Here is a 57,671-nt window from a genome sequence, read left to right as displayed (position 1 = left end):
GTCTCGAAACGCTTGTTGCGTGGGCCATACGGCAACCCCGCCGCCGCATAGTCCGGGGCTTCGGCACCGCCGCCCGGCTGCAGCAGGCTGTCTTCATCACGCCAGTCGACAATGGCACCGGCCAGCTGCCGGGCTGCCCCTTCGTCTTCGCCGAGCGCCTTGAGGAACGCGGTCAGCAAGGTCACGTCGGCCAGGTTCAGGTTGATCTTGCCGTTCTCGTCCAGCACCTTGATCTCGATGCTGGCGTCATCGAACTGCCAGCGGTAGGTTCGGCCATCAGCGCGCCAGGGCGCCCGCAGCGGATCGGCGGACAGGCGCAGCAGCGCGTACTCCAGGCCGGCGCGCGCCCGTTCCTGGCCGCGTGCATCGTCATCCAGCACCCGCTGCTGCAGATGCTCGACCCGTGCGCTCAGCGCGAACGCACCGACCAGCGCGGTCATCAATGCGATCAACCACAGCACCAGTACCAGTGCCGCACCGTGTTGCCGGTTCATCGCGCGCCTCCGCTGCCACCGTTGCGCGGCGCCACCACCAGCGTCGGCCAGGGCGCGCCCTTGGCCGGGACGATCCTGATCTCCACCAGCATCGGCAGGCGGCGGGTATCGTCCCAGCGCGGCATCCAGTCGCTCACCTGGCCGGTACTGGCATCGATGCCGCGATAGCGCAGTTGTACCGACTTCAGGTTTTCCACCAGCACTTCCGGCGGGCGCGGCGGGTTCTCGGCGATGCGCTCGCCTTCCTGCAGCAGCACCAGGTCCAGCAGCAGGCGCTGCTGGCCATCGCGGCCGTCCACCTGCAGCGCGTGCAGGTAGGGTCCGCCGCGGCCGAGGTAGCCCGGCAGATCGGCGGCGAACAACATGCGCTGCTCTTCGCCCTGGAAGAAGATCGGTTCGCGGGTGGGATCGGGTACTTCCAGCGGCGTGCGCAGCGCACCGGCCAGCTGCCGCCGCAACAGCGCCTGCACCGCGCGCATGCGCTCACTCTCGGCCGCGATCTGCTCGCCACGCTGACTGACCGCCATTGCCGAACGGACGCTGGCGAACGCCAGCGCCAGGCCACCGGCCAGCAGCACCGTGGCCAGCATCACTTCAATCAGCGTGAAACCCGCGGCGCGGCGCTTCATCGCGCGCTCTCCAGGTCCGGCGGCAGCAGGCGCAGGCTGCGCCAGCGCAGCTGCTCGCGTTCGCTGTCGCCCCAACGCACCTGCAGCTGCAGTTCGGCCAGCCAGGGGGCACCGGCCGACTGTGACTGCACGGCGTTGCCGGCACGTGGCTCCACCCACGGCTGCACCTGCAGCTCCCAGTGGTAGCGTCCCTGTTCCCAGTCGCCCTGCCGGCTACCCACCTGCAGTGGCGTGGCGACACCGGTTTCGGCCAGCAGCGACTGCGCATGCAGTATCGCGCGCGTGCGCAGCTCGGCCTCGCGCACCTGCCTGGCACCACCGGACAGACTGCCCAGCAGCAGGGTCAGCGCCAGCCCGAGCAGGGCAAAGGCGATGATCACTTCCAGCAGGGTGAAGCCGCGAACGTGCCGCTTCATTGTGCCCGCCAGGGGCCGGAGCGGACCTCACCGGTCAGCCAGCCCACGTCGATGCGCCATTCGGCATCGTCACGCTGCAGCCGGATGCGGCCACCGCTGGAGCCACCATCGGGATGGAACTCGATCACGCCCTGCCCTGGCGCGGTGGCCAGCTGCGCGGCGCCTTCGAACTGCACCTGCAGCTGTGCCGGCACGTCACCATGGCGCTGGTTGGCGCCTTCCCAGCGCCGCTTTGCCGGTTCGATGACAAAGCGCTGCGGCTCGCCGCGGGCGATCGCCTGCGCGCGTACCACCCGCAGCTGGTTGGCGATGTCCTTGCCGGCGCTGCGCAGCTGCATGCCGGCGAAGCCGCGCGACAGGCCGGCGGCGGTAATCAGGCCGATCGCTGCGATCAGCGCGATCACCAGCAGCATTTCCAGCAGCGACAGGCCCGCTGCGCGCCTGCCGTGCAGGCGCGGGCGAGGCAGCCGGCGCGGCAGGAAATACGTCATGCAGGATTACGGCTGGTAGCGGATGTCGGCATCGACGCTGCTGCCGCCGGCCTTGCCATCCTTGCCGAGGCTGATCAGCTCGTACGGCTGGCCTTCGCCCGGCGCACGGTACTCCAGCGCGTGGCCCCACGGGTCGTTCAGGTCAGCCGGCTTGGCATACGGCCCCAGCCAGCCACCGACACCCGCCGGTGCGGTCACCAGATCGTTGAGCGAGCCGGGCAGCTTGCCGGTATCGATCTGGTAGTTGTCGACCTTGGACGCAACGGTCTGCACCTGCGCCTTGGCGATGTTGGCCTTGCCGCGATCAGCGCCGCCCAGCACGCGGCTGGCGACCAGGGTCAGCACCGCACCGATCAGCACGATGACGATGATGATTTCCAGCAGGCTCATGCCCGACTGGTTGCGCGCGGCGGTGAAGGAAAGGCGGATCGGTCGACGGGAAGCAATCATGGTCGGTCCTTTCAGTTGCGGAGTGTCGGGGTTGCGTAGGGATCCATCGTCAACCGATGGCATTGGTCAGGTCGTACAGCGGTACCAGCACGGCAACGATCACCGCACCGACCACCGAGGCCAGCACCAGGGTGATCGCCGGCACCATCGCCGCCAGCAGGCGGTCGATGCGCCGGGCGCTGTCCTGTTCGAAGGTATCGGCCGCTTTCAGCAGCATGGTATCGAGTGCACCGGATTCCTCGCCGACCTGGATCATCTGCAGCGCCAGGCGCGGGAAACGCTTGCCGCGCGACAGCGCCAGCGACAGGCCGGCACCGTTTTTCACTTCATCCGCGGCGGCTTCCACATCGGCGGCCAGCGCGCGGTTGCCCAGCACGTTGCGGGCGATGCCCAAGGCACCCAGCAGCGGCACGCCATTGCGCAGCAGCGTGCCCAGCGTGCGGGCCAGCCGCGCGGTTTCCAGTTCGCCGAGCAGGCGGCCGATGCCGCGACGCTGCAGCAGCCAGCCATCCAGCGCCAGCCGGAAGGCTGGTTGCCGCGCCTTGCGTTCGAAGAACAGCGCAAGTATCCCTGGCACCACCAGCAGCAACACCCACCAGTCGCGCACGAACAGACCCAGCTGCAGCACCGCGTTGGTGAACCACGGCAGCGCCACATCCAGGCTTTCGTACATCTGCGCGAACTGCGGCACCACGTAGCCGAGCAGGAACAGCAGCGCGCCGCCCACCACCACCAGCAGGATGGCCGGGTACACCAGCGCGTTGATCACCTTGCCCTGCAACGCGCGGCTGCGTTCGAGGTAGTCGGCCAGGCGCTGCAGGGTTTCGTGCAGGCTGCCGCCGGCTTCACCGGCCCGCACCATGTTCACGTACAGGCGCGAGAACAACCCATGCTGGCGCTCCAGTGCGGTCGACAGCGGCGCGCCACCGCGCACCACATCGCGGATGTCGGTGATCGCGCGGCGCGAGCGTTCGTCTTCGGGCAACCCGAGCAGGATCGACAGCGCGCGATCCAGCGGCTGGCCTGCACCGAGCAGTGTCGCCAGCTGCTGGGTGAACTGCAGCAATGCAGCGCCCTGCAGCGGCCGTTGGCGGAACAGGTTGCGCCAGGTACTGCCACCGATCGCACCGCCATCGGCCAGCTGGGTCTCCATCGGCAGATGGCCCTGGTCCTGCAGGCGCGCGACCAGCTCGGCCTCGCTGGCCGCTTCCATCTGCCCGTCGAAGATCTCGCCGTGCGGATTCAGTGCCTTGTAACGGTAGGTCGGCATGTCAGCCCCGGCGTCCTGCGCGCATCAGCTTTCCTCGGTGACACGCAGGACTTCCTCGATGGTCGTCTGACCACTGAGGGCCTTGGACAGGCCATCTTCGTACATCGTGCGCATGCCGGCTTCGCGGGCAATGCGTTCGATCTCGCCCATGCCGTCGCGGCGCATCACCGCGCGCCGCAGCGCGTCGTTCATCACCAGGAATTCCATGATGGTGGTCCGGCCGAGGTAACCGGTCGGCGCCAGCGCGGAAGGCTTCGGGCGATACAGGTGGATCGGTCCTTCCGGCTGCAGGCGGCGCAGCTCGAAGCGTTCGATCTCTTCCGGCGAGGCTTCATAGCGCTCGGCATGGGTCGGCTCCAGCCGACGCACCAGGCGCTGGGCCAGGATGCCGTTGATGGTGGAGGTGAGCAGGTAGTCTTCCACGCCCATGTCGAGCAGGCGGGTGATGCCACCTGCTGCGTTGTTGGTATGCAGGGTGGACAGCACCAGATGGCCGGTCAGCGCCGACTGGATCGCGATGCGCGCGGTTTCCAGGTCGCGCATTTCGCCGATCATGATGATGTCCGGGTCCTGGCGCACGATGCTGCGCAGGGCGTTGGCGAAGTCGAGGCCGATCTGCGGCTTGGCCTGGATCTGATTGATGCCTTCGATCTGGTATTCCACCGGGTCTTCGACCGTGATGATCTTGACGTCGGCAGTGTTCAGCTGGCTCAGCGCGGTGTACAGCGTGGTGGTCTTGCCTGAACCGGTCGGGCCGGTCACCAGCAGGATGCCGTGCGGCTGTTCCAGCACCTTGCGGAACTGCGGCAGGAAGGCGTCAGTGAAGCCGAGACGATGGAAATCGAACACCACCGTTTCGCGGTCCAGCAATCGCATCACCACGCTTTCGCCGTGCGCGGTCGGCACCGTGCTCACGCGCAGGTCCAGCTCCTTGCCCTGCACGCGCAGCATGATGCGGCCGTCCTGCGGCAGGCGGCGCTCGGCGATGTTGAGCCGGGCCATGATCTTGATGCGGCTGATCACCGCAGCAGTGAGGTTGGCCGGCGGGCTTTCGCCTTCCACCAGCACGCCATCGACGCGGTAACGGACCTTCAACCGGCTTTCGAACGGTTCGACATGGATGTCCGAAGCGCGCAGCTCCACTGCACGCTGGATCACCAGGTTGACCAGGCGGATCACCGGCGCTTCCGAGGCGAGGTCACGCAGATGCTCGATGTCATCGACCGCACCGCCCTCGCCATCGGCGGTTTCGACGATCGCGCCCATCGCGCTGCGGCCCTGCCCGAACCAGCGCTCGACCAGATCATCAATTTCTGCGCGCATGCCCAGCACCGGTGTCACCGGTACACCCAGTGCCAACTGCACGGCCTGCTGCGGATAAGGATCATGGGCATCGGCCAGCCACAGCCGGACCCCCTGTTCATCCAGCGCGAGCGGGCAGACATGGAACTGCTTGAGGAAGCGCAGCGACAACGGCAAGCCTTCCGCCAGCCCTTGTGGCGGTGCTTCCGGCAGCTGTTTGCCTTCCAGCAGCGGCAGCCCCAGCACTTCGGCGCTGGCCTGTGCCTGGTCACGCTCGGAGACCAGCCCCAGCCGCACCAGCAGGCCCAGCAGGCTGCCGCCGGCCTCTGCGTGCAGCGGCCGCGCACGTGCCAGATCGCCTTCCTTCAGCCGGCCGCGCGCCAGCAGCGCATCCAGGATGCGGCCTTCAGCGTCGTCGGCAGCGGCGGTAGCAGCAAGCGCGTTCACATGACTCTCCTGTCAATCGGCTCGACTTTAACAGTTAAGCCATGATTTCCGCCGCCCCTGCGCCACCTTTCGTAAAAAGACGAAGCCCGTCACATGGGATGACGGGCTTCGGCCATTCAACTACGACAGTTCAAGCTTACTGCGTGGCGAGAATGCTCACCCCGTTGTAGGCCGCTTCACCCACCACCTTGATGTAGTAGGTGGCCGCCACCGGCTTGGTCACCCGCACCGTCTCGGAGGTGCCCGGACGGGTCGACTTGGCGTCGTTGTCGCTGGCACTGGGCTCACGGCCTTCAGCCACGTAGACCGAAACGTTGCCGGTGCCACCGTAGGTGATCACGCTGAACTGCTTGCCGGCAGCCGCTTCGAAGCTGTAGAGCTTGCTGCTGCCGGCCGCACCGGACAGGCCACCGACGGCAGCCTTGTTGGTCAGCGGCGTGGCCACCGGCCCGCAGTTCTCGGTGCACGGTTCTTCCAGTGCCTTGGCCAGCGCAGCCTTGGCATCGAGGATGCCGGTACCGATCGGGGTCGCTGCCGGGATGGCGACCGGGAACGGACGTGCGGTTTCCTTCAGCAGGGTACGCATCGCGGCCGGGGTCAACGGATCCTTGCCCTTGGCGATCAGCGCGCTCTGCACCAGTGCGGCAACGGCGGCCACATGCGGCGAGGCCATCGAGGTACCGCCCATGCCCATGTAGCCCGGCGTGCCCGATTCCGGCGTGGTGGCCGCATTGGAGCCGGTCTGCCAGATGTAGCCACCCGGGTTGCCGTCGACACTGCCGCCGCCACCCGGACCGGACAGGTCCACGCGGGTGCCATAGTTGGAGTAGTAGGTGATGCCACCGGTGATGCGGGTGGCACCCACGGTCACCACGCCTTCGCAGCTGGCCGGACGGTACTTGGACGCGTTGTCGGCTTCATTGCCCGCCGCGACCACCACGGTGGTGCCACGCGAGATCGCGCCATTGATGGCGTCCTGGTAGGTGCTGCCGCAGGTACCGCTGCCGCCCAGGCTCATGTTGATGATCTCGGCCGGGTTGGTGTTGGCCGGGATGCCGGTCACCGTGCCACCCGATGCCCAGACCACCGCGTCGGCGATGTCGGACAGGTAGCCGCCGCACTTGCCCAGCACACGTACCGGCAGCACCTTGGCCTTGTAGGCGACACCGGCCATGCCGACGCCGTTGTTGGTCTGCTCGGCTACGGTGCCGGCTACGTGGGTGCCGTGCCAGGAACTGTCCTCGGCCAGCGAGCCGTCATAGCACTCGTTGTCGTTCTCGACCCAGTCACCGTAGTCCTGCGCACCCGGCACACGATCGTTGGTCGGGCGCCGCGAGGTCTCCGCATCGCTGATGAAGTCGTAACCCTCCAGCAGGTTGCCGACCAGGTCCGGATGCTGCGGCAGGATGCCGGTATCGATCACCGCCACCACGATGCCTTCGCCCTGCGAGACATCCCATGCCGCCGGTGCGTTGATGCCGCCGACCGCATTGTGCAGGTGCCACTGGTTCTGCTGGTAGAAGGGATCGTTCGGCACCAGTGCCGGCTGCACATCGCCGGCACGCAGCTCGGTGCGGCGCAGCTTCACGTCGGCTTCGGCGTACTGCACCGACGGGTCGGCCTGCAGTTCCTTCAGCACACGCTGCAGTTCGGCCGGGGCCAGGCGGCCCTGCACGCGGATCAGGTCCGCACCGGTAGCGAGCTTGCGTACCACCTGCGGGCCGAGGGTACTGGCACGTGAGGTACCGCCGGACAGGCTGGCCCGGGTCAGCGCCGACTGCACGGTGGACAGCTTCGCCGAGCGGTCGGTGGCGGCGGCAGCGCCGGCCCGGTACTTGACGATGATGCGCTCGGCGCCCGGCTGGGCGGTGCTGGCCTGGCGCACCGGTTCGCGGGTCGGCAGGCCGGCGGCGTGGACGGCACCGACGGCCGTCATCGACAGCACGGCGGCGGCAAGCACATTGATGCGAAGGTTCTGCTTCTTGATCACGTCGAATTCCTCTTCTGGGTCATGGATCGAACCAACACTGCGGCCATCATTCCTTGACGACTCCCGGCCGGCCCAGCCGGGATTGCCGTGACCTCCCCCCAGGCCCTCACTGCAGGTGCTGCGCCGGCGTGGGTGGCCGCCGGCGCGATGGAGTGGCTTACCAGCCGAAGCCGGCACCGACGCCAACCGAGCTGTCGTCGCTGCTGAAAGCACCGCCGAAGGTCACCGTGGCGCGATCGCTGATCGCACGCTGGTAGCCCAGCGACAACGCTGACTCGCCGCCCTGGAAACCAATGCCGACGCCGACCCGGTTCTGGGTGCGGATACCGGCGGCACTGGTGGCCATGTTGAGCATCGCCGCGCTCATCGCACCCTGGCGGTCGATGCGGCGATCCATGTGGCGCAGGCGTCCGTCGATCTCGCCCTTGAACACATCGAAGCTGTCGGCGACGGCCTGGACGCGGCTGTCGGTGTAGCTGTTGGCCGTGGCCATGCCACGGTCGAGCTGGCCCTTGTTGACCGCATCGGTGGCCGTGGTACCCGCCGCCACATTGGTGACCTGGCGCTCGTTGCCTTCACTGCCCACCGAGACCGTGTTGGCACGATCGGCAACCGAGCCCTGGCCCAGCGCCACCGCGTTCGCCGCGGTGGCATTGGCGCCCTGGCCGATGGCCGTGGACGAAGCGCCACTGGCGACGGCGCCCTCGCCCATGGCGACGGCATTGAAGCCCGTCGCGGGAGTGCCAACCGGAATCCCGGCACCGGCGGCGGCAGCGGTCGGCGTGCCCTGCACACGCGCGGTGCTGGCCGGTGCCGCGTCGGCCGCTGCAGGTGCATCAGCGGTGCTTGCCAGCGGGCTCTCATCCAGCGAGGCACTCATCGCGCGCAGGTTGGCAGTCCCGGCACGCGAGCCACCAGCGGTTCTGCGGTCGATCTCGCTGACCTTGCGGTCCAGCGCGCCGAGCGCATCGCCGACGTTGCTGTAGGTGGCGCCCTGGATCACGTAGTTCGGAGCCACGAACACCCCCTGCATGCCGACGCTGGCACCACCGCCGAGGAAGCTGGCGGCATCGCTGAGCGACTGGAACAGCTGGCCGCCGTTGATCGCCTGGCGGCTGCCTGCCGCAATGCTGCCGGCACCAACGTTGTCGATGGTGGTGCCCTGGAAGCCGGACAGGGTCAGGCGATCACGGCTGGCGTCGTCGTAGCCCACCGCGCTGGCCGCCGTGGTTTCAACGGTGGTGATGCGCGAATCGAAATCACCGACGCGGGTTTCCACCGCGCCTACGCGCTGGTTGGTGACGTTGAGCTGCGAACCGGTGATCGCATCGGTGCTGCCGGCGGCGATGCGGCCATCGGCCACATTGACGATGCGGCGCGTGGCTGGACCATCGGTGCCATTGCCACCGCCGACCGACACCACGTTGGCATCGAGCGCACGCGAGCCCGCACCCAGCGCCACCGAGTTGGCACCAGACGCGCCGGCACTGTTGCCCAGTGCAAGTGCACCGTTGCCGATCGCCATCGCGTTGGCGCCCAGCGCATTGCTGCGTGCGCCGCTGGCACTGGCCGCCGAACCGATCGCGGCGGCATCACTGCCGCTGGCGCTGGCGATACCTGCGCCGGTGGCCTTGACGTAACGTGCCGTGCCATCGGCAGTCGCTGCGACCGCATCAAGCTGGCCACGATTGACCGCATCGGTGCGCTCGGTACCGGCAGCGACGCGGGTGATCTGACGATCACTGGTACTGCTGCCCACCGACACGGTGTTGGCACGGTCGGCCACCGAGCCTGCGCCCAGTGCGATGCTGCCGGCCGCCGAAGCGTTGGCACTGACACCCACTGCGGTGGCATTGGCGCCGGTGGCCTTGCTGCCGTAACCCACTGCAGTGCCAAGGCGACCACTGGCTTCGGCATAGCTGCCCAGCGCCGAAGCGCCGTCGGCCGAAGCATTGGCGCGGAAACCACTGGCCTGCGACTGGGTGCCGCTGGCCGTGGCCTGCGCGCCGCTGGCAGTGCTGTAAGCGCCCTTGGCCTGGGCGCCGGCGCCGGTAGCACTGGCGCCGAGTTCGCTGGCGCTGGCGCCACTGCCCACGGCTACGCTGTCGACACCAGCAGCCTGCGCCGCGTTGCCGAGCGCCGCCGCATTGTTGCCGGTGGCCAGCGCATCGAAGCCCACGGCCGTGGCATTGCCGGCCATGGCATTGGCACCACTGCCCAGCGCGGTGGCGCCGTTGCCGATGGCGTTGGCCGCGTTGCCGGCGGCCAGTGCGTTGTCACCGTCCACCAGGGCACCGGCCTCGCCATCGGCATTGCCGCTGGCCTGGAACTGCCGGCTGGTCTTGTCGGCGACGCTGGCGACTGCATCCAACTGGCCCTTGTTCACCGCATCGGTGGCTTCGGTACCGGCTGCGACATGGGTGACCTGGCGCTCACCGCCCGCCTTGCCGACGGCCACCGTGTTGTCACGGTCGGCCTTGGAGCCGGCACCGAGCGCGACGCTGTTGCTGCCATTGGCGGTGGCGTTGGCACCCAGCGCGGTGGCACTGCTGCCTGCCGCCCACGAATTCCAGCCGATCGCCGTGGCGTAGTCTTCGGTGGCCCACGCGCCCGCACCGAATGCCGCGGCACCGGTGCCACTGGCACGCGAGGGGATCAGGCCGAAGAAGGTGCTGCCACCGATGGCCACGCTCTCCTCGCCACTGGCCTCGCTGGACTGACCCACGGCAACGGCACCGGTTCCGGCCGCAGCGGCACCGAAACCGACTGCGGTGGTGTTGGCACCACTGGCCGCCGAGCCGTAGCCCAACGCGGTGCCGAGGCGACCGCTGGCTTCGGCGTAGCCGCCGACAGCGGTAGTGCCATCGGCGGACGCGGCGCTGCGGAAACCGCTGGCCAATGCCTGGGTGCCGCTGGCATTGGCTTCTGTACCTGTGGCCGTGCTGTATGCACCGCTGGCCTGCGCGCGCGCGCCGACCGCGCTTGCCCCCAGTTCACTGGCGCTGGCGCCGGTGCCGAGCGCCAGGCTGTCTTCGCCGGTGGCCTGTGCCGTGCTGCCCAGGGCAGCCGCGTTGCCGCCGGTGGCCAGCGCATCGATGCCCACGGCGGTGGCGTTGGCGGCCAGCGCATTGGCACCGCTGCCAAGCGCGGTGGCACCGTTGCCGATCGCATTGGCCGCGTCACCGGCCGCCAGCGCGTTGTCGCCGTCCACCAGCGCCCCGGTTTCACCATCGGCATTGCCGCTGGCCTGGAACTGCCGGCTGGTCTTTTCCGCTGCCGCGGCTACGGCATCGAGCTGATTCCTGTTGACCGCATCATTGCCCTGCGTGCCATCGGCCACGTTGGTGATCTGGCGGGTGTTGCCACCGCCGCCCACCGACACGGTGTTGTCGCGATCCGCGATCGAATCGGCACCCAGCGCCACGCTGTTGGCGCCGCGCGATTCAGCGGCGTTACCCAGCGCGGTACTGTTGATGCCCCCCGACCAGGCGCCACCACCCACCGCGGTGGAGTAGTTGCCCGACGCTTCGGTGGCCAGCAGACCGAACAGCGAGCCACCGACGGCGACGCTGTTGGTGCCGGTGGCCAGGCTGCCCTGGCCGGTGGCGGTGCTGTAGGCACCGGAGGCTTCCGAGTCGCCACCCACGGCCACGCTGTTGGAACCGGAGGCATTGGCAAAGTTGCCGAACGCGGTGGCATTGAAGGCCGAGGCCTGTGCATAGCCACCGATGGCGGTGCTGTAACCGCCGCTGGCTTCGGCACCGATACCGAAGGCCGCCGACGCCGTACCACTGGCTACGCTCTCGCTACCGACAGCGGTGGCCGCGTCACCACTGGCATTGCTGAAGTAGCCCACGGCCACGGCCTCTTCGCCGGACGCTTCGGACAGCACGCCATTGGCAGTGCTACCGGCGCCGCTGGCGATGCTGGCCGCACCGAACGCCGCGCTCTGCTCGCCGCTGGCTTCGCTTTCCGCGCCATGCGCGGTGGCGTACTCGCCCGTGGCCTGTGCGTTGGCACCAACAGCGCTGGCGTTGGCTGCGGTCGCCAACGCATTGAAGCCCAGCGCCTGCGCATTGCTGGCCAACGCGTTGGCGCCGCTGCCCAGTGCGGTAGCGCCATTGCCGATGGCGTTGGCGGCATCACCGGCCGCCAGTGCGTTGTCACCTTCCACCAATGCACCGGCTACGTCGTCGCCGTTGCCGCTGGCCTGGAAGAAGCGGCTGGTGGTGGTGGCCGTGGTCGCCACCGCATCCAGCTGCGCCTTGTTCACCGCATCGGTGGCCTGGGTGCCGGCGGCGACGTTGGTGACCTGGCGTTCGTTGCCGGCGCTGCCCACCGACACCGTGCGCGCTCGGTTGGCGACCGAACCGGCACCCAGCGCGACCGTATTGCTGGCGCTGGCATTGCTGCCCGCACCGAGCGCGATCGCGCTTTCACCACCGGCTACCGTGTTGGTGCCGATGGCGATGCTGTTGATGCTGTTGCCCAGCGCCTGGAAGCCCAGCGCCACGCTGTTGTCGCCATAGCCGAAGGCACCACGGCCGATCGCTGTGGAGCTGGCGCCGTTGGCCCAGCTGTTGTAACCGATGGATGTTGCGCCGCTGCCACTGGCCCAGGCCGCGTTGCCGAACGCCGAGGCATTGGTGGCAGTGGCCCATGCACCCGAACCGAATGCTGCTGCGCCACTGGCAGTGGCCCAGCTGTATCCGCCTACTGCGGTGCTGTCATCGCTGCTGGCGAATGCGCTGTCGCCGACCGCAACCGCATAGCTGCCGGTGGCGCGCGACTTGCCGCCTGCGGCGAAGCTGTTGTCACCACTGGCCTTGGCCGCGTTGCCGAAAGCGCTGCTGGCAGCCCCGGTGGCCTGCGCACCGCTGCCGACTGCGGTGGCATCGGCAACAGCGGTGGTGCCCACCTGCTGCGCCGTGCCATCGGCACCGATGATCGGCTGGTTGAACTCGTCGTAGGCCTGGCCGAGGCCACCGATGGCGACACCGCCATTACCGGTGGCCGCGCTGTTGCGGCCCACGGCCACGCTGTCATCGCCGATGGCCGACGCGGCAGCACCCTGCGCGATGGCACCTGCGCCGATCGCATTGCTCGACGAACCCACAGCGATGGAGCCTTCGCCATCAGCCAGTGCGCCAGCATCACTGCCCGCCTCCGGCTGTGCCTGGAAGAAACGCGCGGTGGTGTCGGCAGTGCCGGCCACGGCGTCGAGCTGGGCTTTGTTCACCGCATCGGTGGCTTCGCTGCCTGCAGCGACGCTGGTGATCTGCCGCTCGTTGCCGGCGCTGCCGACGGCCACGCTGTTGGCGCGCACCGCTTCGGAATTCGCGCCGAGTGCCACACTGTTCGCGCCGCGTGCGGTGGCGTAGTAACCCACGGCCGTGCTCTGCGCTCCGCTCGCCCAGGTCTGCGCGCCCAGGGCACTGGCGTTCTCGCCCGGTGCATAGGCGAAGTAGCCGACCGCGGTCGCTTCGGCGCCGGAGGCTTCGCTGAGGCTGCCGTTGGCCACGGCACGGTCGCCACTGGCGATGGCACCGGCACCGACGGCGGTGGCGGCTTCGCCACTGGCCTGGGTCTGCACGAAGAAGCCCAGGCCGGGGATCAGGTCAGCCGGGCCACCGATGGCGACGCTGCTGGTGCCCGTCGCGTTGCTCTGCGTACCCAGCGCGGTGGAATAATCGCCGATGGCATTGGCCACGGCGCCGAAGGCCGACGCCTGCGCACCGGCCGCATAGGCGCCGACGCCGTAGGACGACGCCGCAAAACCACTGGCTTCGGCACTGGCGCCGACCGCAGTGCCGCCGACGCCTGCGCTGGTTGCGCCGGTTTCCACCGGCACGCCGCCGCTGGTGATCAGCGGGTTGCCGTCGGCATCCACCGCAGCGCCACCCACGGCAACGCTGCCCGGACCGTTGGCCTGCGCGTTGTTGCCGAACGCGGCACTGTTCTGGCCCGAGGCCAGCGCGTTGTTGCCAACGGCGGTGGCGTTCTGCGCGACGGCGGTGGCGCCGGCACCGACTGCAGTGGTGCCGTTGCCGATGGCATTGGCGGCCTCGCCGGCCGCCAGCGCCTCGTCGCCCTCGGCCAGTGCACCGGCATCGCTGTTGCTGCTGCCATTGGCCTGGAAGCGCTTGGCGGTGGCATCGGCCACGGCGGCGACGTCCTTCAGCTGACCGACATTGACTGCATCGTTGTCTTCGGTGCCTGCGGCCACGCTGGTGATCTGCCGGGTCAGCCCGTATTCGGCGGCACCAACGGACACGGTATCGACGCGGTCGGCCAGCGAGCCCGCGCCGAGCGCCACGCTGCCGGTGGCCACCGCCGCGGAATTCGAGCCCAGCGCGGTGCTGTATTCACCGACGGCGGTGCTGAACGCACCCACCGCGATCGATGCTTCGTTGGCTGCGGTAGCGCCGCGGCCCAGCGCGGTGCTGCCCGGGCCCATCGCCACGGCACCGCCGCCGACAGCCGTGGCGCCATCGGCAGTCGCTTCGGACAGCGCACCCAGCGCGGTGGCCGCGCCGTTCTCGCTCGCGGCGGTCGCGCTTGCGCCAACCGCGGTGTCGCCGAGACCGAAGGCCGCAGCGCTCTGCCCGACCACCACGCTGGCATCGCCGATTGCCAAGGCGCCCTGGCCGAACGCGCTTGCGCCCAGGCCCGCGGCAATGGCCTGGGTTCCGATGGCAGTGGTGGCATTGGCCAGCGACTGTGCGCCGGCACCGGCCGCCACTGCGCCCTGCCCGTCGATCTTCGCCGCGTCGCTGTCATCGCCTGCGCCATCGGCCTTGAAATAACGGTTGCCGTCTGCGGCGACATCGGCCAGCGCAGCCTGGGTGGCGCGCGCCTGCGCGTCCAGCTGCGCCTTGTTCACCGCATCGGTGGCCTGGCTGCCTGCGGCAACATTGGTGATCTGCCGTTCCTTGCCGGTATCACCCACGGACACCGTGTTGGCACGCGTGGCCTTGGAGCCGGCGCCCAGCGCTACGCTATTGGCCGCACTGGCGCTGCTGTTGCTGCCGATCGCCACCGCGTTGCTGCCCTTGGCCGTGGCCGAGCCTTCGATCAGGCACTTTTCGAGCAGCTTGCCGCTGAATGCCACGCAGGTGGCGCTGCCGCCGATCTGCACCGACTGTGCTGCGGCGATACCGCTCATGCCCAATCCCAACACCAGGCCCAGTGCCATCGCCAACCTTGCGGGCGCAGCCTGCGTTGCATCGCGGCGCTGGTCGACGACCCCGCCGCCGCTGTCGGAGGAGGCCAGTTCCGAGGCCACCACCAACTGACCCAATGCTTTGTTCCAGACCTTGCGATAAATCCGATTCATCGGTACGGCTCCTGATTGGACTGGTTTTGGGCAAAGCAACGCCACCGCTGGGCTTTCCGGCCCAACGTCCCCTGGGGGCGTTTATTCGCGTGATTTACTGCGGGGTATTGCCGAACGGCGCGCAGCGACAGAAAACCGAGCGCGTGCGCCAAGCGGTTACTGCGAAATGAATGATTCTGAAACGGGGTTCAAGTGTTAACGGCAACTTTGCAGATCGTCAAGACTTTGACACAGCAAATCCTATTGCCGTGAAGCACATCACTATTTCACGTGTTTATGAAATGATTTTGTTATGCATGCGTGACGATTCCTCGACGCATGAAAATGCATGTAACTAGCGGTCGCGACTGGAGTTTCAAGCGCGCAAAGAAAAACCCGCCGATCAACGGCGGGTTTTTCCATACGCGATGGCATTGAGGCCTGCGCGATGCAGTGCGATCAGCCGCACCACACCCGCGCGTTGCGGAACATGCGCATCCACGGCGAGTCACCCTGCCACTCGGCCGGAGCCCAGCTCAGGTTGAGCGCGCGCGGGGTGCGCTCCGGGTGCGGCATCATGATGGTGACGCGGCCGTCGCTGCTGGTCAGGCCGGTGATGCCGTCCGGCGAACCGTTCGGGTTCAGCGGGTACTGGCTGGCGACGTTGCCATTGCCGTCGATGTAGCGCAGCGAGACGCGTGCGGCGGCCTGGTCGACGGCGTTGTCGAACACGGCCTGGCCTTCGCCGTGCGCCACCGCTACCTGCAGGCGCGAGCCGGCCATGCCACGCAGCAGGATCGACGGCGATTCCACCACTTCCAGCAGCGCGGTGCGGGCTTCGAACTGCTCGCTGGCGTTGCGACGGAACTGCGGCCAGTGCTCGGCACCCGGGATGATGTTTTTCAGCTGGCTCATCATCTGGCAGCCGTTGCACACGCCCAGCGCAAAGCTGTCGTCGCGCGCGAAGAACGCGGCGAAGGCATCACGCAGTGCGCTGCGCTCCAGGATCGAGGTGGCCCAGCCACGGCCGGCACCGAGCACGTCGCCGTAGCTGAAGCCGCCGCAGGCGACCAGGCCGGTGAAGTCCTGCAGGGCCACGCGGCCTTCGATCAGGTCGCTCATGTGCACGTCGAACGCGCGGAAGCCGGCACGTTCGAAGGCGTTGGCCATTTCAATCTGGCCGTTCACGCCCTGCTCGCGCAGCACGGCCACGCGCGGGCGCGCACCGGTGCTGATGAACGGCGCCGCCACGTCTTCGTTGAGGTCGAAGCTGAGCTTCGGCTTCAGGCCCGGCGCATTGAAGGCACGGGCGACCTCGCGCTCGGCATCCGCGTTGGCCGGGTTGTCGCGGCGCTTCTGCATCGCGTGGGTGACCGACCACCAGGCGTCGAACAGCGCGTCCCAGCGCCACTCGGCCAGGTTCTCGCCACCCAGCGACACGCGCACCACCGGTGCGGTGGTCGGCTTGGCGATGCGCTGCGCGCACTCGGTCAGTGCATGGCGCTCGACCAGGTCGGCGAACGCTGCGCGGTCTTCGCGTGCGATCTGCACCACCGCGCCCAGCTCTTCGTTGAACAGGCTGCGGAATGGATCGTCGCCCCAGGCATCGAGGGTGATGTCCAGCCCCAGGCGCGACGTGAAGGCCATTTCGCACAGCGCGGCGAAGGCACCGCCGTCGCTGCGGTCGTGGTAGGCCAGCAGCAGGCCGGCCTGGCGCGCATCGCGGATCAGCTCGAAGAAGCCACGCAGGCGCTGCGGGTCGTCCAGATCCGGGGCAGCGCCGGCGAACGCCGGCAGGTCACCGTGGTCGGCATGCACCTGGGCCAGGATGGAACCGCCCAGGCGCTGCTTGCCGGCGCCAAGGCCGATCAGCCACAGCTCGCTTTCCACGTCGCGGTCGAGCAGCGGGGTCAGCTGCTGGCGCACATCGGCCACCGGCGCGAACGCCGAGATCACCAGCGACACCGGCGACACGCTCTTGTGCGCTTGGCCCTGGTCGTGCCACTGCGCCTGCATCGACAGCGAGTCCTTGCCCACCGGGATGCTGATGTCCAGCTGCGGGCACAGTTCCATGCCCACCGCCTTCACCGCGTCGTACAGCAGCGCGTCTTCGCCCGGGTGGCCGGCCGCGGCCATCCAGTTCGCCGACAGCTTGATCTCATCCAGCGCATCGACCGGGGCCGCGCACAGGTTGGTCAACGCTTCGCCCACCGCCATGCGTGCCGAAGCAGCGGCGTCGAGCAGGGCCAGCGGGGTGCGCTCGCCGATCGACATCGCTTCACCGGACACGCCGTCGAAGTCGGCCAGGGTGATCGCCACGTCGGCCACCGGCAGCTGCCACGGGCCGACCATCTGTTCGCGTGCGGTCAGGCCGCCGACGCTGCGGTCACCGATGGTGACCAGGAAGTTCTTCGAAGCGACCGTCGGGTGCGCCAGCACGCGAAGGCCGGCTTCCTGCAGGTCCAGGCCGCCGGTCTTCAGCGCTGGCCAGCGCGGGGCCGGCGGGTGCGCGGTGTCGCGGTGCATCTTCGGCGGCTTGCCGAACAGCACGTCCATCGGCAGATCAATCGGCGGATCGGCCGGGGTGTGGCCCGGCACGGCACCGTAGGCCACCACCAGGTGCTCCTCGGCAGTCGCCACGCCAACCGCGGCGAACGGGCAGCGCTCGCGGGCGCACAGTGCGGCGAACTCGGCCAGGCGCTCCTGGGCCACGCCCAGCACGTAGCGTTCCTGCGACTCGTTGCACCACAGCTGCATCGGCGACAGCGACGGATCATCGGTGGGCACCTTGCCCAGATCGATGACACCGCCGACCTTGGAGTCGTGCAGCAGTTCCGGGATGGCATTGGACAGGCCACCGGCACCGACGTCGTGGAAGAATTTGATCGGGTTGTTGGCGCCCATCGCCACGCAGCGGTCGATGACCTCCTGGCAGCGGCGTTCCATTTCCGGGTTGTCGCGCTGCACGCTGGCGAAGTCCAGGTCCTCGGCGCTCTCGCCGGAGGCCACCGAACTGGCGGCACCGCCGCCCAGGCCGATCAGCATCGCCGGACCGCCGAGCACAATGACCGCATCACCGGCCTGCAGCTGGATCTTGTCGACCTGCACGCGGTCGATCGCGCCGAGGCCACCGGCCAGCATGATCGGCTTGTCGTAGGCACGCACCAGATCGGCGCCTTCCGGCAGCTCGAAGCTGCGGAAGTAGCCGAGCAGGTTCGGGCGGCCGAACTCGTTGTTGAACGCTGCGCCGCCGAGCGGGCCGTCGGTCATGATTTCCAGCGCCGGTGCCATGCGCGGGTTCAGCGCGCGTGGCGCTTCCCACGGCTGCGGCAGCTCGGGAATGCGCAGGTGCGAGACCGAGAACCCGGACAGGCCCGCCTTCGGCTTGCCGCCGCGGCCGGTCGCGCCTTCGTCGCGGATCTCGCCGCCGTTGCCGGTCGATGCACCCGGGAACGGCGCGATCGCGGTCGGATGGTTATGCGTTTCCACCTTGATCTGGAACGCGCTGGGCACCTGCGGCTCGCGGCGGTATTCGCCGCTGGCCGGATCCGGGCGGTAACGCGACGCCGGATGGCCTTCGATCACCGCGGCATTGTCGCTGTACGCGCTGAGCGTGTGCTGCGGGGTCTGCTGGTGGGTGTTCTTGATCATCCGGAACAGCGAACGGTCCTGTTCCTGGCCGTCGATGGTCCAGCTGGCGTTGAAGATCTTGTGCCGGCAGTGCTCGGAATTGGCCTGCGCGAACATCATCAGCTCGACGTCGGACGGTGCGCGGCCGAGCGCGGTGAAGCGTTCGCGCAGGTAGTCGATCTCGTCCTGGGCCATGGCCAGGCCGAGGCGCTGGTTGGCAGCCTCCAGCTGGTCCACCGGCACGCGTTCCAGTTCACCGCGGGCCGGCGCCGAGAACAGCGCCTGGCCCTGTTCCACGGTCTCCAGCACCGACTGCGTCATCGGGTCGTGCAGCGCCTTGACCAGCGCCTGCTGGGCGGCGGCATCGGCCGGCCAGCCCTGCACGTCGATGCGCAGGCCCCGCTCGACCCGGCTGACCGGCTGCCCGGCACCACGGACCAGTTCGGTGGCCTTGCTCGACCACGGCGACAGCGTGCCCAGGCGCGGCACCACGATGCGGCTGACCGCGCCGTCGGCCACGGCCTCGGCCTGCGGCGCGGCTTCGAGGATGCGGCACAGGGTGGTCAGGTCGGGGGCGGCGCTGCCTTCGGGCTGCACGAAGTAGACGTGCCAGGCACCGCTGATGCGCAGGGAGGGAGCGATGGACTGCAGGCGGGATTCAAGACGTTCGCGGCGGAACGGCGACAGGGCGGGCGCGCCCTCGAGGACCATCATGTCCGGGGAACCGTAGTTGGGAAACGGGCCCGACATTGTACCGGAAGCGGGGGAAGGGCTTTGGCCGGGCGGCGCCCGGCACCCGCCGAAGCCAAGGCAACAGCAACAGCAACAGCAACGGCCAAGGCAACAGCAGGCATTCCGTGGGCTGGCGGGGTGGTGGGGGCCAGCAGGACACGCCGTAAACCCGTCCATGGGGGCTCGATGGCGCCATCCATGGCGCCAACGGTCCTGCTGGCCCCCACCACCCCGCCTTCGACAGATTTCCGCGATCTGCGGTAGATCCACGCCATGCGTGGATGCTCCCCGGTAATGCCGGCCGCTGGCCAGCAACTAGGGAACATCGGAAATCAGGCATTGAAGAGCGAAGCGACCGGCTTCTGCCTTTGATTTTCTGTTCTGTCTTTCGTGGCTGGCCGCGCAGGAACCTGTCAGGGGCCGGGTGGGTGGGCTGCGCAGGGGCGTAAGCGCCATGGATGGCGCGCCCGAGCCTCCAGGGATGGATTCACGGCGTCCCCTGCGCAGCCCACCCGCCCGGCCAAACCCCAGAAATCCGCTGTACGCGACCCACCCCAGCCACGAGGGGCTCCGCCGATGGCCGCCGACCGCGCGCAGCGCCGCTCTCCGCCAAATCCCCGAACCATGCACTCGCTCACGGATTGACCACACGATTGATGACAACGTTGTCCCTACCTGGTGCCGGACTCTCTCCCCGGCCTCCCAGGTACCTCCGTCCGGCCCCACCCGTCGCCTTCCCGGGCGACGCCCGGACCTGCGTCACGCGCGGCGCCATCGGGGCCCGCGCGCCCTTTGATCGGAGACTTACCCATGTACGACCCGATTGTGCGCAGTGCCGAACGTGCGACCCGAAGCTGTCGTCCCCGCCGCCTGGCCTGGCTGCTCGCCGTGGCCGCCGGTGCCGCTGCCCTGCCCGGCCTGGCGCAGGCCGCCAGCTGTGCCGGCGTGGCCCAGTGGGACCAGGCCAAGATCTACCGGGCCGGCGATACCCTGCAGAAAGGAGGCGTCCTCTATCGGGCGAACCAGGACATCTGGAACGCGCCGCCGGACCATCCGGCCGGTGCGCCCTACTACACCAACCTCGGTGCCTGCGATGGCAGCGGCAGCAACCAGCCGCCGGTGGTCAGCCTGACCTCGCCGGCCAACGGCGCCACCTTCAGCGCCGGCAGCACGGTCAACGTGACAGCCAACGCCAGTGATCCGGACGGCAGCGTCGCCAAGGTCGAATTCTTCCGCGATGGCAGCTCGCTGGGCGTGGCCACCAATGCGCCGTATGCGGCCAGCTGGGCCAATGCCAGCGCCGGCAGCCACACCCTGCGTGCAGTCGCGACCGACAACAACAACGCCACCACCAGCACCGCGACCATCACCATCACAGTCAACGCCGCCGGTGGCGATACCACCGCACCGAGTGTGCCGGGCGGGCTGGCGGTCGGCACCCGCACCGCCAACAGCATCGCGCTCAGCTGGAGCCCGTCCACCGACAACACCGGTGGCAGCGGCGTGGCCGGCTACGACGTGTACCGCAACGGCAGCCTGGTCGGTTCACCGTCCAGCGCCAGCTACATCGATGGCGGGCTGACTGCCTCCACCACCTACCGCTACCGGGTTCGTGCCCGCGACAACGCCGGCAACGCCTCGGCCCAGGGCACCGAGATCAGCGCCACTACGCTGGCCGGCGACGGCGGCACCACCGGCAAGCGGGTGATCGGTTACTTCACCCAGTGGGGCATCTACGGCCGCAACTACCGGGTCAAGAACATCGACAGCAGTGGCTCGGCCGCACGCCTGACCCACATCAACTACGCGTTCGGCAACGTGCGCAACAACCGTTGCGAAGTGGGCATCACCCAGCCGTCGGATCCGAACAGCGGTGCCGGTGGCGATGCCTTCGCCGACTACACCAAGGCCTTCAGTGCCGCCGAGAGCGTCAGCGGCAGCGCCGATACCTGGGACCAGCCGCTGCGCGGTAACAACTGGAACCAGCTCAAGCAGCTCAAGGCCAAGTACCCGGGCATGAAGGTGCTGATCTCGCTGGGTGGCTGGACCTGGTCGCGTGGTTTCTCCAGCGCGGCGCGTCCGGAAAACCGCCAGGCCTTCGTCGCCTCGTGCATCGACGCCTACATCAAGGGCAACCTGCCGGTGACCGACGGTGCCGGTGGCGCCGGTGCCGCACTGGGCGTGTTCGACGGCATCGACGTCGACTGGGAGTACCCGGTGGCCTGTGGCATCGAATGCGGCAAGCCGGAGGACAACGCCAACTTCACCGCGCTGATGGCCGAGTTCCGCCGCCAGCTCGATGCGGTGCGTCCGGGCCTGTTGCTGACGGTGGCGGTGGGTGCCGGCATCGACAAGATCCGCGTCACTGATCCGGCCGCGTACCACCCGTACCTGGACTACATCAACGTGATGACCTACGACTTCCACGGCGCGTGGGATGCGAAGACCAATCACCAGTCGGCGCTGTTCGATTCGCCGAATGATCCGTCCACCGGCGACCAGAAGCTGTACAACAGCAACGACGCCATCGAGGCCTTCATCAGCCGTGGCGTGCCCGCCGCCAAGCTCAACCTGGGCATCGGCTACTACGGGCGTGGCTGGACCGGTGTGGCCAACGCCAACAACGGCCTGTACCAGACCGCGACGGGTGCCGCACCGGGTACCTACGAGGCCGGCATCGAAGACTGGAAGGTGCTGAAGAACCTGGCGTGGCCGGGCTACACCGACAACACCGCCGGTGCCACCTGGATCTACAACGGCAGCACGCTGTGGAGCTTCGATACCCCGGCCAACATCACCCGCAAGATGGGTTACGTGAAGACCCAGGGCCTGGGCGGCGCGTTCGTCTGGGAGTTCAGCGGTGACGATGCGCAGGGCACGCTGACCAAGGCGGTCAGTGATGGCCTGAAATAAGCAAAAAGCCGGGGGCGCATTGTGCGCCCCTGGCCTCTGATCTGTAGCGCCGAGCCCATGCTCGGCTGATGGTCCCGCAGTCGAGCATACCTCGACGCTACGATTCCGCGTCAGCGCTTCTCGGACAGCTTGTCCAGCGCCGCACGCAGCTGCGCCGGCGGCAGGTAACCGCCCAGCTGGGTGCCATCCGGCGCGAAGATCGCCGGCGTGCCGTTCACGCCCAACTGCTGGCCCAGCGCGTACTGCATCGCCACCGGGTTGGTGCAGTTCTTGGCCGGCACACTGCCACCGCGCTTGGCGTTGGTCAGGGCCTGGCGGCGATCCGCTGCACACCAGACCGAAATCATGTCGGTGTAGTCCTTGCTGCCCAGGCCCATGCGCGGGAATGCCAGGTACTCGACCGAGATGCCGTTGCGGTTGAGTTCTGCGATGTCCTGATGCAGCTTGCGGCAGTAGCCGCACTCGATGTCGGTGAACACGCTGATGGTGTACTTGGCATTGGGCGCAGCGAATACGATGCGGTCGCCGTGGTTGGCCTTGGCCAGCAGATCGCGGCGGTAGCCCAGCAGGCCCTCGCTGTTGGCCGGGCCCTTGGCACGCGTGTCGTAGGGCTGCGACTGGAACAGGTAGCGGCCATCGTCGGACACGTACAGCAACTGGCCGGAGACCACGACCTCGCGGAAGCCGGGGAACGGCGCAGCACCGATGTAGTCCACCTGGAAGCCGGGATTCAGCGCGGTCAGCGCGGCGCGCACGGCCTGGTCGGCCGAAGCGTTGGCGGCCGGGGCGGCCTTGGCCGCAGCCGCGGCGGGTGCCTTGGCGGCCGGCGGAGCCGGCTGGGCGCAGGCGGTCAGGCTGAGCGCACCGAACACGGCGGCGATGGCAAATCGGAGCATGGAGCGATCCGCAACAGAAGAAGATCCCGGATTCTGACACAGCCACCAGAACCGGGCCGCGACGCCCGGCACGGCCCCGGGCAGCGATTCAGCCCGGCGCTCAGCCGCGCGGATGGTGGCGGGCGTGCAGCTTCTGCAGATGCTCGCGCGCCACCAGGGTGTAGATCTGGGTGGTCGACAAGGAACTGTGGCCGAGCAGCATCTGCAGCGCGCGCAGGTCGGCACCGCGGTTGAGCAGATGGGTGGCGAAACTGTGGCGCAGGCCATGCGGGCTGATCCGCGCCGGGTCGATGCCGGCCACCTGCGCGTGGCGCTTGACCAGGTGCCAGAACGCCTGCCGGGTCAGTGCATGCAACGTCGGCTCGATGAACAACGGGGTCTGCCCATCCGCCAGGGCATGCACTTTGCCCTTGCCGACCAGCTGCGGGCGCGACGCCTGCAGATAGCGCTCCAGCCAGTGCTGCGATTCCTCGCCCAGCGGCACCAGCCGCTCCTTGCTGCCCTTGCCCGTGACCCTCAGCACGCCCTGGCGCAGGTTGACTGCCGTGGCCGGTAGCAGCACCAGCTCGCTCACGCGCAGGCCGGCCGCATACATCAGCTCCAGCATGGCACGGTCGCGCAGGCCCAGCGGACTGTCGATGTCCGGCGACGCCAGCAGCGCGTCGATCTGGCTTTCGGCCAGCGCCTTCGGCAACAGCCGCGGCAGCTTCGGCGGGTCGAGCAGCGCACTGGGGTCTTCGCTGCGTTCGCCACGGCGCACGCCATCGGCGAAGAACGCCCGCAGCGCCGACAGCAGGCGCGCATTGCTGCGCGGCGACCAGCCATGCCGGGTGCGCCAGGCCAGATAGTCGAACAGCCCGGGACGTTCGATACCGGCCAGGCCACCGTCGCGTCCATCCATCCAGCGCGCCAGCCCTTCCAGGTCGCGCCGGTAGCTGTCGAGGGTGGCGCGGGCCAGGCCGTTCTCGGCCCAGATCGCATCGAGGAAGCGCTGGATGCGCGCGCTGTCGTCGGCGCGCAGCTCGGGCAGTTGCTGGACCAGCTGGCGGCGTTCGGCGGGGGTGGAAACAAGGGCCATGGGTGCAGGATACGAGGGCCACTGCGGGCACGGCCAGCTTTGCGTATGCTCGGCGCATGTCCCGCCCCGCCACCGACACGGCCCCTGCGGCCGCTACCGAAATGCCCCGCCCACGTGCCTTGTTGGCCTGGCGCGTGCTGGCGATGGTCTACGACGCACTGCCGGTGCTGGCGCTGTGGATGCTGGCCGGCACGCTGTTCACCCTCGCCTACACCTTCAGCGGCCACGCGCAGCGCGAGAACATCGCACCGTTCAGTGCCTGGCAGTGGCTGCTGTGGGCGGTGTGCTGGGGAATCACGGGGTGGTACGCCACGGCCAGCTGGCGCCGTGGCGGACAGACGCTGGGCATGCGACCGTGGCGGCTGAAACTGCTATCGAGCGATGGCACGCCGCTTCGGCGCGGCCAACTGTGGCTGCGCTTCGCGGCGGGCTCACTGTCGCTGCTGCTGGGTGGACTGGGGTTCTGGTGGGCATGGGTCGACCGCGACCGCCTGACCTGGCACGACCGCGCCAGCGGCACCCGCCTGATGCGCATGCCGAAGCAGTGATGCACCACGTGTAGAGCCGAGCATGGGCTCGGCTCTACACGATCAACGCAGCGATCAGCCAGCAGCTGCCGGGTCCGGCAGGATCACCGCCGGCTGCGTCCAGAGGTCGAAGAAGGCGGACGCAAACGCATTGGCCTGCACATCGTCAGCCACCGGCGACTGTCCGCTCAACTGCGCACGGGTCTTCACGAACTCCTGCCACAGTTTCAGGCTGGTCTTCTTCAGGCGCTTCTGCTCGCCTGCATCGGTTGCGGCAAGGTACTGCGCGTACAGCTCGCGCATCGGTTTGCCCTGGGCCTCATAGGCCGCCGGAAGCGGCGGCAGCTGGGCGGCAGTGAAAGCCACCGATGCTGCCGGCGGCCGGTAGCCATCCGGCCCGAAAGCCTCCTTCAGCTCGTCCCCGGCATCCAGGTATTCGAAGAAGCCAGGCACATTGTAGAGCTTGGTCCGGTAGTCGGACGAGGTATCCGGGCTGCTGGAGACCAACGTTTCAGGCAGCTCGCCCTTCAGTCCTGCGTCCCAACGGCGCGGAATGAAGAAGCCGGTCGCCTTCACGTAGGGACCCTCGATCTCCACATCGTTCAGTTCGATCTTCGATGCCAGGTTGCCGGTATTGGTTTTGCTGGTGACGTACTGCTCGGTGACGATCACGTACTCGGCCATGGCCGGGTTGATCAGCCCGCCGATCCCGTCGGCGTAGACAACCATGCGTACGCTGCCGATCTTCTCGCTCTGCAGCCGGTACTGGCCCGGCTCCAGGACCAGGGGCATGGAGGTGTGCGGCGGCAGGGTATGCACCTGCTGGTCGACCGACAAGGTCAGCGGTGCATCCGTCGGGTTGTCGATCTCGAAGTCGACGGTGGACCGGCTGCAGCCGGCAGAAAGCAGCACGGCCGCGATGTACGGCAGAAAGCGTTGGAAGCTCATGTTCGTCCTTGAAGTGAAACGGAAACAGCAGGGCCTTGCCCGGCTCCCTGGGAATCAACCCGATTTGCGCCGGAACAGCAATCCAGACACCGCCAGCATCACGATCGGTGGCAGCGCATAGGCAATGCGGTAATCGAACTTCAGCGCGCCGGCCATGCGCCCGAAGAACAGCTGCAGCAGCCAGAAGCCCAGCGCGAACAGGATGCCCAGGAACAGGCGCTTGCCCATGCCGCCGCTGCGCAGCGAGCCGAACGCGAACGGCACCGCCGCCAGGCACAGCGCCAGCACGTTCAACGGGTAGAACCAGCGGCTCCAGTACACGTCCTCGAAGTCACGCGCGTCCAGCCCGTTGCGCTGCCGGTAGGTGATGCTGGTGCTCAGTTCGGCGAGGCTGAGATTGCGCGGCTTGGCGATGCCGGTGGCCAATGCGGCCGCATCCAGCTTCGAATTCCACGGTTCGCGCGCGACTTCCTGGCGGGTCGCCGAGCGCTCGCCGAAGGTATCGCGACGTACCCCGGTCAGCACCCAGCCATCCCTGTCATGCTCGGCGGTGTCGGCATGGGTCAATGAGGCGATGCCCCCATTCTCGGCGATGCGGTACAGGCGCACGTCGCGCAGGATCAGGCGCGTGCCCTTGTCGCCGACCAGCTGCTCCTCGCCGCTCTGCGCGTTGAGGAAGGTATCGCCCTCGCGTGCCCACAGGCCCGAGTAGCGGCTGGTGGCGATATCCCGCCCCCACTTGGCGCTGGACTTCAACGCATCGGCGCGGTCCTGGCCCCAGGGGCCCAGGGTCTCGGCGCTGAACACCATCACCGCGGTCAGCAGCGACAGCGCGATCGCCACCGAAACGCTCAGGCGCTTGCGCGACAGGCCCAGCGCACGCAGCGCGGTCAGCTCCGAGGTCGCCGCCAGCTGGCCCAGGCCCATCAGTGCACCGATCACCGCGGCGGTGGGGAACATGGTGTAGGCGCGGCGTGGCACCGTGTACAGCACCCAGGCGGCGGCATGGCCCAGCGTGTAGCCGTTCTTGCCGATGTCCTTGAACTCGCCGGAGAACGCCATCACCACGTCCAGGCCAACCAGCACGGCCCAGGTCAGCAGCACCGTGGTGAACACCGACCGGCCCAGGTACAGGTCGAAACGCATCGGGCGCAGCCTCATGCGCGGGCTCCCTTCGGGCGGCCCAGGCGGCCATCACGTGCATACATCCAGATTGCCAGCGCCAGCAACGGCAGGGTCAACCACCACAGGCCAAGCGCAGGGGGGATCTTGCCGTTGGCGATCCAGCCGCTGCCGATGAACATCAGATTGGTGCCGACCATGTAGGCCATCAGCGCCAGCATCATGCGGCCGTAGCGCTGCTGGCGCGGCGAGCTGCGGCCCAGCGGCACGGTCAGCAGGGCGAACGCCAGCGCGATCAGCGGCGGCGCCAGGCGGCGGTGCAGCTGCGCCTGCGCCTGCGGACGCTCATCGCCGATCAGCTGCAGGGTCGGCATCAGTTCCGGGTCATCCTCGGTGCGGGTCTGCGCGCCATCGGGCAGGGCCACGTCATTGCGGGCAAAGGTCGCCAGGCGGTAGTCCAGGCCACCAGCCACCGGCCCTTCCACCTGGTGGCCGTCATCCAGCTCCAGGAAGCGCTGACGGGTGCCCTCGAAGAACATGCGGCCGCCATTGGCCGACACCACCTCCAGGCGGTCATCCTTCTGGCGCTGCAGGAACACCTTGCCCAGCTGGGTGCCATCGGGCGAGATCGAGGACATGTAGACCACGCCGCCATTGGGCAGCGGGGTGAAGCGGCCCGGCTCCAGACCGGCCATCAGCACGCTGCGGTTGGCCTCGATGATCATCTGCTCGGCCACCCGGCCGGCCCACGGGCCCAGCCACAGCGAGCAGGCGCCCACCAGTGCCACCACCGGCACCACCAGCATCAGCAGTGGCCGCAGCAGTCGCTTGGGGCCGACACCAATGGCGGTGATCACTGCCATTTCCGAGTCGCGGTACAGGCGCGCGATCGCCAGCAGCAGGCCCAGCATCAGCGCCAGCGGCAGGATCAGCGGCAGGTAGGCGATGAACTGCAGGCCCAGCTGCGAGAACAGCAGCTTGGCCGGCAGGCGCCCGTCGGCGATGTTGCCGAGGATGTCCACCAGCACGCCGCCCACGCTGACCACCAGCAGGACGATCAGGGTAGCCAGGAAACTCTGGACGAAATCGCCCAGCAGGTATCGGTCGAGCTTCAGCATGGGGCGGTGGTTTAAACTCTGGGGTTCGTTCGCGGTGCCGCCCAGTCTACTGTCTGGGCGTAAACGGCCTGCGATTGTACGGACTCGCCAATGGAATCTGCTCAATGGCCCTCGAATTCACCCTGAACCACGTTGCTCCGGCCGCCGCCACCGTCGATTGCCTGGTGGTTGGCGCGTATGCCGACCATACCCTGACCCCGGCCGCACAGGCCCTGGACGCCGCCAGCGGTGGCCGCCTGGCCGCCCTGGCCCAGCGCGGCGACCTGTCCGGCAAGACCGGCGCCACCACCCTGCTGCATGACCTGCCGGGCGTGACCGCCCCGCGCGTGCTGGTGGTCGGCCTGGGCGAAGCCGCCCGCTTCGGCGTGCCGCAGTACCTGAAGGCCGTCGGCGACGCCGTGCGCGCGCTGAAGGCCGGTGCTGCCCGCAGCGCACTGTTCACCCTGTCCGAAGTGGCGGTGAAGGACCGCGACGCGGCCTGGGCGATCCGCCAGGCGGTGATCGCCGCCGATCATGCCGCGTACCGCTACACCGCCACCCTGGGCAAGAAGAAGGCCGACGACGCCGGCCTGGCCCAGCTGGCCATCGCCGGTGACGACGCGCAGGCCCTGGCCCAGGGCCAGGCCATCGCCGCCGGTGTCGAGTTCGCCCGCGAACTGGGCAACCTGCCGCCGAACTACTGCACCCCGGCCCATCTGGCCGAGGTCGGCGTGAAGTTCGCCGGCGAGCACGATGGTGCCGAAGCCGAGATCCTCGACGAGACCCAGATGGAAGCGCTGGGCATGGGCTCGCTGCTGGCCGTGGCCCGTGGTTCGGCCAACCGCCCGCGCCTGGTCGTGCTGAAGTGGAACAATGGCGGCGACGCCAAGCCGTACGTGCTGGTCGGCAAGGGCATCACCTTCGATACCGGTGGCGTCAACCTGAAGACCCAGGGCGGCATCGAAGAGATGAAGTACGACATGTGCGGTGGCGCCAACGTCATCGGCACCTTCGTCGCTGCGGTCAAGGCCAAGCTGCCGCTGAACCTGGTGGTGGTGGTGCCGGCGGTGGAAAACGCCATCGACGGCAACGCCTACCGTCCGTCCGACGTGATCACCTCGATGTCGGGCAAGACCATCGAAGTGGGCAACACCGACGCCGAAGGCCGCCTGATCCTGTGCGACGCGCTGACCTACGCGCAGCGCTTCGAGCCGGCCGCGCTGGTCGACGTCGCCACCCTGACCGGTGCCTGCATGGTCGCCCTGGGCCACCAGACCGCCGGCCTGATGAGCAAGCACGACGACCTGGCCAACGAGCTGCTGGCCGCCGGCGAGCAGGTGTTCGACCGCGCCTGGCGCCTGCCGCTGTGGGACGAATACCAGCCGATGCTGGATTCGACCTTCGCCGACGTCTACAACATCGGCGGCCGCTGGGCCGGCGCGATCACCGCTGGCTGCTTCCTGTCGCGCTTCGCCGAAGGCCAGCGCTGGGCCCACCTGGACATCGCCGGCGTGGCCAGCGATGAAGGCAAGCGTGGCATGGCCACCGGCCGCCCGGTCGGCCTGCTGAGCCAGTGGCTGCTGGACCAGGCCGCCCGCGCCTGATGCCGTACCCGACCCTGGCCGGCCCCGCCGGCCAGGGCCTCGCCCGGCACTGCCGGGCCCCTGCCTGACCCGGACCCTGCCATGCCCCGCGCCGACTTCTACCTGATCGCCAAGCCCCGCTTCCTGACCGAGCCGTTGCGCCTGGTCTGCGAGCTGGCGCGCAAGGCCAACGACGCCGGGTTGTTCACCCTGGTGCTGGCCCGCGACCAGGCCCAGGCCGAGGAGCTGGACGAACTGCTGTGGGCGTTCGACAACGATGCCTACATCCCGCACCAGATCGCCGGCGAGGACATGGACGAGGAAGAAGCCCTGGTGCTGATCGCCGTGCCGGGCACCGAGGCACCGGCGCGCCCGCTGGTGATCAACCTGCGTGATGAACCCTGGCTGGGCGAGTGCGAGCGCGTGCTGGAAGTGGTTCCGGCCGACCCGGAAGCGCGCGAACCGCTGCGCGAACGCTGGCGCCAGTACAAGACCGCCGGTTACGACCTGAACAAGCACGACATGTAAGTCCAGCGAGGACCCCTTGATGCGCCTGTTGATCGCCCTGATTCTTCCCTGGCTGTCCTTCTTCACCATCGGCCGGCCGTTTGCCGGCATTGTCTGCCTGATCCTGCAGATCACCCTGATCGGCTGGCTGCCCGCCGCCATCTGGGCCGCCTACGCGGTCAGCCAGTACCACACCGACCAGAAGATCCGGCGCGCCCTCGGGCCGCGCTGATCTCCCTTCCGCCTTGATTACCGGTTCCCCCGCATGACCCAACTCGCCTCCAGCTACGACCCGAAGTCCTTCGAGACCGACCTCTACGAGGCCTGGGAGAAGGCCGGCCACTTCAAGCCGTCCGGCACGGGCGAGCCGTACACCATCCTGCTGCCGCCGCCGAACGTGACCGGCACCCTGCACATGGGCCACGCCTTCCAGCAGACCCTGATGGACGCGCTGGTGCGCTACCACCGCATGCGTGGCTACGACACGCTGTGGCAGGTCGGTACCGATCATGCCGGCATCGCCACCGAAATGGTGGTCAGCCGCAACCTGGCGCTGGAAGGCAAGGGCGAGACCCGCGATTCGCTGGGCCGCGAAGGCTTCATCGGCAAGGTCTGGGAGTGGAAGCAGCAGTCTGGCGACACCATCGAACGCCAGATGCGCCGCCTCGGCACCTCCGCCGACTGGTCGCGCAGCACCTTCACCATGGACCCGCAGCCGTCGGCGGCGGTCAACGAGGCCTTCGTGCGCTGGTACGAGCAGGGCCTGATCTACCGCGGCCAGCGCCTGGTCAACTGGGACCCGGTGCTGAAGACCGCCATTTCCGACCTGGAAGTGGAAAGCGCCGAGGAAGACGGCTTCCTGTGGTCGATCGCCTACACGCTGGATGAGGGCCTGAGCTACGAACACGTCGAGCGCGATGCCGACGGCGTGGAAACCCTGCGCGAAACCCGCGACTACCTGGTCGTCGCCACCACCCGCCCGGAAACCCTGCTGGGCGATACCGCGGTGATGGTGCACCCGGAAGACGAGCGCTATGCACATCTGATCGGCAAGAGCGTGGTGCTGCCGCTGACCGGCCGCCGCGTCCCGGTGATCGCCGACGACTACGTGGACCGTGCCTTCGGCACCGGCGTGGTCAAGGTCACCCCGGCGCACGATTTCAACGACTACGAAGTGGGCGTGCGCCACAGCCTGCCGATGATCAACCTGTTCACCCCGGTGGCGGCGCTGAACGAAAACGCGCCGGAGCGTTTCCAGGGCCTGGACCGCTACGCCGCGCGCAAGGCCGTGCTGGCCGAACTGGAAGACCTGGGCATCCTGGTCGAGACCAAGGCGCACAAGCTGCAGGTGCCGCGCGGCGACCGTACCGGCCAGGTGATCGAGCCGTACCTGACCGACCAGTGGTTCGTGAAGATGGACGACCTGGCCAAGCGTGGCCTGGAGCTGGTCGAAGACGGCAGCATTTCCTTCGTGCCGCCGAACTGGATCAACACCTACCGCCACTGGATGAACAACATCCAGGACTGGTGCATCAGCCGCCAGCTGTGGTGGGGCCACCGCATTCCGGCGTGGTTCGACGAAGCCACCGGCAGCTGCTACGTCGGTCGCAGCGAAGAGGAAGTGCGGGCGAAGCACAACCTGGGCAGCGACGTGGTGCTGAACCAGGAAAGCGACGTGCTGGAGACCTGGTTCTCCTCGCAGCTGTGGCCGTTCTCCACCCTGGGCTGGCCGAACGAACAGGCCATGGCCGAGCGCGGCTTCGACCGCTACCTGCCGTCGTCGGTGCTGATCACTGGCTTCGACATCATCTTCTTCTGGGTGGCGCGCATGATCATGGCCACCGACAACCTGGTCGGGAAGATCCCGTTCAAGGACGTCTACTTCACCGGCCTGATCCGCGACGGCCAGGGCCAGAAGATGTCCAAGAGCAAGGGCAACGTGCTCGATCCGCTGGACATCATCGACGGCATCACCATCGACGATCTGGTCGCCAAGCGCACCGGCGGCCTGATGCAGCCGAAGATGGTGGAGAAGATCGAGAAGGCCACCCGCAAGGAATTCCCGGACGGCATTGCTGCCCACGGTGCCGATGCGCTGCGCTTCACCATCGCCGCGCTGGCCACCCACGGCCGCGACATCAAGTTCGACATGAACCGCGCCGAGGGCTACAAGAACTTCTGCAACAAGCTGTGGAACGCCAGCCGCTTCACCCTGATGAACACCGAGGGTGCAACGTTCACCGGCGTGCCGACGCCGCGCACCGATGCCGAGCGCTGGATCCTTGCGCGCCTGGCGGCGGTGTCCACCGAGGCGCAGGGCCACTACGCCAACTACCGCTTCGACCTGCTGGCGCAGTGCCTGTACGAGTTCGCCTGGAACGAGTTCTGCGACTGGTTCCTGGAGCTGAGCAAGCCGGCACTGAATGGTGCCGATGCCGCCGACGCCGAAAGCACCCGCCACACTCTGCTGTACGTGCTGGAAGCGCTGCTGCGCCTGCTGCACCCGCTCACGCCGTTCATCACCGAACAGCTGTGGCAGCAGCTGGCCCCGCGCCTGGGCCTGGCCGAAACCACGCTGTCGCTGCGTCCGTACCCCACCGCCGCCGAGTTCGAAGGCGATTTCGCCCAGGCCGAGGCCGACGTGGAATGGCTGAAGGCCGTGATCAGCGCCGTGCGCCGCGTGCGCAGTGAGCTGAACGTCGCGCCGTCCAAGCTGGTGCCGCTGCGCCTGCAGGCCGGTCTGGAGCAGGACCGCGTGCGCATCGAACGTTTCAGCGCCTCGCTGTCGTTCCTGCTCAAGCTGGACAGCATCCAGTGGCTGGCTGAAGGCGAAAGTGCACCGCCGGCTGCCGCCGCGATCGTCGGTGAACTGAAGCTGCTGGTGCCGCTGGAAGGCCTGGTCGATCTCGATGCCGAGCGCGCGCGCCTGGACAAGGAGATCAAGCGCGTGGAAGGCGAGCAGGAGAAGAGCGAAACCAAGCTGGCCAAGTTCACCGACAAGGTGCCGCCGGCGGTGGTCGAGCAGGAACGCGTGCGCCTGGTCGACTGGAACACCCAGCTGGCCGGCCTGCGCGAGCAGCGCGCGAAGCTGTAAGCGCCTCGCTCTGGTGCGTGCCAACCAAGGTTGGCACCTACCACGGCGGGAGAGGTTGGCACCAACCGAAGCGGAATCGGAAACGCCGGGCGATGCCCGGCGTTTCCATTTCTCCGGCATGGCATCATCGGCGGATGCCGCTTTCCATCTTCCTGCTGGTTCTCGCCGCTGCAGCCCTGCACGCCAGCTGGAACGCGATCGTCAAGCGCGGGCCGGACAAGTTCCTCGGCACCGTACTGGTGACCGGCAGTGCCGCGCTGCTGTCGGCTGCCGCCCTGCCCTTCCTGCCATTTCCCGCGGCGCACAGTTGGCCGTGGCTGGGCGCGTCGGTGCTGCTGCAGGTGACCTATTACGGCCTGGTCGCACGTTGTTACCAGCAGGTCGACATGAGCCTGGCCTACCCGCTGATGCGTGGCAGCGCGCCGATCCTGGTCGCGTTGGCGGGCACCCTGCTGGGCGAGCAGCTGCCACCGGCAGCGTGGCTGGGCGTGGTGCTGGTCAGCACCGGCATCCTGTGCATGGCGCTGGGGGCGCGTGGCGGTCAGCTGCGCCTGCCGCTGCTGACCGCGGCGATGATCGCCACCTACACGCTGGTCGATGCGCAGGGCGCGCGTCAGTCCGGCAGCGCACTCAGCTATACGTTGTGGCTGTTCCTGCTGTCGGGCATTCCACTGCCACTGTGGGCGCTGTACACGCGCCGCGGCGCGGTGCTGGACTATGCGCGACAGCACTGGCCGCTGGGGCTGGCCGGTGGCGTCGGCACCACCACCTCGTATGCGATGGCGTTGTGGGCAATGACCCAGGCGCCGGTGGCGATGGTCTCGGCGTTGCGCGAATCGTCGATCCTGTTCGCGTTGCTGATCTCGGTGTTCCTGCTGCGCGAACGGATTCCGCGCGCGCGCTGGCTGGCGGCGGCGTTGATCGTCGGGGGTGTGTTGGCACTGCGGCTGGCGTGAGGAAAGCGTGCCAACCAAGGCTGGCACCTACCACGGTAGGTGATGTGTCGATGACAGCGGAGATCCATCGGTAGTGCCGGCCGCAGGCCGGCAACCCTGCTCCGTTACAGCGGCGGCATCGCCTGCAGGTCGCCGTCGACCAGTTCGATCGCCATCACCACCGCGTCTTCGCGGCCCTGTGCGGCCGGGTAGTAACGCGGGCGGCGACCGATCTCGTTGAAGCCTTCGCTGTGGTACAAGGCCAGCGCGGGTGTGTTGGACGGACGCACTTCCAGGAACACACGCTGCGCCCCCCGGTCGCCGGCCAGCTGTACCAGCGCGCGCAGCAACTGACGTCCGAGCCCACGCGACTGCGTCAGTGGATCGATGCAGACGTTCAGCACATGGGCCTCGTCGGCCGCGATGCTGAGCACGCCATAGCCGATCAGCTGGCCATCACGCTCCATGGCCAGGCCCGGATAGCCCGCACGCAGACAGTCGACGAAGATGCCGCGGGTCCAGGGAAACGGATAGCCGCGTACTTCAATCGCCATCACCGCGTTGAGGTCGCTCTCGCGCAGCGCGCGCAGGCTGACCGGACCGGGCTGGCTGACCGCACTCATGGCGCACCCCGCTTGCGCAGGGCGCGCAGCTGCGGCCACAGCGCGCGCTTGGCGGCCGGGTCCTGACGCAGCTGGTCCAGCGGCCAGCTGTCCATCAGCGCCTGCGTGGCCGGATCATTGGGATTGCAGCCGGACGCGCGCAGCAAGGCGATCTGCAGGCGATCCGGCAGGCGCACCACCGGCTGCCGGGCATTGCCGCCAGGCAGCGGCCGGGCAGCGGCGGGCGCGGTGTCCGGTGCGCTGACCGGGGTCTCGCGGCGCGCTGGCGCCGGGCGTTCCTGGCGGGAAACCGGTGCGGCCGCAGCCAGAGGTTCGCGCGCGGGTGCGGTTGGCGCCCGCGCCTGCTCCGCCGCTGGTGTGGCAGCCGCCTCGGCTTCGGCCACGCTCAGCTGCAGCGCGGCATCCAGCTCGGCGGCCAGCTGGCCGTCGTGATAGACGGTGTAGCCCATGGCCTGCAGCCAGGCCTGCTGGGCCGGTGACCACAGCACGGGCAGGTCCTCGCTCACGCGGCCTCGGGCTTCTTGCGCAGGCGCTGCACGGCCCACATCACCGGGCCCGACAAGGCATACAGGATGCCCACCGCGAACAGCACGCGCGGCAGGTCGATGACCGCAATGGCGATCGCCACTGGCACCAGGGCCAGTACCAGGAACGGCACGCGGTCGGAGCGGGTGCCCTTGGCGCCGCCGCCCTTGAAGCTCCAGAAGCGGATGCGGCTGACCATCAGCAGCGCCGCGATGATCGTCACCGCCAGCGCCACGTAGCGCAGCTGGTTGCCGTCCCAGCCCAGGTTGCCATCGGCGAACGCCCAGACGAAGGACATCATCAGGCCGGCCGCGGCCGGGCTGGCAAGGCCGACGAACCAGCGCTTGTCGACCACCGCTACCTGGGTATTGAAGCGGGCCAGGCGCAGCGCCGCGCAGGCGGCATACAGGAAGGCCACGGCCCAGCCGACGCGACCCAGCAGCGGGTCGTCGAACTTCAGCCACGACAGCGACCAGTGGTACATCACCAGCGCCGGGGCCATGCCGAAGCTGACCAGGTCGGCCAGCGAGTCGTACTGCACGCCGAATTCGCTGCTGGTGCCGGTCAGGCGCGCCACGCGCCCATCCAGGCCATCCATCACCGCCGCCACGAACACGGCGATGCTGGCGTTGACGAAGTCCCCGTTGGCCGCGGCGATGATCGCGTAGAAGCCGGCAAACAGGCCGGCGGTGGTGAACAGGTTGGGCAGCAGGTAAATCGTGCGCGAACGCGGCGGCGGTGTGATCGGGTCCATGGAATCCAGTTTAATCGACTTGCCAGTGCTCGGCGCCAATGCTGCAATCGGCGTTCTACGCCCATTCCGTGGAGTTTGCCATGCGTGCCCTGTCCTGCCTTGGATGCCTGCTGCTGTTGGCCAGTGCCAACGCCGTGGCCGGCCCGGTCTATAAATGGAAGGACGCCAATGGCGTGACCCAGTATTCGGAGACCCCGCCGGCGGGCAGGAAGTTCGAGACCCGGGCGCAGGCGCGCAGTCCCCAGGCGGCGGCCAGCGCCGAGACCCCGGCCGCGCCGGTGCCCGAGCAGTGCAGCACCGCCCGCGCCAACCTGGCCCTGCTGGACGGCGGCGGCCAGGTAATGCAGGACACCGATGGTGATGGCAAGGCCGATACCGCGTTGGCTCCGGAGCAGCGCAGCGCGCAGAAGGGATTGGCTGAAGCCGCCATCAAGGCCTACTGCCCGGCGGAGTGAGGGTTATCGGCAGGGCTTGCAGCCCTGCACCCGCAGAGGCGGTAGCAAGGGCAACGTCAAGAGCGGGCATTCCGTGGAATGGCGGGGCGGTGTCGGAGTGCGGGGACGCCGCAAGTACGTCCCTGTAGCAACTGTGTTGCTGGAGAGTCTCAGGCCCGTCAGGTAAACGGGCACGGTAGTGCCGGCCGCTGGCCGGCAGCCTTTGGTCTTTCGCCCTGGCTCGCCTCAGGCGGGGACTAGCCCGCTTTCAGCGTCGCGCACACGGGCGTTGAGGATGACCAGCATCTTCCGCATCACTGCCACGATGGCCACCTTGCCTTCCTTGCCGCGGGCTCGTAGCGACTGGTAAAAATCGCGCAGCCGAGGTTCATGCCGCATGGCCGACATTGCCGCCATGTAGAGCACTTGCCGGATTTCGGCTCTTCCACCATGGATGCTTCGTTTTCCTCTCATCGTGCCACTGTCGTGGGACATCGGGGCTACCCCGACCAGGCTGGCGATGCGCTTGCCAGTGATCCTGCCAAGCTCTGGCAGATAGCTGGCTAGAACTGCCTGCAGCACAGGCCCTACGCCCTTCATCGACTTCAGCATCTTCAGTTGAGGCTGCTGACCAACCTGCTCGACGATCTGCTTGCCCAGACGCTCAACCAACGTTTGTAGGCGGGTGATGTTGCCCTGCAGTAGTCGGCGCAGTTCACGATCAAGCACCATTTCCTGCTGCTGCCGCGCGATGGTCAGGGCGTCCATCGCCTGCCGACGTGCCCGAACGAACTCCCGCATCTTCTGCTGCCAAGACTGCAGCGGCTGATAGGGAGGCAGCTTCACCAGGGCGGCCATCTGCGCTAACGCGTAGGCATCCAAACGGTCGGTTTTGGCAATCTGACCCAACCCCTGAGCCAGTTTCCGGGCGCGCAAGGCATTGGCACGGGCCACCGGATGACCGGCCTTGTGCAGGAAATCCAGCACCGGCTGCTCATAGCCCCCCGTGGCTTCAAGCACGATCTGGCGGGTCGGACGCTTCTTCAGCCAAACATCCAGCTCAGAAAACCCGGAGCGGTTGTTGCTGACCTGCAGGGTTTCTCCGTCCGTCGTACCGATATCCAGCTGACGCTTGCTGACATCAATCCCGATCCCGTTCATCACCTGACTCCGTATAGTCTGGAAGGGTCGAGAGCTCCCCCGCTTGCCCAGTCTTATCGCTTCGAGTGGTCGCTCCAGCAACTGTTCGGGCGGATCAAGGGAGATTCCGGCGTGGGCGCCAAGCTACATGGCGATCGTCGCGATCCTGGTTACGGATCGTCGAGATCTAGGCTCGCACGGCGGCCCACGCCGGCTCTCGACGCCTACGCTGCCAGATTCCGATCAGATAAGGCTTGGCAGCCGCATCCATGCGGCTGACACCCCGCAATCCGACACCGCCCCACCCCCGACAGATTCCCGGTGGTCAGTAGATCCACGCCATGCGTGGATGAATCTCCATGGAAATCGAATAGTTCGAGAATTGATCGAACAGCAGCCGAGCATGGCTCGGCCCTACAAAAGGGCGACAGATCGCAGAAAACTGTCGAAGGCGGGGTGGGTCCGGTTGCGGGGGCGTGAGCGCCATGGATGGCGCGACCGAGCCACAGGGACGTATTTACGGCGTCCCCCGCAACCGGACCCACCCCGCCATCCCACGGGAAGCCCGCTGTTGCAGTTGCAGTTGACGTTGCTTGAAGCGGGTGCAGGGCGCAGCCCTGCCGATACCCCTCCCCCCGGCCGGGCTGGCAGAATAGGCGTCTCTGCCGTTATCCGAAGCCGACGATGCGCCTCTCCCAGTTCCACCTGCACACCACCAAGGAAACCCCCAGCGACGCCGAGCTCACCAGCCACCGGCTGATGCTGCGCGCGGGCATGATCCGCAAGCTGGCATCGGGCCTATACACCTGGTCGCCGCTGGGCCTGCGCGTGCTGCGCAAGGTTGAACGCATCGTGCGCGAGGAAATGGACCGCGCCGGTGCCGTGGAATTCCAGATCCCGACCATCCAGCCGAAGGAACTTTGGGAGCAGACCGGGCGCTGGCAGAAGTTCGGCCCGCAGCTGCTGAAGATCAAGGACCGCAAGGACCAGGTGTTCTGCTACAGCCCGACCGCCGAAGAAGCCGCCTGCGACTTCGCGCGCAGCGAGCTGTCCAGCTACAAGCAGCTGCCGGTGAACTTCTACCAGGTGCAGACCAAGTTCCGCGACGAGATCCGTCCGCGATTCGGCGTGATGCGTTCGCGCGAGTTCCTGATGAAGGACGCCTATTCGTTCCACCTGCACGATGAGTGCCTGGTGCGCGAGTACGAGAACATGAAGTCGGCCTACAGCCGTATCTTCACCCGCCTCGGCCTGGATTTCCGCATGGTGCAGGCCGACTCCGGCGCGATCGGCGGTGATGCCTCGCAGGAATTCCACGTCATCGCCGATTCCGGCGAAGACGCGCTGGTGTTCTCCACCGGTTCGGACTACGCGGCCAACATGGAAGCGGCGATCGCTGCCGATCCGGCACCGCGTGCGGCCGCCAGCGAAGCCATGCGCAAGGTCGATACCCCCACCCAGAAAACCTGCGAGGATGTCGCGGCGCTGCTCGGCATCGACCTGCAGCGCACGGTGAAATCGGTGGCGCTGATCGCCGGCGAAGGCAAGGCACAGCAGTTCGTGCTGCTGCTGGTACGCGGCGACCATGAGGTCAACGAGATCAAGCTGGCCAAGGTTGCCGGCCTGGACGAACAGCGCTTCGCCAGTGAGGCGGAAATCGCCGAGCACCTGGGCAGCGTGCCGGGCTTCCTCGGCCCGGTCGCCCCGGCCAAGGCCATCCGCGTGGTGGCCGATCGCGAAGTGGCGGCGATGTCCGACTTCGTCGTCGGCGCCAACGAAGCCGGTTTCCACCTGGCTGGCGTCAACTGGGGCCGCGACCTGCCGGAACCGGAAGTGGCCGACATCCGCAACGTGCGTGCCGGTGACCGCGCGCTGGACGGTGGTGAACTGAAGATCGCCCGTGGCATCGAAGTCGGCCACGTGTTCCAGCTCGGCCGCAAGTACGCCGAAGCGCTGGATGCCACCGTTCTGGACGAGAACGGCAAGGCCGCGGTGATGGCGATGGGCTGCTATGGCATCGGTATCTCGCGCGTGGTGGCTGCCGCGATCGAACAGAACCATGACGATGCCGGCATCATCTGGCCGGACGCGATGGCGCCGTGGCAGGTGGTGGTATGCGTGATCAATCCGAAGGGCGACGCCGCCGTGGCCGACGCCGCGGCCAACCTGCTGCAGGAGCTGCGCGATGCGGGCCTGGACGCGGCACTCGACGACCGTGGCCTTCGCCCGGGCGCGATGTTCGCCGACATGGAACTGATCGGCATCCCGCACCGCGTGGTGGTCAGCGAACGTGGCCTGGCCGCCGGCACCTACGAGTACCGTTCGCGCCGCGCCAGCGAAGCGGAAAGCCTGGACAAGGCCACCCTGCTGCAGCGCCTGCAGGGTTGATCAGGAAAAGACCGGGGCATGCCCCGGTCTTTTTTTGCCTGACGCCCATTTGAGCAATATTGCAGCGGACATAATCCGGTCAAAATCGACGCAATGCAGCCGGGATGCTGCCAGGCCATGACCGGTCTGCATTTGTGCTGCGATTAATTCATCTTTATTCTGTCCCGCGACGCCAGGGACTGGCTCGTCCCGTCCACTTATTAGTTTCCGGAGTAACCGTAAATGAGCATTGACCTGACCGGCCTGTCGGCACGCGAGCTGGGCGCCCTGATCCGCACCGCCAAGAAACAGCAGACCATCGTCGCCAAGCGCCGGCCGATCACCAAGGTCCGGGCACAGCTGACCAAGCTGGCCAAGACCGAGGGTTACACCATCGAGGAACTGTTCGGCGACGCCCCGGCCCCGCGCGCGCGCAAGGTGGCCAAGGTTGCCAAGGCACCGTCGAAGACCGCTGGCCGCAAGCTGGGCAAGGTTGCGCCGAAGTACCGCAACCCGGCCAATCCGAAGGAAACCTGGACCGGCCGTGGCAAGCAGCCGCGCTGGATGGCCGAGCTGACCGCCAAGGGCAGCAAGAAGCCGGAAGATTTCCTGATCAAGAAGGCCTGAGGCCGGATCGGGATGCAATGAAAAACGCCGGCGAAAGCCGGCGTTTTTCATTCCCTGGAAAGGAAAGGGGTGTGGACCAACGGTCCACACCCACAGGAAGCAGCCCAGAGGGCGATTACAGGGTTTTGCGGGCCGGCATCAGCAGGTTGCCGAACAGCAGGCCAGCGACCAGCGCCATCACCACGTTGAGCACGGTGAGGAACACGCTCTGGCCGGCGCCCACGTCCTGCTGCTGGACCAGGGTCAGCACGCCGCGCAGGCTGGTGCTGCCGGGCACCATCATGATGATGCCGGGCAGGCGGATGATTGCGCCCGGGCGGCCGACGAGGCGGCCGAACAGATTGCCACCGGCGGTCAGCAGCATCGCCGACAGGAAGATGCCAGCCGGCGCGCCCCAGGCGTGGCCACCGAACTTGGAGATCGCATAACCAGCGACCGAGGCCGCGATCACCCACGGATAATCGCGGCGGTTGGCCTTGAACAGCATCGCGAAGGCAAACGCTGCGGTCAGCAGTGAGCCCCACTCCACCCACGGCCCCTGCGGCCGCGTGGCGCGGATCACCGGATCGAGGCCGAGCACATCGGCCAGGGTCACCGCGATCATCGCGCCGACGCTGAGCTTCATGATGGTGGTCAGCGCGCCGGCAAAGCGCGCGGTACCCGACACCCAGTGCTGGCTGGCCAGTTCATTGACCGCATTGGTCAGCGACATGCCGGGCAGCAGCACCACCAGCGAGGCGATGATCACCGTGTTGAGGTTGAGCGCGCCGATGAAGGACGCGACCAGGGTGGCGACCAGGCCGGCCAGCAGCGCGGCCAGTGCCTCGGCGGCTTCACGGGTGGCCGGGCGACGGTCGGTGACCATGCCGAGCAGGCCGATCATCAGGCCGATGACACCGGCGGTGGCGATGTCCAGCCACGGCAGCTTCCACATGCCGGCCACGCCGGCCGCACCGAGGGTGAACGAAAGGATGGTGCGCAGCTTGCCGCGCCGGCCCGGATCCTTGTCCAGCTGGCGCAGCGCGGTGTGGCCCTGGGCGATGCTCATCCGCCCGTTGGCCACTTCCTCGGCGATATGGTCGGCCACGCTGAGCTTGTGCAGGTCGTTCTCGCCGGGGGCCAGACGGATCACGCGGGTGATGTCACTGGAGCCGATCGCCTGCGCAGGGTCGCTGAAGCTGAGGATGATACCGGTGGGATTCGACCACGGTTCACAATCCAGATCGAGCTGGCGGGCCAGTGCCACCACTGCCGTTTCCAGGCGCTGGGCCGTTGTGCCGTAGCTGTGCAGGCGTCCGGCGATCTCGGAAACGAAGGCCACGCGCTGCGCGTAGGTGGCCTGGGGCGTGGGGATCGTGTGAGCGTCTGCGGACATGCGCCGTAGTATTACCTAGGCTGGGCCTTACCGGAGAAATTCATCCGAGTTCGACGCGATGCCCAATACAGAACGGTTATGCTGCGACCCGAATGGCCCAAGTGACCCCGAACCACGCCCCCCAGCTCGAACAGGATGCCCATGACCCGGGCGTGATCCGCCTGTCCGGCACCTGGACCTTGAAGACCGCGCTGGCCGCGGCCGAAGTCCTGCGCGGCGTTCCCGACACGCTGACCGGCATCGATGCCACCGCCATCGAGAAGATGGATTCGGCCGGCGTGCTGCAGGTGCTGCGCGTGGCCCATCGCGCCGACCTCGGTGAGGACGCACTGAAGTTCCGCCCGGACCACCAGGCGCTGGTGTGCACCATCGAGGAAGTGGCCGACGACCGGCCCAAGCCCAAGCGCGACTTCGGCGTGCTGGCTGCACTGGAACGGCTGGGTGTCAGCGTCCATGCCACCGGCCACAACATCAAGGCGCTGTGCAGTTTCCTCGGCGAGAACCTGGTCAAGGCCGCGCGCCTGGTCAAGGAACCCCGCCGTTTCCGCCTGACCGCCACCGTGCACCAGATGGAGCAGGTCGGGCTGGATGCGGTACCGCTGGTGGCACTGCTGTCCTACCTGGTCGGCGCGGTGATCGCCTTCCTCGGCTCGACCATCCTGCGCGATTTCGGCGCCGAGATTTACGTGGTCGAGCTGGTCAACATCGCCTTCCTGCGCGAGTTCGCGGTGCTGCTGACCGCGATCGTGCTGGCCGGCCGCACCGCCAGCGCCTTCACCGCGCAGATCGGTGCGATGAAGGCGCGCGAGGAAATCGATGCGATGCGCACTCTGGGCCTGGACCCGATCGACCTGCTGGTGCTGCCACGGCTGCTGGCGCTGCTGGTCACCCTGCCCCTGCTGACCTTCATCGCCATGGTCGCCGGACTGGCCGGTGGCATCACGGTGGGTGCGTTCGACCTGGATATTCCGCCGCAGATGTACATCGCGCGCATGCACGAGACGATGGAAGTGCGGCACATGCTGGTCGGCCTGTCGAAGGCGCCGGTGTTCGCGCTGGTGATCGGCCTGATCGGCTGCCTGGAAGGACTGAAGGTCGAAGGCACGGCGCAGTCGGTCGGCGAACGCACCACCTCCAGCGTGGTGCAGACCATCTCGCTGGTGATCATCATCGACGCCTTCGCGGCGTTGTGGTTCATGCACATGGACTGGTGACATGAGCACACATCCGACGCCCGAAGAAATTCCCATGCAGGACGACGACGGCCACGAGCTGGCCATCCGCGTGCGTGGTCTGGTCAACCGTTTCGGCAGCCAGACTGTGCATGAGGACCTGGACCTGGACGTGCGCCGCGGCGAGATCCTGGGCGTGGTCGGTGGCTCCGGTACCGGCAAATCGGTGCTGATGCGTTCGATCCTCGGCCTGCGCGTGCCCGATGCCGGGCAGATCGAAGTGCTCGGCCGCGACGCGCGTGCCGACGATGCCGAGAGCCGCCTGCACATCGAACGCAACACCGGCGTGCTGTTCCAGGACGGCGCGCTGTTTTCGTCGCTGACCGTGGGTGAGAACGTGCAGGTACCGCTGAAGGAGCACCATCGCGAACTGCCCGAGCGCTGGCACTACGAACTGGCGCTGCTGAAGGTGAAGCTGGCCGGCCTGCCCGCCGATGCGATCAACAAGCTGCCCTCGCAGCTGTCCGGTGGCATGCGCAAGCGCGCCGGCCTGGCCCGCGCATTGGCGCTGGACCCACCGCTGCTGTTCCTGGATGAACCCACTGCCGGCCTCGACCCGATCGGCGCGGCGGCGTTCGACCGCCTGATCAAGACCCTGCAGGAAGCGCTGGGGCTGACCGTGTTCCTGATCACCCACGACCTGGACACGCTGTACGCGATCTGCGACCGGGTCGCGGTGATCGCCGACCGCAAGGTCGTGGCCAATGCGCCCCTGCCTGACATCGAGAAACTGGATCATCCGTGGATCCAGGAATACTTCCACGGACCCCGCGCGCGCGCCGCGCGTGGCGAACAGATCGAGAGTGCCTGAGCCATGGAAACCAAAGCCAACTACGTGCTGATCGGCGCGTTCACCCTGATCACCGGCCTGGCCCTGCTGGCCTTCGGCCTGTGGGCCGCCAAGTACTCTTCCGACCGCACCTGGCAGGAATACCGCGTGGTGTTCCGCGAAGCGGTGACCGGCCTGTCTGTGGGCAGCCCGGTGCAGTACAACGGCATCGCGGTGGGCTCGATCACCGAACTGAACCTGGTACCGGACGACCCGCGCCAGGTGGTTGCGCGCATCCGCCTGAACTCCAACACGCCGGTCAAGACCGATACCCGCGCCAAGCTGGCGATCACCAGCCTGACCGGCCCGTCGATCATCCAGCTCAGCGGTGGCACGCCACAGTCGCCGGCGCTGACCACGGTCAACAAGGACCCGGCGCCGATCATCCCGACCACGCCGTCGGCGCTGCAGAACATCACCGACGTCGCCAACCGCATCGTCGAGCGCATGGACCAGATTCTCAGCGACCGCAACGTGGCTTCGATCAACGCGACACTGGCCAACCTGGAAACCATCAGCGGTGGTCTGGCCGACCGTGACCAGGGCACGCAGGCGCTGCTGCTCAGCGCGCGCGACGCCGCGCGCAGCCTGGACACCACGCTGAAGACCACCAACGGCACCATCGAGCGCCTGGACAAGAACCTGGTGCAGCAGTTGCCGGGCATCATCGACAAGCTCGACGGCACTCTGGCCAAGCTTGATTCGGCCGCCGGCAACGCCGATTCGATCCTTGGCGAGAACCGCGCTGCCATCAACAGCTTCGCCAACGATGGCCTCGGCCAGCTGGGCCCGACGCTGACCGAACTGCGCGGCCTGATCCGCGACCTGCGCCGGGTCAGCGACCGCCTCGAGAACAACCCCGCGCGCTATCTGCTGGGCCGCGACGCACCGAAGGAGTTCGAACCCAAATGAGCCCGACCACCCTTCCGCGCCTGCTGCTGGCCGCTTCGATGGTCACCCTGCTGGGCGGCTGCTCCATCCTTGGCAGCAGCGAGAAAACCGCAGTGACGCTGTACTCGCCGTCCGTGCAGGTGAAGGCGGACCCGGCGTGGCCACAGGCCAGCTGGCAGCTGGTACTGGCCAAACCCAGCGCCGCGCGCATGGTCGACAGTCCGCGCATCAACGTGCGGCCGACGCCGTCGCAGCTGGAGATCTACAAGGGCGCCAGCTGGGCGCAGCCGGCCACCGACATGATCGAGGACACCCTGCTGCGCGGCTTCGAGGATTCCGGCCGCATCCGCGGCGTGGCCCGCAGCACCGCCGGCATCCGCGCCGACTACAAGCTGTCCACCGACGTGCGCCGCTTCGAATCGGATTACCAGGGACAGGCCACGCCGACGGTGGTGATCGAGGTCAACGCCAAGCTGATCCACGTCGCCGACCAGCGCGTGGTCGCCGACCGCACCTTCCGCCAGGCGCAGCCGGTCGGCAGCACCGACGTACCGGCGGTGACCGCCGCGTTCGAGCGTGGGCTGCAGCAGCTGGCGCAGGACGTGGTGGGCTGGACGCTGGTGAGCGGGCAGGCCGACCAGCCGACCGTCGCGCGCTGATCGATCAGCGCGGCGTGATCCAGCGGAACGTCAGGTTGATCCGCTCCCCCTGCACGCGTGCCATCTTCGGCAGCGCGTGCTGATAGAACTGTTGGGTCTGACCGGCCATCACCAGCAGATCGCCATGGCCGAGCAGATACTCGGCCTTCCGCGCCGGGTCATCGCGCCGGCGCAGCAGGAAGCGCCGCGCCGCGCCCAGGCTCAGCGAAGCAATCACCGGGGCCGGCCCCAGCTCCGGCTCGTCATCGCTGTGCCAGCCCATGTAATCACCGCCGCCGCGATAGCGGTTCAGCAGCACGCTGTTGAAGCGGCCGAGGCCCTCCACCTGCAGGCGATCACGCATGGCCTGCAACGCGGGTGGCCAGAAGTGCGGCACGAATTCAGCCCCCGAATAGCGGTAGCGCGCCTGCGGATCGCCGATCCAGCAGCTCAGCCGCGGCGAATCCACCCAGTTGCCGAACATGCGGATGCGGTGGACTTCCCAGGGGACTTCGGCCTGCAGCACGGACAGGAGCCGGTCGGCATCGGTCGCGGCCAGCCAGCCCGGCAGGTGCTGGACATCGGCATCGGGCAGGTCGTGAGGGAACAGCATGGTCACACGCTAGCACGCCGCCGTTTGCCGTCATGGCCGCCAGCACCGAAAATGGCGCCATGACTGTTGCCCAGATGCTGATCCCGTCCTACCGCCCCCTGTCGCGAGGCCCCGCCCGATGAGCCTGCGCCAGTCGCTGTTCCCGTTGCTGCGCGCCCTGTTCCGGGCCTTGCCATTGCCGCAGGCGCAGCGCGACCGATTGCGCACCCGGCTGTTGGCACGGCATGGCGACTGGGTGCCGCCGCCGCCCAAGGGACAGCAGGATGAGGGGGGCACGCGCGCCAGCGCCCAGCTGCGCCGGCGTGCCGACGAGCCGGCGATCGGCCACGTGCCCTGGCGCGAGGGAGCATTGCCGTCGCCCATGCCGGCGACGCTGGTCGCTTTCTACCTGCCGCAGTTCCACACCTTCCCAGAGAACGACGCCTGGTGGGGCAAGGGCTTTACCGAGTGGCGCAACGTGACCCGCGCCCTGCCGCAGTTCGAGGGCCACATCCAGCCGCGCCTGCCTGCAGACCTGGGCTTCTATGACCTGCGCAACCCTCATGTGATGCGGGACCAGGCACGCCTCGCAGCTGAGTACGGCATCGGCGCGTTCTGCTTCTACTACTACTGGTTCAGCGGCCGCACCCTGATGGAGGATCCGCTGCGCCAATGGTTGGAAGACGACAGCATCGAACTGCCGTTCTGCCTGTGCTGGGCCAACGAGAACTGGGCACGACGCTGGGACGGCCGCGACGAGGACATCCTGATCGGCCAGCAGCACAGCGCCGAGGACGATCTGGCCTTCATCGCACATGTCGCGCCCTACCTGCGCGACCGCCGCGCATTGAAGGTCGAGGGCCGGCCGATGCTGCTGGTCTATCGCCCGCACCTGCTGCCAGACGCCCGTGCGACCGCCGAACGCTGGCGTCGCTGGTGTCGCGACAACGGTGTCGGCGAGATCCACCTGGCGTACGTGCAGGGCTTCGAGCGCCCGGATCCACGCGACATCGGGTTCGATGCGGCAGTAGAGTTCCCGCCGAACATGAGTAATCCGCGTTCGCTGTCGGCGCAACAATGGCTGCTCAATCCGGCCTTCAATGGCGATGTGCGCGACTGGCGCGAACTGGCTGCAGAAATCGCAGCACGCCCGCTGCCGGACTATCCGCTATACCCAGGCGTAAACCCTGGTTGGGACAACGAAGCACGTCGTTCCGGTCGCGGCCGCGTTTACCTGCACGCTTCACCACGTGGCTACCGCGACTGGCTGCATACCACGATCCATGAACGCCTGGCCCCGGCGCCGGCGACCCAGCGGATGGTGTTCATCAACGCCTGGAACGAATGGGCAGAAGGCGCCGTGCTGGAACCGGATGCACGGCTTGGGCATGCCTGGCTCGACGCGACGCGCCAAGCGCTGTCCCCGACTCCGCTCGCCTCACCCCTGCAGGTTTGCCTGCTGGTTCTCATTGATGATCCCGAGTTGATCACCACCGCTTGTGATGCCGCGTGCAAACTGGGGGTGAGCTACCGAGTGTTCATTCCAACCGCGCTACGCCCGCAGGACGCTGCGGTCGATATCATCGGCCATGCTGGCAATGTATTGCCCAGCATCCTGCAGACTCTGGAAACCTTCGGTCCGGATCCATCGTTGCTGGCCTGCTGGCTGGATCTGCGCGGAAGCCGCGAAGCTGGACAGCAGCTACCCGGGGCGGCCGCTATCGATGCCGCGCTTCAGCAGTTCAGCGAGAAGCCTGCGCTGGGCATGCTCGCGACATCCACCCGGGAGGCAATCGTCGTTTCGCGCAGTCATCTGCGCTGGGCAGCCCGGCTTGGGCTGACGCGCGCGCCAACGCCGCAGGCAGCAGACACGATGTGGCTGCGGGCAGCGGCGCTGCGATCCCTACTGGATGCGCACTGCTATCCCACTGAGCTGGACAACGACAGTGCATTTGACTCGGTCATACAGTTGCTGCCGGACCTTGTTGCCAACGCAGGCTACGTCGTCGCAGGCCCACAACGCCAGCCCTGAGGCTGGCGCTGCGCGGCAACATCGTTGACTTCAGCGCTGGAACGCGACGCCCGTCTTTTCCTTCAGTTCTTCATCGCTGACACCCGGCGCGGCTTCCACCAGCAGCAGGCCATTGTCAGTCACGTCGAACACGGCCAGATCGGTGATGATGCGGTCGACCACGCCCACACCGGTCAGCGGCAGCGTGCATTCGGCCAGGATCTTGTGTTCGCCGTTCTTGGCGGTGTGCTCCATCAATACCACCACGCGCTGCACGCCGGCCACCAGATCCATCGCGCCGCCCATGCCCTTGACCATCTTGCCGGGCACCATCCAGTTGGCCAGGTCACCCTTGTCGGTGACCTGCATGGCGCCGAGGATGGCCAGGTTGACATGGCCGCCGCGGATCATCGCAAAGCTGTCGTGGCTGCCGAAGTAGCTGGCACCGGCACGTGCGGTCACGGTCTGCTTGCCGGCGTTGATCAGGTCGGCATCGACTTCGGCATCGGTCGGGAACGGGCCGATACCGAGCAGGCCGTTTTCCGACTGCAGCCACACGTCCACGCCTTCGGGGATGTGGTTGGCAACCAGGGTCGGCAGGCCGATGCCCAGGTTCACGTAGGCACCATCGGTCAGTTCGCGGGCGGCACGTGCCGCCATCTCATCGCGGGTCCACGCCATGTCAGTTGCCCTCTGCGCGGATGGTGCGCTGTTCGATACGCTTTTCTGGATGCGGGTTGTGCACGATGCGGTGCACGTAGATACCCGGCAGGTGCACCTGGTCCGGATCGATGGCGCCGACCGGCACCACCTCCTCCACTTCCACGATGCAGACCTTGCCGGCCATCGCGCAGGCCGGGTTGAAGTTGCGCGCGGTCTTGCGGAACACCAGGTTGCCTGCTTCGTCGGCCTTCCACGCCTTGACCAGCGCGACATCGGCACGCAGCGCGGTCTCCATCACGTAGTGCTTGCCGTCGAACTCGCGGGTTTCCTTGTCCTCGGCCACCACGGTGCCGTAGCCGGTGGCAGTGAAGAACGCCGGGATGCCCGCGCCGCCGGCACGCAGGCGCTCGGCCAGGGTGCCCTGCGGGTTGAATTCCAGCTCCAGCTCGCCGGCCAGGAACTGGCGCTCGAATTCCTTGTTCTCGCCCACGTAGGACGAGATCATCTTCTTGATCTGCCGGGTTTCCAGCAGCTGGCCCAGGCCGAAACCATCGACGCCGGCATTGTTGGAGATCACGGTCAGGCCCTTGGCGCCACTGTCACGCAGCGCGGCGATCAGGGCCTCGGGAATGCCACACAGGCCGAAGCCGCCCACGGCCAGCGTCTGGCCATCGGCGACCACCCCTTGCAGGGCCTCCGCCGCACTGGCGAAGCGCTTGCCGCGCTTGCCGGTGGAAGTCGATTGCTGCATTGCTGTACTACCCTGCACGTTGAGGATGACCGCATTCTAGCTGGAGGGCGGCGAAGGGCCTGGATGCGCCGCAGCATTGACGGAGCACCAGGCGGGCATTGGGTAGAATGGGCGATTCCACGCAGAAGGGTGCTTCAGCGCCTACGCCCCTCGATCTACGATGACGCCGACCTTCACAGACGAAGACCTGTTCCGCTGGATCGACGAATGGACACTGCAGAAAAGCGAGCAGTGCCTGGGTGGCGTGCGCAACCGGCAACTTCGCGATGGCCTGCTGACGGCCGAGGTACAGGGTTCGGCCAGGCATCCCTACTACGTGGAGATCGATCTGACGGCCAGTACGCGCACCGCGCGCAGCCGCCTGCAGAGTGCCTGTTCCTGCCCCGTCGGCCGCACCTGCAAGCATGTGGCGGCGGTGCTGGTCTCGTACATGCTGGATTCGCTTGCCATGGACGACGAGAGTCCCCTGACCGAACAGGACCTGGCGCAACCGCCGCGTCCTGAACTGCTGGCGGAGCTTTCGCGTTGGCAGAGCGCGCGGATCCGGCCGGCCCAGCCACGCCGGAACGGTGTCATCTTCGAACTGTCCACCTACAACCACCACCCCGCCGTGCTGGTCCGGCGCGTCAAGTACGGGACCGATGGTGCGATCAGCATGGGCAAGTGGATGGATATCACCGCGGACCTGCTGCTGGATCCTCCGACCTATCTCACGCCGACTGATCTGGCGGTGATGATCCAGCTACGCACCCAGCGGCAGCCCGCGACGAAGGACGAATGGATCGACTTCGCGGCCACCCTGCAGTTGATCGTCTCCAGCGGCCATGGCTGGGTCTCCTGCGGTACGCACGGCGACGTGCCGGCCCGGTCAGGAGCTCCACGCCGCGGCGAACTGGGCTGGACCGTTGGCATGACGCAGGGCGCGACGCTGCTGGAACCCACGTTGAGCGTGGAGGGCGGCGCCAGAGGCGTGGTCCTGGGCCGGAGTGCGTGCTATCTGGACCCGGTCACCGGCGAGGTCGGTCCGCTGCTGCTGGATGTCAGGGCCGAGGACGCCGACGCCTTCCTGAGCCTGCCCAATCTGTTACCCAACGAAGAAGCGGTGGTCGCACAGATGCTGCAACAGATCGACCCTGCCCTGCCGCGCCCCGGTGCAAGCGACACACTGCCCACCCTGCAGATCAGCGCGATGATCCCCGTGCTGCGCCTGCATACGATTGAGTTCCGGCCGGCGTGGCTCGGCCGCCGCGACCCGTCGCAATGGGCCGATATCGCGACCGTGGCCTTCGAGTACGACGAGCACGTGCGGTTCCTGGATGATCCGAGCCTGTTCGCACTCGATCCGGAGGGCCAGCTCGCCCTGCTGCCCCGTGACCTGGCTGAGGAATCACGGCGCGAGGCCGAGCTGCGCACAGTGGGACTGTATCGCGACACAGACCCGCGGGCGCCATTGGACGGCGCTGGCCCGCAGTTCCAGCTGCGCACCCATGACTGGACACGGTTCCTGCTGGATGACGTGCCGCGCCTGGAAGCCTTGGGCTGGAAGGTGGAGACGGACGACGACTTCCGCCATCGCATCACCCGGGTGGATGAGATCGACCTGGACATCCAGGCGGACCCGACGGATGCGGGCTGGTTCAACCTGGGTCTGGACATCCAGGTGGAAGGCCGCAACGTATCGATGGTTCCGCTGCTGCAGCAGGTGCTGCAGTCCGATCCCCGCTGGATGCGTGGCCAGCTGGACGCCATCGGCGATGACGAGAACATCCTGTTGATGGCAGGCGACAACACCCGCCTGGCACTGCGGGCCGCGCGACTGAAGCCGATCATGGCCCTGTTGGCGGACCTGTTCGCCCAGCGTGGCGCGCCGCTGCGCTTGTCAGCGCTTGACCGTGGCCGCCTGCAGGCACTGCAGGACACGGCGCGCCTGCAGTTCCGGGGCCGCAAGGATACCCAGGCGCTGGTGCAGCGGCTGATGCAGGCACCCGCACTGGGCGAAGTGCCGCCACCGGCGGGGCTGGTGGCAACGCTGCGTCCCTACCAGCTGGAGGGCCTGTCGTGGCTGCAGTACCTGCGCCAGCAGGGGCTGGGCGGGGTGCTGGCCGATGACATGGGGCTGGGCAAGACCCTGCAGACACTGGCGCATCTGCTGGTCGAGAAGGAAAGTGGCCGCCTGGACCGCCCGGCGCTGCTGGTGGTGCCGACCTCGCTGCTGCACAACTGGCAGAGCGAAGCGGCACGCTTCACCCCGGGCCTGCGCGTACTGACCCTGCACGGACCGGCACGTGAAGTGCTGTTCGAGGCGATCCCCGAGCACGATCTTGTACTGACCACGTATCCCCTGCTTTGGCGCGACGAGCAGGCGCTGCAGGCACATACCTACCATCTGCTGATCCTCGACGAGGCCCAGCAGGTGAAGAACCCGAAATCGCGGGCGGCGGTCACCCTGCGCACGCTGCAGGCGCGTCATCGCCTGTGCCTGACCGGTACGCCGCTGGAGAACCATCTGGGCGAACTGTGGACGCAGTTCGATTTCCTGCTGCCCGGCCTGCTCGGCAGCGAAAAGCAGTTCAACCAGCATTGGCGCCATCCGATCGAACGCGGCAGCGACCACCGTCGCGCCACGTTGCTGGCGCAGCGTCTGCGCCCCTTCATCCTGCGCCGGCGCAAGGATCAGGTCGCGTCAGAGCTTCCGCCCAAGACCCTCATTACCCGCGCGGTGGAGATGGAGGGTGGCCAGCGTGATCTCTATGAAACCGTGCGTGCGGCGATGGAAAAGCAGGTGCGCGAAGCCATCAGCGGCAGCGGGTTGGCGCGCAGCCATATCGTGGTGCTGGATGCCTTGCTGAAGCTGCGCCAGGTCTGCTGCGATCCGCGCCTGCTGCCGGGCGACGCCCCTGCACGCAATGCCGGCTCGGCCAAGCTGGAGCTGCTGCGCGACATGCTGCCGTCGATGGTCGAGGAAGGCCGGCGGATCCTGGTGTTCTCGCAGTTCACCGGCATGCTGGCGCTGATCGCGCAGGCGCTGGAGGAGCTCGGGCTGGCCTATGTGACGCTGACCGGCGATACCCAGGACCGGGCCACACCGGTGCAGCGCTTCATGCAGGGCGAGGTACCCGTGTTCCTTATCAGCCTGAAGGCCGGTGGCGTCGGGTTGAACCTGACTGCTGCAGACACCGTCATCCACTTCGATCCCTGGTGGAATCCGGCGGCCGAAAACCAGGCCAGTGACCGCGCCCACCGCATCGGCCAGCAGCAGCCGGTGTTCGTCTACCGGCTGATCGCCGCAGGCAGCATCGAAGAACGGATTGCCGAGCTGCAGGAACGCAAGGCCCTTCTGGCGGAATCGATTCTGGAAGGCGGCGGCAGCACGGGTCCACGCTTCAGTGAGGAAGACGTCCAGGCGCTGCTGGCGCCGTTGCCGGGCCTGCCGGCCAAGCGCACCCGCCGGCCAGGCCGACGATCGCCGCAGGCCTGATCCGTGGCGCCAGTCAGGTGGCGTTCTCCGATGGAAACGATTCCCAAACGGGACTGGGACTACAATTGAGGGCTGAGCTCACAAAGGATCTGATCGATGCCCCTGCCCGCCTTCAAGGCCTACGATATCCGCGGCCGCGTGCCGGAAGAACTGAACGAAGACCTGGCGCGCCGCATCGGCGTCGCCCTGGCTGCGCAGCTCGCTCCCGGCCCGGTGGTCCTCGGCCACGATGTGCGCCTGACCAGCCCGGCGCTGCAGGATGCACTGGCCGCAGGCCTGCGTGGTACCGGTCGTGAGGTAATCGACATCGGTCTGTGCGGTACCGAAGAGGTCTACTTCCAGACCGATCACCTCGGCGCAGCCGGCGGTGTGATGGTGACCGCCAGCCACAACCCGATGGACTACAACGGGATGAAGCTGGTCAAGGAGAACGCCCGCCCGATCAGCTCCGATACCGGCCTGTTCGCGATCTCCGATGCGGTCGCCGTCGATACGTCCGAGGCCCAGCCGCCACGCGCCGGGCAGACCGCCCAGCATGACAAGAGCGCCTATGTCCAGCATCTGCTGAGCTACGTCGACGCCGCCAAGCTCAAGCCGCTGAAGCTGGTGGTCAATGCCGGCAACGGTGGTGCGGGCGCCATCGTCGACCTGCTGGCACCGCACCTGCCGTTCGAGTTCATCCGCATCTGCCACGAACCCGATGGCAGCTTCCCCAATGGCATTCCCAACCCGCTGCTGCCGGAAAACCGCGCCGCCACCGCCAATGCGGTGCGCGAACACGGCGCCGACTTCGGCATTGCCTGGGACGGTGACTTCGACCGCTGCTTCTTCTTCGACCATACCGGCCGCTTCATCGAGGGCTACTATCTGGTCGGCCTGCTGGCCAAGGCCATCCTGGCACGCAATCCCGGCGGCAAGATCGTGCATGACCCGCGGCTGGTCTGGAACACCGTGGAAATGGTTGAACAGGCAGGCGGCGTGCCGGTGCTGTGCAAGAGCGGCCACGCTTTCATCAAGGAAAAGATGCGCGCCGAAGATGCGGTGTACGGCGGCGAGATGAGCGCCCACCACTACTTCCGCGAATTCGCCTATGCCGACTCCGGCATGATCCCGTGGCTGCTGATCGCGCAGCTGATTTCCGAGAGCGGCCGCTCGCTGGCCGACTGGGTCGAAGACCGCATGGCGGCCTATCCCTGCAGCGGCGAGATCAACTTCAAGGTGGCCGATGCCAAGGCCGCCGTGGCCCGCGTGATGGAGCACTTCGCCGCGCGGTCGCCCGCGCTGGACCATACCGATGGCATCAGCGCCGATTTCGGCGACTGGCGCTTCAACCTGCGCAGTTCCAACACCGAGCCGCTGCTGCGCCTGAACGTTGAAGCCCGCGGCGACGCAGCGCTGATGCAGGCGCGCACCGACGAAATCTCCCGCCTTATCCAGCAGTAATCAAGGAAGATCATGAGCAACATCCAGCCCGTCATCCTGTCCGGTGGTTCCGGCACCCGCCTGTGGCCACTGTCGCGCGAGGCGTATCCGAAGCAGTTCCTGCCGCTGGCAGGCGAACAGACGATGCTGCAGGCCACCTGGCAGCGCGTCGCGCCCATCGCCACCCACGGCCCTTTGGTGATCGCCAACGAAGAGCACCGCTTCGTCGCTGCCGAGCAGCTGCAGCAGGTCGGCGCCGAGCCGGCTGCCATCATCCTGGAACCGGTTGGCCGCAATACGGCGCCGGCGATTGCGGTCGCAGCATTGGAGGCCACCCGCGACGGCGCCGATGCGCTGCTGCTGGTGCTGCCCTCGGACCATGTGATCACCGATGAGGCTGCGTTCCGTGCAGTCGTGCAGGCTGCAGCCAGCGCTGCCGAAGCCGGCAAGCTGGTGACCTTCGGCATCGTGCCGACCGGTCCGGAAACCGGCTACGGCTATATCAAGGCCGCCAATGGGCAGGGCCTGCGTGCCGTCGAGCGTTTCGTCGAAAAGCCCGACCTGGACACCGCCACCGGCTATGTGGCCAGCGGCCAGTACTACTGGAACAGCGGCATGTTCCTGTTCAAGGCCTCGCGCTACCTGCAGGAACTGGAGCGCTTCCAGCCCGACATGCTGGCCAGCAGCCGCCAGGCCTGGCAGCAGGCCCGTCGCGATTCGGATTTCACCCGCCTCGACAAGGAGGCGTTCGCCACCGTTCCCTCCGATTCCATCGACTATGCCGTGATGGAAAAAACCGAAGACGCCGTGGTGATTCCGCTGGATGCCGGCTGGAACGACGTCGGTTCGTGGACCGCACTGCGCGATGTCTCGCATCAGGATGGCGATGGCAATGCGCACCAGGGCGACGTGATCGCGATCGACTGCCGCAACACCTATGCCTATGCACAGCGCCTGGTGGCACTGGTCGGCCTGGATGACGTGATCGTGGTCGAGACCGACGATGCGGTGCTGGTCGGCAAGGCCGACCGCATGCAGGAGGTCAAGACCGTAGTGGCGCAGCTGAAGGCCGACGGTCGCAGCGAGGCCACCTGGCATCGCAAGGTCTACCGCCCGTGGGGCGCCTACGATTCGATCGACAACGGCGAGCGTTTCCAGGTCAAGCGCATCACCGTCAAGCCCGGCGGTACGCTCAGCCTGCAGATGCATCACCATCGCGCCGAGCACTGGATCGTGGTCAGCGGCACCGCCGAGGTGACCCGCGGCGACGAGGTGATCCTGCTCAGCGAGAACCAGAGCACGTACATCCCGCTGGGCGTGACCCATCGCCTGCGAAACCCGGGCAAGCTGCCGCTGGAGCTGATCGAGGTGCAGTCCGGCAGTTACCTGGGGGAGGATGACATCGTGCGTTTCGAGGACACGTACGGGCGTAGTTGATCCGACGCCCTGCGGCGGGTGCCGACCGTCGGTCGGCACGTCGCCTACCGGGTCAGGCAATCTCCGCCATCACCCGCTTCAGGCCGTCCTGCCATGTCGGCAGCACGATGCCGAAATCCTGCTGCAGCTTGCGGTTGTCCAGCACCGACCAGGCCGGGCGCTTGGCCGGGGTCGGGTACTCGGAACTGGGAATCGCCTCGACGGTCGGCACCTTCGCCAACACGCCGGTCGCCAGCGCTTCGGCGAAGATCGCCTCGGCGAACCCGTGCCAGCTGGTCTGGCCGCTGGCCGTCAGATGCCAGGTGCCGGACAGCTGCCCCGGATGCTGCAGTGCCTGCGCGGTGACATCAGCGATCAGCGCAGCCGGTGTCGGCGTGCCGATCTGATCGGCTACCACACGCAACTGGTCGCGCTCGGCACCCACCCGCAGCATCGTGCGCAGGAAATTGGCGCCATGCGAGGCGTACACCCACGCCGTGCGGAAGATCAGATGGCGGCCACCGGCAGCGCGCACGGCCTCTTCGCCATCACGCTTGCTGGCGCCATACACACCCAATGGCGCGGTCGGCTCGTCTTCGCGGTAGGGCGCGCTGCCCTGGCCATCGAACACGTAGTCGGTGGAGTAATGCACGAAGGGCACGCGATGGACGGCGCACCAGCGTGCAATCACGCCCGGTGCCTGCGCGTTGGCAGCGAAGGCCGCATCGACGTCCTGTTCGGCGCGGTCCACCGCCGTGTAGGCGGCCGCGTTCACCACTACCGACGGCTGGAGACGATCCAGAAGGGCCGGCAGAGTGTCAGGCTGGCCGAAATCAGCCACCTCGCAGGCGCTGCCATCAGGCAGCTGACCACTGCGGGTGGTGGCAACCACTTCACCCAGCAGCGTCAGCGCGCGTAGCAGCTCCTGGCCGACCTGGCCATTGCCACCGAACACCAGAACGGTCATGGCACGTAGACCGGCAAGCGATCTTCAGCGATGTCCTTCAGGAACGGCGCGTTCTCGTCTTTGGCCGACAGAGTCGGTGCGCTGACCGGCCAGTCCACCGCGATATCAGCATCGTTCCAGCGGATACCCGCATCCGCCTCCTTGACGTAGACATCGGTGCACAGGTAGCTGAACAGCGCACGTTCGGAGAGCACGGCAAACCCATGCGCGAAGCCTTCCGGAATCCAGAACTGCTTCCTGTTTTCCGCACTCAGCACCACCGCTTCCCACTGGCCGAAGGTCGGCGAGCCACGACGGATGTCCACGGCCACGTCATAGACCTCGCCCTCCAGCACGCTGACCAGCTTGCCCTGCGGGCGTGGCCATTGGTAGTGCAAACCGCGCAGCACACCGCGGGCGGACGAGGATACGTTGCTCTGCACGAAACTGCCCGGCAGGCCTTGGTCCTGGAAGCGTTCGGCATTCCAGGTCTCAAAGAAGAATCCGCGCGAGTCGCCGAACACTGCCGGTTCGATCACCCGGCATCCTGCCAGCGAAGTCTCAACGATCTTCACGGCACTACGCCTCGTTCAGCCAGCTTGTTCAAGTACTGACCATAGCCATTCTTGATCAACGGCGCGGCCAGCGCCTGCAACTGTTCGGCGCTTATCCAACCCTTGCCGAAAGCGATTTCTTCAGGGCAACAGACCTGCAGCCCCTGGCGGGTCTGGATGGTCTCGATGAAGTTGGAAGCTTCCAGCAGCGACTGGTGAGTGCCGGTATCGAGCCAGGCATAGCCACGGCCGAGTGCCTCCAGGTGCAGATTGCCTTCTTCCAGGTAACGCTTGTTGAGATCGGTGATCTCCAGCTCGCCGCGCGGCGACGGCTTCAGCTCGGAAGCGTAGTCACTGGCCTTGCCATCGTAGAAGTACAGGCCGGTGACTGCGTAGTTCGAACGGGGATTCTCCGGCTTCTCGACCAGATCGATGACCTTGCCGCTCGTGTCGAACTCTGCGACGCCATAACGCTCCGGGTCGTTCACCCAGTAGCCGAACACGGTCGCACCATCCACGCGCTCATCGGCGCGCTTC

43 protein-coding genes and 1 pseudogene (2 of these 44 only partly in view) are annotated in these 57,671 nt (G+C 67.4%); 18 read left to right on the top strand and 26 right to left on the bottom strand.

Annotated elements, in window-relative coordinates; genetic code table 11:
* The 10 genes from ACZK4Z_RS02980 to purL all read right to left on the bottom strand — a co-directional run.
* Positions 1 to 494: the 5' portion of a type II secretion system minor pseudopilin gene (locus tag ACZK4Z_RS02980; protein ID WP_032130129.1), read on the bottom strand. It extends 370 nt beyond the left edge of the window; only the first 494 of its 864 coding nucleotides appear in the window; its start codon is at positions 492 to 494; its stop codon lies beyond the left edge, outside the window.
* A complete protein-coding gene (locus tag ACZK4Z_RS02975; protein WP_125894936.1) occupies positions 491 to 1,123 on the bottom strand; it encodes a type II secretion system protein J in 633 nt (210 codons plus the stop codon). The genes ACZK4Z_RS02980 and ACZK4Z_RS02975 overlap by 4 nt, the downstream gene beginning before the upstream one ends.
* Complete coding sequence (gene xpsI, locus ACZK4Z_RS02970; protein ID WP_125894938.1) at positions 1,120 to 1,539, bottom strand: type II secretion system protein XpsI; 420 nt, start codon at positions 1,537 to 1,539, stop codon at positions 1,120 to 1,122. The genes ACZK4Z_RS02975 and xpsI overlap by 4 nt, the downstream gene beginning before the upstream one ends.
* Positions 1,536 to 2,030 carry a type II secretion system protein XpsH gene (xpsH, locus tag ACZK4Z_RS02965; protein WP_032130132.1) on the bottom strand — a complete coding sequence of 165 codons (495 nt, stop codon included), beginning with the start codon at positions 2,028 to 2,030 and terminating at the stop codon, positions 1,536 to 1,538. Before xpsH ends, xpsI begins: the two co-directional genes overlap by 4 nt.
* A 6-nt stretch (positions 2,031 to 2,036) precedes the next feature.
* A complete protein-coding gene (gene gspG / locus ACZK4Z_RS02960) occupies positions 2,037 to 2,480 on the bottom strand; it encodes a type II secretion system major pseudopilin GspG (protein WP_004142831.1) in 444 nt (147 codons plus the stop codon).
* Positions 2,481 to 2,529: 49 nt separating this feature from the next.
* The gene (xpsF, locus tag ACZK4Z_RS02955) at positions 2,530 to 3,750 is read right to left on the bottom strand and encodes a type II secretion system protein XpsF (protein WP_125894940.1); all 1,221 of its coding nucleotides are present in this window, start codon (positions 3,748 to 3,750) and stop codon (positions 2,530 to 2,532) included.
* Positions 3,751 to 3,774: 24 nt separating this feature from the next.
* The gene (gene gspE / locus ACZK4Z_RS02950; protein ID WP_049424954.1) at positions 3,775 to 5,499 is read right to left on the bottom strand and encodes a type II secretion system ATPase GspE; all 1,725 of its coding nucleotides are present in this window, start codon (positions 5,497 to 5,499) and stop codon (positions 3,775 to 3,777) included.
* A gap of 136 nt (positions 5,500 to 5,635) precedes the next feature.
* Entirely contained in the window at positions 5,636 to 7,489 is a 1,854-nt protein-coding gene (locus tag ACZK4Z_RS02945) for a S8 family peptidase (RefSeq protein WP_125894942.1), read from the bottom strand.
* Positions 7,490 to 7,646: 157 nt separating this feature from the next.
* A complete protein-coding gene (locus ACZK4Z_RS02940) occupies positions 7,647 to 14,825 on the bottom strand; it encodes an ESPR-type extended signal peptide-containing protein (RefSeq protein ID WP_125894944.1) in 7,179 nt (2,392 codons plus the stop codon).
* A 438-nt stretch (positions 14,826 to 15,263) separates the two neighbouring features.
* Positions 15,264 to 19,148, bottom strand: coding sequence for a phosphoribosylformylglycinamidine synthase (gene purL, locus ACZK4Z_RS02935; protein WP_478451178.1), 3,885 nt, complete (start codon positions 19,146 to 19,148; stop codon positions 15,264 to 15,266).
* Between the two features lie 828 nt (positions 19,149 to 19,976).
* Between purL and ACZK4Z_RS02930 the strand changes: the two genes are divergently transcribed.
* Complete coding sequence (locus ACZK4Z_RS02930) at positions 19,977 to 22,079, top strand: glycosyl hydrolase family 18 protein (protein WP_478451177.1); 2,103 nt, start codon at positions 19,977 to 19,979, stop codon at positions 22,077 to 22,079.
* A gap of 110 nt (positions 22,080 to 22,189) precedes the next feature.
* On the opposite strand, the gene ACZK4Z_RS02925 is transcribed toward ACZK4Z_RS02930, so the two are convergent.
* Both ACZK4Z_RS02925 and xerD read right to left on the bottom strand, forming a co-directional pair.
* On the bottom strand, positions 22,190 to 22,975 hold the full coding sequence (locus ACZK4Z_RS02925; protein ID WP_049424945.1) for a DsbC family protein: 786 nt from the start codon (positions 22,973 to 22,975) through the stop codon (positions 22,190 to 22,192).
* Positions 22,976 to 23,075: 100 nt separating this feature from the next.
* Complete coding sequence (gene xerD / locus ACZK4Z_RS02920) at positions 23,076 to 24,053, bottom strand: site-specific tyrosine recombinase XerD (RefSeq protein WP_180838730.1); 978 nt, start codon at positions 24,051 to 24,053, stop codon at positions 23,076 to 23,078.
* Positions 24,054 to 24,109: 56 nt separating this feature from the next.
* On the opposite strand from xerD, the gene ACZK4Z_RS02915 reads away from it, so the two are divergent.
* Complete coding sequence (locus ACZK4Z_RS02915; RefSeq protein ID WP_478451176.1) at positions 24,110 to 24,601, top strand: RDD family protein; 492 nt, start codon at positions 24,110 to 24,112, stop codon at positions 24,599 to 24,601.
* A 54-nt stretch (positions 24,602 to 24,655) separates the two neighbouring features.
* Here ACZK4Z_RS02915 and ACZK4Z_RS02910 read toward each other — a convergent pair whose 3' ends face one another.
* Genes ACZK4Z_RS02910 through lptF form a run of 3 tightly spaced genes read right to left on the bottom strand, consistent with a single transcriptional unit; the run spans position 24,656 to position 27,768 of the window.
* Positions 24,656 to 25,528, bottom strand: a complete 873-nt coding sequence (locus ACZK4Z_RS02910; RefSeq protein ID WP_478445420.1) for a hypothetical protein — start codon at positions 25,526 to 25,528, stop codon at positions 24,656 to 24,658.
* 54 nt (positions 25,529 to 25,582) lie between these two features.
* Positions 25,583 to 26,689: an LPS export ABC transporter permease LptG gene (gene lptG, locus ACZK4Z_RS02905; RefSeq protein WP_125892552.1), complete on the bottom strand. Its 1,107-nt coding sequence runs from the start codon at positions 26,687 to 26,689 to the stop codon at positions 25,583 to 25,585.
* On the bottom strand, positions 26,686 to 27,768 hold the full coding sequence (gene lptF, locus ACZK4Z_RS02900; RefSeq protein ID WP_253143419.1) for an LPS export ABC transporter permease LptF: 1,083 nt from the start codon (positions 27,766 to 27,768) through the stop codon (positions 26,686 to 26,688). The genes lptG and lptF overlap by 4 nt, the downstream gene beginning before the upstream one ends.
* 104 nt (positions 27,769 to 27,872) lie before the next feature.
* Here lptF and ACZK4Z_RS02895 point away from each other — a divergent pair, with 104 nt between their 5' ends.
* From ACZK4Z_RS02895 to ACZK4Z_RS02875, 5 genes are all read left to right on the top strand, one after another.
* The gene (locus ACZK4Z_RS02895; RefSeq protein WP_125892550.1) at positions 27,873 to 29,351 is read left to right on the top strand and encodes a leucyl aminopeptidase; all 1,479 of its coding nucleotides are present in this window, start codon (positions 27,873 to 27,875) and stop codon (positions 29,349 to 29,351) included.
* An 81-nt stretch (positions 29,352 to 29,432) separates the two neighbouring features.
* On the top strand, positions 29,433 to 29,858 hold the full coding sequence (locus ACZK4Z_RS02890) for a DNA polymerase III subunit chi (RefSeq protein WP_032128006.1): 426 nt from the start codon (positions 29,433 to 29,435) through the stop codon (positions 29,856 to 29,858).
* 19 nt (positions 29,859 to 29,877) lie between these two features.
* Complete coding sequence (locus ACZK4Z_RS02885; RefSeq protein ID WP_012510005.1) at positions 29,878 to 30,069, top strand: YqaE/Pmp3 family membrane protein; 192 nt, start codon at positions 29,878 to 29,880, stop codon at positions 30,067 to 30,069.
* 33 nt (positions 30,070 to 30,102) lie between these two features.
* Positions 30,103 to 32,931 carry a valine--tRNA ligase gene (locus ACZK4Z_RS02880; RefSeq protein ID WP_049461826.1) on the top strand — a complete coding sequence of 943 codons (2,829 nt, stop codon included), beginning with the start codon at positions 30,103 to 30,105 and terminating at the stop codon, positions 32,929 to 32,931.
* A gap of 134 nt (positions 32,932 to 33,065) precedes the next feature.
* A complete protein-coding gene (locus ACZK4Z_RS02875) occupies positions 33,066 to 33,887 on the top strand; it encodes an EamA family transporter (protein WP_049400290.1) in 822 nt (273 codons plus the stop codon).
* Positions 33,888 to 33,991: 104 nt separating this feature from the next.
* Here ACZK4Z_RS02875 and rimI read toward each other — a convergent pair whose 3' ends face one another.
* Genes rimI through pssA form a run of 3 tightly spaced genes read right to left on the bottom strand, consistent with a single transcriptional unit; the run spans position 33,992 to position 35,768 of the window.
* On the bottom strand, positions 33,992 to 34,489 hold the full coding sequence (gene rimI, locus ACZK4Z_RS02870; RefSeq protein WP_032128003.1) for a ribosomal protein S18-alanine N-acetyltransferase: 498 nt from the start codon (positions 34,487 to 34,489) through the stop codon (positions 33,992 to 33,994).
* Positions 34,486 to 34,995 (bottom strand): hypothetical protein, encoded by a 510-nt coding sequence (locus ACZK4Z_RS02865; protein WP_125892548.1) that lies wholly within the window; start codon positions 34,993 to 34,995, stop codon positions 34,486 to 34,488. Before ACZK4Z_RS02865 ends, rimI begins: the two co-directional genes overlap by 4 nt.
* Positions 34,992 to 35,768, bottom strand: a complete 777-nt coding sequence (pssA, locus tag ACZK4Z_RS02860) for a CDP-diacylglycerol--serine O-phosphatidyltransferase (RefSeq protein WP_019660986.1) — start codon at positions 35,766 to 35,768, stop codon at positions 34,992 to 34,994. The genes ACZK4Z_RS02865 and pssA overlap by 4 nt, the downstream gene beginning before the upstream one ends.
* An 80-nt stretch (positions 35,769 to 35,848) precedes the next feature.
* Between pssA and ACZK4Z_RS02855 the strand changes: the two genes are divergently transcribed.
* Positions 35,849 to 36,223, top strand: a complete 375-nt coding sequence (locus ACZK4Z_RS02855) for a DUF4124 domain-containing protein (RefSeq protein WP_049400296.1) — start codon at positions 35,849 to 35,851, stop codon at positions 36,221 to 36,223.
* A 225-nt stretch (positions 36,224 to 36,448) separates the two neighbouring features.
* On the opposite strand, the gene ACZK4Z_RS02850 is transcribed toward ACZK4Z_RS02855, so the two are convergent.
* Positions 36,449 to 37,363, bottom strand: coding sequence for an IS110 family RNA-guided transposase (locus tag ACZK4Z_RS02850; protein ID WP_107314970.1), 915 nt, complete (start codon positions 37,361 to 37,363; stop codon positions 36,449 to 36,451).
* Between the two features lie 663 nt (positions 37,364 to 38,026).
* Between ACZK4Z_RS02850 and ACZK4Z_RS02845 the strand changes: the two genes are divergently transcribed.
* A complete protein-coding gene (locus tag ACZK4Z_RS02845; RefSeq protein ID WP_032128001.1) occupies positions 38,027 to 39,730 on the top strand; it encodes a proline--tRNA ligase in 1,704 nt (567 codons plus the stop codon).
* Between the two features lie 222 nt (positions 39,731 to 39,952).
* Positions 39,953 to 40,336 carry an H-NS histone family protein gene (locus tag ACZK4Z_RS02840; protein WP_032128000.1) on the top strand — a complete coding sequence of 128 codons (384 nt, stop codon included), beginning with the start codon at positions 39,953 to 39,955 and terminating at the stop codon, positions 40,334 to 40,336.
* 115 nt (positions 40,337 to 40,451) lie between these two features.
* On the opposite strand, the gene ACZK4Z_RS02835 is transcribed toward ACZK4Z_RS02840, so the two are convergent.
* Positions 40,452 to 41,711, bottom strand: coding sequence for a threonine/serine exporter family protein (locus ACZK4Z_RS02835; protein ID WP_049398420.1), 1,260 nt, complete (start codon positions 41,709 to 41,711; stop codon positions 40,452 to 40,454).
* A gap of 92 nt (positions 41,712 to 41,803) precedes the next feature.
* Between ACZK4Z_RS02835 and ACZK4Z_RS02830 the strand changes: the two genes are divergently transcribed.
* The 4 genes from ACZK4Z_RS02830 to ACZK4Z_RS02815 are packed head-to-tail and all read left to right on the top strand — an operon-like array spanning position 41,804 to position 45,322.
* Positions 41,804 to 42,925, top strand: coding sequence for an ABC transporter permease (locus ACZK4Z_RS02830; RefSeq protein ID WP_032127999.1), 1,122 nt, complete (start codon positions 41,804 to 41,806; stop codon positions 42,923 to 42,925).
* A gap of 1 nt (position 42,926) precedes the next feature.
* A complete protein-coding gene (locus tag ACZK4Z_RS02825) occupies positions 42,927 to 43,754 on the top strand; it encodes an ABC transporter ATP-binding protein (protein ID WP_046983181.1) in 828 nt (275 codons plus the stop codon).
* A gap of 3 nt (positions 43,755 to 43,757) precedes the next feature.
* Positions 43,758 to 44,684 carry an MlaD family protein gene (locus tag ACZK4Z_RS02820; RefSeq protein ID WP_014035909.1) on the top strand — a complete coding sequence of 309 codons (927 nt, stop codon included), beginning with the start codon at positions 43,758 to 43,760 and terminating at the stop codon, positions 44,682 to 44,684.
* Entirely contained in the window at positions 44,681 to 45,322 is a 642-nt protein-coding gene (locus tag ACZK4Z_RS02815) for an ABC-type transport auxiliary lipoprotein family protein (RefSeq protein WP_125892546.1), read from the top strand. Before ACZK4Z_RS02820 ends, ACZK4Z_RS02815 begins: the two co-directional genes overlap by 4 nt.
* 4 nt (positions 45,323 to 45,326) lie before the next feature.
* Here ACZK4Z_RS02815 and ACZK4Z_RS02810 read toward each other — a convergent pair whose 3' ends face one another.
* Entirely contained in the window at positions 45,327 to 45,914 is a 588-nt protein-coding gene (locus ACZK4Z_RS02810; RefSeq protein ID WP_032127995.1) for an alpha-ketoglutarate-dependent dioxygenase AlkB family protein, read from the bottom strand.
* 118 nt (positions 45,915 to 46,032) lie between these two features.
* On the opposite strand from ACZK4Z_RS02810, the pseudogene ACZK4Z_RS02805 reads away from it, so the two are divergent.
* Positions 46,033 to 47,322 (top strand): annotated as a pseudogene (locus tag ACZK4Z_RS02805) (glycoside hydrolase family 99-like domain-containing protein); the annotation flags it as partial.
* Positions 47,323 to 47,955: 633 nt separating this feature from the next.
* Here the strand turns inward: ACZK4Z_RS02805 and ACZK4Z_RS02800 are convergent.
* Together ACZK4Z_RS02800 and ACZK4Z_RS02795 are read right to left on the bottom strand one after the other, a co-directional pair.
* Positions 47,956 to 48,585 carry a CoA transferase subunit B gene (locus tag ACZK4Z_RS02800; protein WP_125892541.1) on the bottom strand — a complete coding sequence of 210 codons (630 nt, stop codon included), beginning with the start codon at positions 48,583 to 48,585 and terminating at the stop codon, positions 47,956 to 47,958.
* Position 48,586: 1 nt separating this feature from the next.
* Entirely contained in the window at positions 48,587 to 49,318 is a 732-nt protein-coding gene (locus ACZK4Z_RS02795; protein ID WP_125892539.1) for a CoA transferase subunit A, read from the bottom strand.
* Between the two features lie 160 nt (positions 49,319 to 49,478).
* On the opposite strand from ACZK4Z_RS02795, the gene ACZK4Z_RS02790 reads away from it, so the two are divergent.
* The 3 genes from ACZK4Z_RS02790 to ACZK4Z_RS02780 all read left to right on the top strand — a co-directional run bounded on the left by ACZK4Z_RS02790 (position 49,479) and on the right by ACZK4Z_RS02780 (position 55,655).
* Positions 49,479 to 52,796 (top strand): DEAD/DEAH box helicase, encoded by a 3,318-nt coding sequence (locus ACZK4Z_RS02790; protein WP_125892537.1) that lies wholly within the window; start codon positions 49,479 to 49,481, stop codon positions 52,794 to 52,796.
* Between the two features lie 96 nt (positions 52,797 to 52,892).
* Positions 52,893 to 54,239 (top strand): phosphohexomutase domain-containing protein, encoded by a 1,347-nt coding sequence (locus ACZK4Z_RS02785; protein WP_125892535.1) that lies wholly within the window; start codon positions 52,893 to 52,895, stop codon positions 54,237 to 54,239.
* 12 nt (positions 54,240 to 54,251) lie between these two features.
* Complete coding sequence (locus ACZK4Z_RS02780) at positions 54,252 to 55,655, top strand: mannose-1-phosphate guanylyltransferase/mannose-6-phosphate isomerase (RefSeq protein WP_100437840.1); 1,404 nt, start codon at positions 54,252 to 54,254, stop codon at positions 55,653 to 55,655.
* Positions 55,656 to 55,707: 52 nt separating this feature from the next.
* On the opposite strand, the gene rfbD is transcribed toward ACZK4Z_RS02780, so the two are convergent.
* The 3 genes in view from rfbD to rfbA are tightly spaced (each overlapping or abutting the next) and all read right to left on the bottom strand, a layout consistent with a single transcriptional unit that may run on beyond the window.
* Positions 55,708 to 56,601 carry a dTDP-4-dehydrorhamnose reductase gene (gene rfbD, locus ACZK4Z_RS02775; protein WP_478451174.1) on the bottom strand — a complete coding sequence of 298 codons (894 nt, stop codon included), beginning with the start codon at positions 56,599 to 56,601 and terminating at the stop codon, positions 55,708 to 55,710.
* Positions 56,598 to 57,155, bottom strand: coding sequence for a dTDP-4-dehydrorhamnose 3,5-epimerase (gene rfbC, locus ACZK4Z_RS02770; protein ID WP_125892530.1), 558 nt, complete (start codon positions 57,153 to 57,155; stop codon positions 56,598 to 56,600). Before rfbC ends, rfbD begins: the two co-directional genes overlap by 4 nt.
* Positions 57,152 to 57,671, bottom strand: partial view of a glucose-1-phosphate thymidylyltransferase RfbA gene (gene rfbA, locus ACZK4Z_RS02765; protein WP_125892528.1) — the 3' portion only. 368 nt of this gene lie beyond the right edge of the window; 520 of the gene's 888 nt are visible here — the last part of the coding sequence; the start codon falls outside the window, past its right edge; the stop codon is at positions 57,152 to 57,154. The genes rfbC and rfbA overlap by 4 nt, the downstream gene beginning before the upstream one ends.

This window comes from Stenotrophomonas sp. 71799_Sma, assembly GCF_056482505.1.
This window is presented reverse-complemented; position numbering and strand designations above follow the sequence as displayed.

Coding starts and splice junctions, on each gene's coding strand:
- xpsI (WP_125894938.1), bottom strand. CDS start 1,539: ATGAAGCGGCACGTTCGCGGCTTCACCCTGCTGGAAGTGATCATCGCC.
- ACZK4Z_RS02925 (WP_049424945.1), bottom strand. CDS start 22,975: ATGCTCCGATTTGCCATCGCCGCCGTGTTCGGTGCGCTCAGCCTGACC.
- ACZK4Z_RS02910 (WP_478445420.1), bottom strand. CDS start 25,528: ATGAGCTTCCAACGCTTTCTGCCGTACATCGCGGCCGTGCTGCTTTCT.
- ACZK4Z_RS02880 (WP_049461826.1), top strand. CDS start 30,103: ATGACCCAACTCGCCTCCAGCTACGACCCGAAGTCCTTCGAGACCGAC.
- ACZK4Z_RS02850 (WP_107314970.1), bottom strand. CDS start 37,363: ATGAACGGGATCGGGATTGATGTCAGCAAGCGTCAGCTGGATATCGGT.
- ACZK4Z_RS02890 (WP_032128006.1), top strand. CDS start 29,433: ATGCCCCGCGCCGACTTCTACCTGATCGCCAAGCCCCGCTTCCTGACC.
- ACZK4Z_RS02780 (WP_100437840.1), top strand. CDS start 54,252: ATGAGCAACATCCAGCCCGTCATCCTGTCCGGTGGTTCCGGCACCCGC.
- ACZK4Z_RS02930 (WP_478451177.1), top strand. CDS start 19,977: ATGTACGACCCGATTGTGCGCAGTGCCGAACGTGCGACCCGAAGCTGT.
- ACZK4Z_RS02875 (WP_049400290.1), top strand. CDS start 33,066: ATGCCGCTTTCCATCTTCCTGCTGGTTCTCGCCGCTGCAGCCCTGCAC.
- ACZK4Z_RS02800 (WP_125892541.1), bottom strand. CDS start 48,585: ATGGCGTGGACCCGCGATGAGATGGCGGCACGTGCCGCCCGCGAACTG.
- ACZK4Z_RS02975 (WP_125894936.1), bottom strand. CDS start 1,123: ATGAAGCGCCGCGCCGCGGGTTTCACGCTGATTGAAGTGATGCTGGCC.
- lptF (WP_253143419.1), bottom strand. CDS start 27,768: ATGCTGAAGCTCGACCGATACCTGCTGGGCGATTTCGTCCAGAGTTTC.
- ACZK4Z_RS02790 (WP_125892537.1), top strand. CDS start 49,479: ATGACGCCGACCTTCACAGACGAAGACCTGTTCCGCTGGATCGACGAA.
- ACZK4Z_RS02835 (WP_049398420.1), bottom strand. CDS start 41,711: ATGTCCGCAGACGCTCACACGATCCCCACGCCCCAGGCCACCTACGCG.
- ACZK4Z_RS02825 (WP_046983181.1), top strand. CDS start 42,927: ATGAGCACACATCCGACGCCCGAAGAAATTCCCATGCAGGACGACGAC.
- gspG (WP_004142831.1), bottom strand. CDS start 2,480: ATGATTGCTTCCCGTCGACCGATCCGCCTTTCCTTCACCGCCGCGCGC.
- ACZK4Z_RS02820 (WP_014035909.1), top strand. CDS start 43,758: ATGGAAACCAAAGCCAACTACGTGCTGATCGGCGCGTTCACCCTGATC.
- purL (WP_478451178.1), bottom strand. CDS start 19,148: ATGATGGTCCTCGAGGGCGCGCCCGCCCTGTCGCCGTTCCGCCGCGAA.
- lptG (WP_125892552.1), bottom strand. CDS start 26,689: ATGAGGCTGCGCCCGATGCGTTTCGACCTGTACCTGGGCCGGTCGGTG.
- ACZK4Z_RS02915 (WP_478451176.1), top strand. CDS start 24,110: ATGTCCCGCCCCGCCACCGACACGGCCCCTGCGGCCGCTACCGAAATG.
- xpsH (WP_032130132.1), bottom strand. CDS start 2,030: ATGACGTATTTCCTGCCGCGCCGGCTGCCTCGCCCGCGCCTGCACGGC.
- ACZK4Z_RS02795 (WP_125892539.1), bottom strand. CDS start 49,318: ATGCAGCAATCGACTTCCACCGGCAAGCGCGGCAAGCGCTTCGCCAGT.
- ACZK4Z_RS02885 (WP_012510005.1), top strand. CDS start 29,878: ATGCGCCTGTTGATCGCCCTGATTCTTCCCTGGCTGTCCTTCTTCACC.
- ACZK4Z_RS02845 (WP_032128001.1), top strand. CDS start 38,027: ATGCGCCTCTCCCAGTTCCACCTGCACACCACCAAGGAAACCCCCAGC.
- xerD (WP_180838730.1), bottom strand. CDS start 24,053: ATGGCCCTTGTTTCCACCCCCGCCGAACGCCGCCAGCTGGTCCAGCAA.
- ACZK4Z_RS02785 (WP_125892535.1), top strand. CDS start 52,893: ATGCCCCTGCCCGCCTTCAAGGCCTACGATATCCGCGGCCGCGTGCCG.
- ACZK4Z_RS02840 (WP_032128000.1), top strand. CDS start 39,953: ATGAGCATTGACCTGACCGGCCTGTCGGCACGCGAGCTGGGCGCCCTG.
- ACZK4Z_RS02855 (WP_049400296.1), top strand. CDS start 35,849: ATGCGTGCCCTGTCCTGCCTTGGATGCCTGCTGCTGTTGGCCAGTGCC.
- pssA (WP_019660986.1), bottom strand. CDS start 35,768: ATGGACCCGATCACACCGCCGCCGCGTTCGCGCACGATTTACCTGCTG.
- ACZK4Z_RS02815 (WP_125892546.1), top strand. CDS start 44,681: ATGAGCCCGACCACCCTTCCGCGCCTGCTGCTGGCCGCTTCGATGGTC.
- rimI (WP_032128003.1), bottom strand. CDS start 34,489: ATGAGTGCGGTCAGCCAGCCCGGTCCGGTCAGCCTGCGCGCGCTGCGC.
- ACZK4Z_RS02830 (WP_032127999.1), top strand. CDS start 41,804: ATGGCCCAAGTGACCCCGAACCACGCCCCCCAGCTCGAACAGGATGCC.
- rfbD (WP_478451174.1), bottom strand. CDS start 56,601: ATGACCGTTCTGGTGTTCGGTGGCAATGGCCAGGTCGGCCAGGAGCTG.
- xpsF (WP_125894940.1), bottom strand. CDS start 3,750: ATGCCGACCTACCGTTACAAGGCACTGAATCCGCACGGCGAGATCTTC.
- ACZK4Z_RS02940 (WP_125894944.1), bottom strand. CDS start 14,825: ATGAATCGGATTTATCGCAAGGTCTGGAACAAAGCATTGGGTCAGTTG.
- ACZK4Z_RS02810 (WP_032127995.1), bottom strand. CDS start 45,914: ATGCTGTTCCCTCACGACCTGCCCGATGCCGATGTCCAGCACCTGCCG.
- ACZK4Z_RS02895 (WP_125892550.1), top strand. CDS start 27,873: ATGGCCCTCGAATTCACCCTGAACCACGTTGCTCCGGCCGCCGCCACC.